We start from the raw sequence: 56,475 nt of genomic DNA on the forward strand, positions 1-56,475 counted from the left end.
GTGTGTCAGCCCGTACATTGGGGGCTGGCACTCCGCCATCGGGGGCAAGCCCCCTCCCACATTTTGGGTTTCGACCAGGCAGGGGATTGGCGAGGGTCCGGCATTGGGACTAGCATCAACGCTGACGGTACTAAGCGGCCGTCGTGCGCGATTCGGACGTGAAGCACCATTAATTCCTGAGCGTCGCCAAACAGAATGTGGGAGGGGGCTTGCCCCCGATAGCAGTGTGTCAGCCCGTACATTGGGGGCTGGCACTCCGCCATCGGGGGCAAGCCCCCTTTCACATTTTTGCTTTCGACCAGGCAGGGGATTGGCAAGAATCCGGCATCGGGACTAGCGTCAACGCTGGCGGTACTAAACGGCCGCCGTGCGCGATTCACCTACTGACCGGACGGAATCAACCATGAATATTGTTCAACGCTTAGTGTTGTTGCTGAAGGTACTGGTGCTGTTGTCGTTGGGAATGTCGACGGCCTGGGCACATAACCCGGTGCAGAGTGGGGCGGCAGTGTCTGCGGCGCAGAGTGGGCATGGCAAGGTCCTGCAACTGGCCAAGTCCGAAGCGGAGCCAGGCGACGAGGGCCAAGGTGGCAGCAAGGACGATGACGACTCCACCACCGACGAGCCGGACAATGACAACCCGGATGATGAAGGCGATAGCCAGACGTAGACCTGGCAAAAAAAAAGCCCCTCCCGCCCGGTTGATGCGCAACCTGACGGGAGGGGCTGTAGAACGCGTTAACCCCCAACCTCTGTAGGAGCGAGCTTGCTCGCGAAAAAACGGAGAGCGCCACGATAAACCTGAAAAGGCTGCGTTATCGTTGACGATCTTCGCGAGCAAGCTCGCTCCTACAAGAGGGTGGGGCTGCTTCAGGCCACGAATTGCTCCGCGTAGTGGCATGCCACCTGACGGTTATCCAACGGCCGCAACAGCGGCTCCTCACTGCTGCAACGCTCGGTCGCGTACGGGCAGCGCTTGTGGAAAGCGCAGCCAGGCGGCGGATTCAGCGGGTTAGGCAGCTCGCCAACGATCTTGATCTTCGGCTTGTTCGGGTCCGGGTGGATGGTTGGGGTGGCCGACAGGAGTGCCTGGGTGTAAGGGTGCAGAGGCCTGGCGTAGATGTCTTCCTTGGGGCCCACTTCCACCGGGCGGCCGAGGTACATCACCATCACGTCATCGGCCACGTGCTGCACCACCGCCAGGTTGTGGGAGATGAACACATAGGCGGTGTTGAATTCCTGCTGCAAATCCATGAACAGGTTGAGCACCTGGGCCTGGATCGATACGTCCAGTGCGGAGGTCGGTTCATCCGCCACCAGCACTTTGGGTTGCAGCATCATGGCGCGGGCCAGGGCGATGCGCTGGCGCTGGCCACCGGAGAACATGTGCGGGTAGCGCTGGTAATGCTCAGGGCGCAGGCCCACCTGCTTCATCATCGCCTGGACCTTTTCGCGACGTTCGGCGGCGGACAGGTTGGTGTTGATCAGCAGCGGCTCGCCCAGTTGATCACCGACCTTCTGGCGGGGGTTCAACGAGGCATACGGGCTCTGGAACACCATCTGCACGTCTTTGCGCAATTGCTTGCGCTGGGCCTTGTCGGCGCCGGCGACTTCCTGGCCGGCGATTTTCAGGGACCCCGAGGACGGTTCCTCAATCAGCGTCAGCGCGCGGGCCAGGGTGGATTTGCCGCAACCGGATTCGCCCACGACCGCAAGGGTCTTGCCGGCTTCCAGCTCGAACGACACACCATTGAGCGCGCGTACCAGTGCGTGGCCCTTGAACAGGCCACGGGACACTTCGTAGTGACGGGTCAGGTCGCGGGCGGTAAGAACGACGGCCATTACGCCACCTCCTGGTTCAAGGGGTAGAAGCAGCGCGCTAGGCTGTTGGATTTAGGGTCAAGACCTGGGCGGGTCTGGCGGCAGCTTTCCTGCACGTACGGGCAGCGCGGCGACAGCAGGCAACCCTGCGGGCGGTCATAGCGGCCGGGCACGATACCCGGCAGCGTGGCCAGGCGCGTGGCGCCGAGGCTGTGCTCGGGGATCGCCTTGAGCAGCGCTTCGCTGTAGGGGTGTGCCGGGATGTCGAACAGTTGCGGCACCTGGCCGACTTCCACCGCCTGGCCGGCGTACATCACACACACGCGCTGGGCGGTTTCCGCCACGACGGCGAGGTCGTGGGTGATCAGCACCAGGCCCATGTTCTGCTCTTTCTGCAACGCCAGCAGCAGGTCCATGATCTGCGCCTGGATGGTCACGTCCAATGCGGTGGTCGGTTCGTCGGCGATCAGCAACTTGGGCTCGCCGGCAATCGCCATGGCGATGGCCACACGCTGGCTCATACCGCCGGACAGTTGGTGCGGGTAGGCGTCCATCCGGCTGGCAGCGCCTGGGATCTCAACCTTTTCCAACAGCTCAATAGCGCGCTTGCGTGCTTGCTTGCCGGACATTTTCAAGTGCAGGCGCAGCACTTCTTCAATCTGGAAACCCACGGTGTAGCTGGGGTTCAGCGCGGTCATCGGGTCCTGGAACACCATTGCCAGGTCTTTGCCGACGATTTGGCGGCGCTGGCGGTTGCTCAGCTTGAGCATGTCCTTGCCGTCGAAGTTCAGGGCGTCGGCAGTGACGATGCCGGGGTGCTCGATCAGGCCCATCAGCGCCATCATGGTCACGGATTTACCCGAGCCAGACTCACCAACGATTGCCAGTACTTCGCCTTTGTCGACACTGATGTCGAGGCCATCGACCACCGGCACGGCGGTCTTGTCGCCGAAGCGCACGTTGAGATTCTTGATTTCTAACAGTGACATGGGAATCTCCTCAGGCGGCGTTCTTGAGTTTCGGGTCCAGCGCATCGCGCAGGCCGTCACCCATCAAGTTGATTGCCAGCACGCTGAGCAAAATGGTCAAGCCAGGCAGGCTCACCACCCACCAGGCGCGTTCGATGTAGTCACGGGCCGAAGCCAGCATGGTGCCCCACTCCGGGGTTGGCGGTTGTACGCCAAGGCCGAGGAAGCCCAGGGCCGCGGCATCGAGGATCGCCGAGGAGAAACTCAGGGTGGCCTGTACGATCAGCGGTGCCATGCAGTTAGGCAGCACGGTGATGAACATCAGGCGTGGCAGGCCGGCACCGGCCAGGCGTGCGGCGGTCACGTAGTCGCGGTTTAGTTCGCCCATCACCGCGGCACGGGTCAGGCGGACATAGGACGGCAAGGACACGATCGCAATGGCGATCACGGTGTTGATCAGGCCAGGGCCGAGGATCGCGACAATGGCAACCGCCAGCAGCAGGGACGGCAGGGCCAGCATGATGTCCATCAGGCGCATGATGGTCGGGCCCAGCAGGCGCGGGAAGAACCCGGCGAACAGACCCAGCAGGATGCCCGGGATCAGCGACATCACCACCGACGACAAGCCGATCAGCAGCGACAGGCGCGAACCCTGGATCAGGCGCGAGAGCAAGTCACGGCCCAGTTCGTCGGTGCCGAGCAGGAACTGGATCTGCCCGCCTTCCAGCCATGACGGCGGGGTCAGCAGGAAGTCGCGGTACTGCTCGCTCGGGTTATGCGGCGCCACCCAAGGGGCGAAGAGCGCGCAGAACACGATCAGCAACATGAACAGCAGGCCGGCGACCGCACCTTTGTTCTTGGAGAAGGCTTGCCAGAATTCTTTGTACGGGGACGGATACAGCAGGCTTTGATCGACTGCTGACACGGGAGTAGGTGTGGTCATGGTCATGATCTCAGCGCTGGTGACGGATGCGTGGGTTGGCGAAGCCGTAGAGGATATCCACCACGAAGTTCACCAGGATCACCAGGCAGGCGATCAGCAGGATGCCGTTTTGCACCACCGGGTAGTCCCGCGCGCCAATGGCTTCGATCAGCCATTTGCCGATGCCGGGCCACGAGAAGATGGTTTCGGTCAAAACCGCACCGGCCAGCAGGGTGCCGACTTGCAGGCCAACCACGGTCAGCACCGGGATCAGCGCGTTACGCAGGCCGTGGACGAACACCACGCGTGCAGGCGACAGGCCTTTGGCCTTGGCGGTACGGATGTAGTCTTCGCGCAGCACTTCGAGCATCGACGAACGGGTCATCCGCGCGATCACCGCCAAAGGGATGGTGCCGAGCACGATGGCCGGCAGGATCAGGTGGTGCAGCGCATCCCAGAAGGCGTCCGGCTCGTCAGCCAGCAGGGTGTCGATCAGCATGAAGCCGGTGCGCGGCTCGATGTCGTAGAGCAGGTCGATACGCCCGGAAACCGGGGTCCAGCCCAGGCTTACCGAGAAGAACATGATCAGGATCAGGCCCCACCAGAAGATCGGCATCGAATATCCCGCCAGGGAGATGCCCATCACCCCATGGTCGAACAGGGATCCTCGCTTCAGGGCCGCGATCACCCCGGCCAACAGGCCCAGGATGCCGGCGAACAACAGGGCGGCCATGGACAGTTCCAGGGTCGCCGGGAAGAGGGCGGTGAACTCGGTCCACACGCTGGTCCGCGTGCGCAGCGATTCGCCAAGGTCGCCATGGGCGAGCTTGCCCACATAGTCCAGGTATTGCGCATACAGCGGCTTGTTAAGGCCGAGGCGTTCCATTGCCTGTGCGTGCATCTCGGGGTCGACGCGTCGCTCGCCCATCATGACTTCGACGGGGTCGCCGGGGATCATGCGAATCAACGCAAATGTCAGCAACGTGATGCCGAAAAACGTGGGGATCAATAACCCCAATCGGCGGGCAATAAAACTAAACATCTTGTGGTGTACCTCAATCAGCCGGTTAGGCAAGTCCGGCACCGTCAAGGTCGACGGTGCCGAGCGTTTTTCTTATTTACTTCACCTGGGTGGTGGCGAAGTTATTGGTCGTCAGCGGGCTTTGGGTATAACCCTCGACGTTTTTACGCATGGCGGTGAACATTTTCGGGTAAGCCATGGGAATCCATGGTTGGTCCTTGTCGAAAACGTCCAGTGCTTGTTCATAGAGTGCAGCGCGCTGGGTGGGTTCAGCGATGGCGCGCGCCTTGTCGATCAAATCCTGAAATTCTTTGTTACACCAGCGAGCGTAGTTTTCGCCGTTTTTCGCTGCATCGCAACTCAGGTTCGGTGTAAGGAAGTTGTCTGGGTCGCCGTTATCACCGGCCCAGCCCGCGGACACCATGTCATGTTCGCCGGCTTTGGCGCGCTTGAGCATTTCGCCCCATTCCATGACCTTGATGTTGACCTTCAGGCCAATTTGCGCCAGGTCGGCCTGCATGCGCTGGGCGCCGAGCATCGGGTTAGGGTTGGTCGGCCCGCCGCCGTTACGGGTGAACAGGGTGAACTCGGTGCCTTCTGGTACGCCAGCTTCCTTGAGCAGGGCGCGGGCCTTATCGAGGTCACGTGGCGGGTTTTTCAACTTGTCATTGAAGCCCAGCAGGGTCGGCGGATACGGGCCGGTGCCGACCACCGCATTGCCTTTGCCGTACAGGGCTTCAGTGTAGCCAGCCTTGTCGAACGCGATATTGATCGCGTGACGAACGCGGGCGTCGCTCATGTACTTGTGGGTGGTGTTCAGGGCTGTGTAGCTGGTGGTCATCGCCGCCAGTTCATCGACCTTCAGGTTCGGGTCTTTCTTGATGCTTGGGATGTCATCCGGCTTCGGATACAGCGCGATCTGGCATTCGTTGGCCTTGAGCTTCTGCAGGCGCACGTTGTTGTCGGTGGTGATCGCCAGGATCAGCGGGTCGGCCGGCGGCTTGCCACGGAAGTAGTCCGGGTTGGCCTTGAAGCGCACCTGGGCGTCCTTGGCGTAGCGGGTGAAGATGAACGGGCCGGTGCCGATGGGCTTGGCATTGAGGTCATCGGTCTTGCCGGACTTGAGCAACTGGTCGGCGTATTCGGCAGAGTGAATCGAGGAAAACGCCATGGCCAGGTCGGCCAGGAACGGTGCTTCAGGGCGGGTCAGGGTGAAGACCACGGTGTGGTCGTCAGTCTTCTCGACGCTCTTGAGCAGTTCCTTGAAGCCCATGCTTTCGAAGTAGGGGTAGCCCACGTTGGACTTGGTGTGCCAGGGGTGTTTCGGGTCCAGTTGGCGCTGGAAGCTCCAAAGCACGTCGTCGGCGTTCAGGTTGCGCGTGGGTTTGAAGTAGTCGGTGGTGTGGAACTTGATGTCGTCACGCAGGTGGAAGGTGTAGGTCAGGCCATCGGCGCTGATGTCCGGCAGGGCCTTGGCCAGTGCGGGAATCACTTCGGTGGTGCCGGGCTTGAAGTCCACCAGGCGGTTGAACATGGTTTCAGCGGCGGCGTCAGCTGTGACGGCGGTGGTGTACAGGACCGGGTCGAAACCTTCCGGGCTGGCTTCGGTGCAGACCACCAGCGGTTTGGCCGAAACGCCGATCGCAACGCTCAACAGCGCAGCGGCAATAGCGGCTTGTAGCGGGAGCATTTTCATTCGGAGCCCTCTGCAATCGATGGGACCAGACAAGCGTAGACGGCGGGCTCGGATTGAGCCCGCCGTCTACCTGGCGCTAATTAAAGGATGTTGAACGGGATGGTGGTGACCAGGCGGAACTCTTTGATGTTGCCATCAGCTTGTTGCGCGCTGGCGCGGTGAGTCACGTAGGTGCCACGGATGGTGGTGGCCTTGAGTGGGCCGCTCTGAATCGCGTAGGACGTGCCAACGCCGTATTCCTGGTGTTTCTCGCCGTCCATCAGGCGCAGGTCGCTACGCGAAGCGCCGGCTTCACCGTAGGCGGTACCGTTGTAGTGAGTACCGTCGATGCCCCAGCCGCGCGCCGAGTAGACGTTGAACTTCAGGCCTGGCACGCCGTATTCGGCCATGTTGATGGCGTAGGCGACCTGGAAGGACTTCTCGTTCGGGCTGTTGAAGTCCGAGGTCAGGGAGTTGGCCAGGTAGATGCCGTTGGTTTCGTGCAGGTAGTCGAAGTACTCGTCACCGTTAACTTCCTGGTACGAGAAGGTCAGGCTGTGGGCCTGGTGGGTCAGCCCCAGGGACAACGAGTAAGTGTCGTTGTCGATGTTGCCCATCTTCTTGCTGCCGGTGTCGGTGGTTTTGTAGTAGTTCAGGCCGGTGGTCAGTGCCAGGGTCTGTGCATCACCCAGTTCGTGGGTAGCGCCGAAGTAGTACTGGTTCCAGAAGTCTTCAACGTTGGCGGCGAACACGCTGGTTTTCAGGCTTTTGAACGGCTGGTAGTTGAAGCCCAGGGTTTTGACCTTGTCGGTTTCCTGGCCATTGCCGTACTCGGAACGGAATTTCGACAGGCTTTGTTCGGTACGCGGCGAAACGCGATCGAAGATGCCGCCCTGGAACGACAGGTTGCTGAACTCTTCACTGTTGAAACTCACACCTTCGAAGCTCGAAGGCAGGGCACGGTTGCCGATAGTGTCGACGATTCCGCTGCTGAAGTTCTGGCGACCGGCGGTCAAGGTGGTGTTCGACACGCGGAACTTGACGTTAGCCAAGCCCAGTTTGCTCCATTGGCCTACTGCATCACCGTCGGAGTCAGCCAGGGTACGGTTGGAACCGCCCTTGATATCACGCTTGCTGCGGTCCAGGACCACAGCGTTGTAGGCCGCCACTTCGGTGGCCACGCCCACGGTGCCTTGGGTGAAGCCCGAGGAGTAGTTGAGGATGGTGCCTTGCACCCAGTTCGTGCGGTTGGCGTCAGTGCGTGCCTGACCGTGCTTCTCATAGGTAAAGCGCTGGCCGCGGAATTTCTTCTCGCTGGAGAACCAGTTGCGAGTGGTACCGCCCAGGCTTTGACCGTCGATAAAGCCTTTGGCTTCGCTTTGCGCGCTGGTGCCGGCCAGGGTGGTAGGCACGAAGTCCTGGCTCTGAGTGTCCGCATAGGCGGTGGCCGTGATGCTGCTGATGGCCAAGGCCAGAAGCGCTTTGCTGCTCAGTTTCATGGGTGAAGCTCCTTTGGTTCTCTTTTTTATGCCGGTCTTTTTAGGTGAACCGGCTATTGGGTGTGTAACTCGATCAAGCTATTGCAAACGTTTGCTGTAGGAAAATTCCCAAAACAAGGCTGCACGTTTGCGAGAGAGCCAACTTCGCTCTCTGCAAATCCGGTTATTTTTTTAGGGGGTGATACTGACGCCTGAGAACACGTTGCGGCCGAAGGGGCTCACTTTGAAACCTTCGACTTTGGCGCTTAACGGCTGGTTGACCGTCGAGTGGGCGACGGGCGTGATAGGCACCTGCGCTTTAAGCAGTTGCTGCGCCTGTTTGTACAGAACAGTCCTTTGTTCGCGGTCGGTGACGACCTTGGCTTGCTTGATCAGCTTGTCGTACGCCGGGTCACACCACATGGAGTAGTTGTTCCCGCCGATGGCGTCGCAGCTGTAGAGAGTGCCCAGCCAGTTGTCCGGGTCACCGTTGTCGCCGGTCCAGCCGATCAGGCTGATATCGTGCTCACCGTTCTTGGTGCGCTTGATGTATTCGCCCCACTCGTAGCTGACGATCTTGACCTTGAGGCCGATCTTCGCCCAGTCGCTTTGCAGCATCTCGGCCATCAGCTTGGCGTTGGGGTTGTACGGCCGCTGCACCGGCATCGCCCACAGGGTGATCTCGGTGCCTTCCTTCACGCCGGCGGCCTTGAGCAGTTCCTTGGCTTTTTCCGGGTTGTAGGCGGCGTCCTTGATGCTGTCGTCGTAGGACCACTGGGTCGGCGGCATGGCGTTGACTGCCAATTGTCCCGCGCCCTGGTACACGGCATTGAGGATGCTCTGCTTGTTCACTGCCATGTCCAGCGCCTGGCGCACTTCAAGCTGGTCGAACGGCTTGTGGCGCACGTTGTAGGCGATGTAGCCGAGGTTGAAACCGGGCTTGGTCAGCAGTTTCAGGTTCGGGTCGGCCTTGAGGGCGTCGACATCGGCCGGACGCGGATGCAGGGTGACCTGGCATTCCCCGGCCTTGAGCTTTTGCACGCGCACCGAGGCGTCGGTGTTGATGGCGAAAATCAGTTGGTCCAGCTTGACCTTGCTCGGGTCCCAGTACTGTTTGTTGGCCACAAAGCGGATCTGCGAGTCTTTCTGGTAGCGCTGGAATACAAAGGGCCCAGTGCCGATCGGCTTCTGGTTGATGTCGCTGGGCTTACCGTCCTTGAGCAACTGCTCGGCGTATTCGGCCGAGAGGATGGCGGCGAAGCTCATGGCGATGTTCTGCACGAACGCGGCGTCGACAGTGTTGAGCGTCATCACCACGGTGTGTGGGCCGGTCTTCTCGACCTTGGCGATGTTCTTGTTCAGGCTCATCCCGTTGAAGTACGGAAACTCGGTGGGGTAGGCCTTGCGAAACGGATGGTCGGGGTCAAGCATGCGGTTGAAGGTGAACAGCACGTCGTCGGCGTTGAAGTCCCGCGTTGGCTTGAATTCCTTGTTGCTGTGGAATTTCACCCCTTCGCGCAGATGGAAGGTGTAGGTCAGGCCGTCTTCGGAAACCTCCCACTTGGTCGCCAGGCCAGGCACCACGTTGGTCTCGCCCTTTTCAAACTCGACCAGCCGGTTGTACAGCGGCTCGGCGGCATCGTTGTCGGTGGCGGTGGTGTATTGCGCGGTGTCGAACCCTGCCGGGCTGCCTTCGGAGCAGAACACCAGGCTCTTCTTGTCGGCGGCTTGGCCCATCGTGGCCACAGCCAGCAGGCTGGTGCCAAAAATTGCGGATAGAACGGTGGTATGGCGCATGACGATCCCGATCCTTGTTTGTAGTTATCATCAGCGAGCAATCACCCGGGCTTTCGGCCAGGGAGACATCACTGATCCCACTCGCAGCAAGAGCCTTTCCGAATTAGATGCCTCTGCTGTCCTACGACGTTAGGGGTCGCGGACTTCGCAGTAAATGCGTCAAATCTGACTGACCTTGTAGGCAACGGAGTCGCAAATCGCAGTTCGTTACCGTAGGACGGCAGCAATTGCGAATGTGGTCTGTTTCCTACGGTCCAGGCGGATGCAATAACGGCGACGTTCTGAAACGCCGCCGCCAGTGATCCTTACTTGCCGCTTACGCTCACGCCGTAGAAGGAGTTCAAGCCAAACGGGCTGATCTTGAAGTCCTGCACGGAGTTGCGCATGGGTTGATACACCGTCGAGTGCGCGATAGGTGTCATCGGGACTGCATCTTTGAGGATATGTTGCGCCTGCTTGTACAGCTCGGTGCGTTTGGCGACATCCGATGTAGCCTTGGCTTCTTTGACGATGCCGTCGAATTTCTTGTCGCACCATTTGGAGAAGTTGTTACCGGCCAGCGAATCACAGCCGAACAGCACGTTCAGCCAGTTGTCCGGGTCACCATTGTCGCCGCTCCAGCCAATGATCATGGCCTGGTTCTCGCCGCCTTTGGAGCGCTTGATGTACTCGCCCCATTCGTAGCTGGTGATCTTGACCTTCAGGCCGATCTTGGACCAGTCGTTCTGCAGCATTTCAGCCATCAGCTTGGCATTCGGGTTGTACGGACGCTGGACCGGCATGGCCCACAGGACGATCTCGGTACCTTCCTTGACGCCGGCTTCCTTGAGCAGCGCTTTGGCTTTCTCCGGATCGTACTTGGCATCCTTGATGGTGGTGTCGTAGGACCATTGAGTCGGTGGCATGGCGTTGACGGCCAGTTGACCGGCGCCCTGGTAGACGGAGTCGATGATCTGCTGCTTGTTCACCGACATGTCCAGCGCCTGGCGCACGCGCAGGTCTGCCAGCGGGTTAGGCTGGTCGCTGCCCTTGATCTTGTCCATGACGTTGTAAGCAACGTAACCCAGGTTGAAACCGGCCTGGTGCGGCAGTTTCAGGTCCTTGTCTTCGCCCAGCGCCTTGAGGTCGGCCGGACGTGGGAACAAGGTGATCTGGCATTCGTTTTTCTTGAGCTTCTGGATGCGTACCGATGGGTCGGTGGTGATGGCGAAGATCAGGTTGTCGATCTTGACGTCTTCAGGCTTCCAGTAGTCCTTGTTGCCGGTGTAACGGATGTTCGAGTCTTTCTGGTAGCTCTTGAACACGAACGGGCCAGTGCCGATCGGCTTCTGGTTGATGTCCGGGGCTTTGCCTTCCTTCAACAGTTGGGCGGCGTATTCAGCCGACTGGATCGACGCGAAGCTCATCGCCAGGTTTTGGATAAAAGCGGCGTCCACGGTGCCAAGGGTGAACTTGACGGTGTGGTCATCGATTTTCTCGATGTTCTTGATGTTGGTGTCCATCCCCATGTCCGTGAAGTACGGGAACTCGGTGGGGTAGGCTTTACGGAATGGATCGTCTTTATTGATCATCCGGTTGAAGGTGAACAGTACGTCGTCAGCCGAGAATTCACGAGTGGGCTTGAAGTACGGCGTGGTGTGGAACTTGACGCCTTCGCGCAAATGGAAGGTATACGTCAGGCCATCCGGGGACACGTCCCAGCTGGTGGCCAGGCCAGGAATCACAGCGGTGCCGCCGCGTTCGAACTGGCTCAGGCGGTTGAACATGGTTTCGGCCGAAGCATCGAAGTCTGTTCCGGTGGTGTACTGGCCTGGATCGAAACCGGCCGGGCTCCCTTCGGAGCAGAACACCAGGTTAGTTGCCGCATGGGCAAAGGGGGCGGCGGCCATAAGGCCAGCGCTCACTAATAACGGAAGGACTGCGTGTTTAAGCATGTTGGCCTCATGATTTGTTGTCATTTTTGGTGGTGAGGGCGACCTCGTGAGTCGGCCTGCGGATACTTATGCAGGGGCCATACCCATTGCAAGATGCTGAACGGTTGCAAGCGGCAAAGAGTGGTACGAACGTACACGAATGTCGCAATTATGAAAGTTTTGACACAAATGGGCATGTTTAGAGGGTTTTTTCGGTGCGCCAGGCGCACCAAAAAGACCCATATGGCGCGCCTGGCGCACCCGGTTGGGGCGCGGCTGTTACTTATCTAGACTCACGCCGTAGAAAGGCGTCAATCCAAACGGGCTGATCTTGAAGTCTCGCACTTCTTTTCGTAGGGGTTGGAAAACCGTCGAGTTTGCAATAGGCGTTATAGGTACTTGTTCCTTAAGGATTTTCTGTGCCTGTTGATACCACTTTATGCGCTGCTCGCGATCGCTGCTGAGTTTGGCTTGTTGGACAAGTTTGTCGTAGGCCGGGTTACACCATTTGGCGTAGTTGCTGCCCTTGACCGCAGCACAACTGTAGAGCACGCCGAGCCAGTTATCCGGGTCGCCGTTGTCGCCGGTCCAGCCGTAAATCATCGCATCGTGCTCACCATTCTTGGCGCGCTTGATGTATTCGCCCCATTCATAACTGACGATGTTGGCCTTGATGCCGATCTTGTCCCAGTCCTGCTGGATCATTTGCGCCGACATGCGCGCATTCGGGTTGGAAGCCCGTTGCACGGTCATGGCCCACAGGTTGATGGTCGTACCTGGTGCAACCCCTGCTTCTTTTAGTAGCGCCCGAGCCTTGGTCGGATCGTAGGGGGCGTCCTTGATGGTCGGGTCATAAGACCACTGCGCCGGTGGCAAGGCGTTCTGCGCCAATTGTCCGGCGCTTTGGTAAACGGCCTTGATGATCGCGGGTTTGTCGATAGCCATGTCCAGGGCCTGGCGCACCTTGAGCTGGTCCAGCGGCGGGTGGGTCACGTTGTAGGCCAGGAAGCCCAGGTTGAAACCGGCTTGCTGTAGCACGCGCAGGTTGGGGTCCTGTTTCATCACCTCGATGTCGGCGGGGCGCGGATAGCCACTGACCTGGCATTCGCCGGCCTTGAGTTTCTGCAGGCGTGACGCGGCATCCGGGGTGATGGCGAACACCAGGTTGTCGAGCTTCACATCCTCGGGCTTCCAATAGTGTTTGTTGGCCACATAGCGAATCTGCGCGTCCTTCTGGTAACGCTTGAACACAAACGGCCCGGTGCCTACCGGTTTCTGGTTGATGTCTTCGGCCTTGCCTTCCTTCAGCAATTGAGCCGCGTACTCGGCGGACTGCACCGAGGCGAAACTCATCGCCAGGTTTTGTACGAAGGCGGCGTCGACATTGTTCAGGTTGAAGCGCACGGTGTGCTCGTCGAGTTTGTCGACGCTCTTGATCGTGGTGTTCAGGCCCATGTCGGTGAAGTACGGCGACTCGGAGGGGTAGGCCTTGCGAAACGGGCTGTCGGCATCCAGTAGGCGGTTGAAGGTGAACAGCACGTCATCGGCGTTGAAGTCGCGGGTGGGCGTGAAGAAATCGGTGGTGTGGAACTTGACGCCATCGCGCAGGTGGAAGGTGTAGGTCAGGCCGTCTTTGGACACCTCCCAGCTGGTTGCCAGGCCGGGCTCGACTTCGGTGCCGCCGCGCTTGAACTGGGTCAGGCGGTTGAACACGGTTTCCGCCGAGGCATCAAAATCGGTGCCGCTGGTGTACTGGCTGGGGTCGAAACCCGCGGGGCTGGCTTCGGAGCAGTAGACCAACGTGCTGGCGGCCTGAGCCAGCGGCATAAAGGCCAGCAGGCCGGCGGCGAGAAGCAGTGGTTTTAAGGTGATTCTTTCCATGGAGACCCCTGAAGTGGCTGGCATTTGAGCGCTGCCCAAACGAAAACGGCGGTCACCGAGGTTACCGCCGTTCAGGGGGATCAGGTAAGAGGGAAGTTATCCCCCGGCTTTACGGATTGGGTGCGATGGAGACCGCGATATGGGATGGGGCGTTTTTGTCGATCGCATATGAGCTGCCCAACTCGTTGCTCTCCCGTATTGTGAAGAACCTTGTGATTGTGATCTCCGCGCCCGGAACACGGCTGAGATCCTGTCCCGGGTTTGAGAGGTGCCCTTTGGCCGTGATCCGAACGTTGACCAGGTTCTTGGCGGGGTCGTGATCAATGTGAAACTGGGTATCGTCAGCGGCGAAGTAATAGCCGTCTTGCAGTGTCGTCCCGTTCAAGTTACTGGAGCCGGGTCCTAAGGCGCCTTGATGGGCTACCTCGGAGATACGGGCGCGCAGATCGGGGTCAGCAATTGTTTCCTCAAACTGCTTCAATCTTGCTTCCCTGATGCCCTCGGACGTGCTTGCCCCTGCATTCAGTTGATGTGTGACGGATAGCCCATTTTCCTTCGTGGTCACTGCGTAAGGGTTACGGTTTAGATCCAATAGAAAGTTGGGGGAATACTCGCTTGAACTGTGCTGGGTGATTTGTGCTTTTTCGCTGGGCTCAACTGAGAACCCAGTATCGTCGATGCTCCAGGACACGATGGTGTTGGCCTTGATGGCCCCGTTGGCCTCGTAGTTTTTACTGCCAAGCGTGTAATGGATTGCGTCGTTGAATTTCAATAGTTCGTCAGCCCTTTGAGCGAAGGGCAATAGTTTGTCATCGTGATCGCCGAATTGACTGGCAAAAGAGCGGGGGGACTTCATTTCATCACTCGGAGTAGGCGATGGTGTGCGTTCCCATGGCCATTTTATTCTCATGCCGCCATCCGCCGGCGCCCTTACCCATTCCCCCTCACGGCCAGGATGGACGCGCATCACCGCCCTGCCGGTCGCGGGGCTGATAATCGACGTTGCGCTATCCCCCATTCTGTAAGCGCTTTCGATCTCGAATACCTTGCTGCGGCCTGTTTCATCGGTATGGCGGACAAAGTTCCAGCGCTTGCCCTCGCTGTCCGTCACTCGATAAACGCCCATCGCATCCGGCGTGGTGTTGGCGATGAATTGCTCGCCATTAGGCACGGCATGCTCGCTCATTTTCACGAGGCTGGATGAAGGCATACGGAAGCGGTTGACAGTCAAATCCGGTATCCCCGGTGTCGGGCGGTTGCCAGAGCCTCCAGCTTGCGGCGCTTTGATCTCATTTTCATCGACCGCGATCGTCGGCTTTCCGGGCGGTAGGGGTTCCTCGGCCGGCAGTTCAAACGGGTCTTTCACGGCGCCACTGGCGCCCGCTGAAAACAAGGTATTAAGCGTGCCATCAAAGACTTTCCAGGCGCCGTCCGTGCGTTCTGCCTGGGTGTCACCGGAACGGTTTTTTTCGGCGCCGATCGTCAGTTCAGCAGCCCCGGTGAGTACCGCGATACCGGCTATGGGAGCTCCCAGCGGCGCCAGTTTGCCGAAGAGGCCCGCAGCTGCCGAGAGATCATTCAGCCAGGTATCGCGCGTGACCTCGCTGTTGGATTTGATGACTGTGTCGGCGTCGCTCGTCATGCGCTCCTTTGCCTCGTTCTGCAGGTGCGTAAACACGTCACCGTCGATCTTGACGTTGCCACGATCGATGGTTTTGCCTTCCCAGTTCTCCCAATCGCCGTTGGCCAGGTGAGCCAGCGATGAATCGACCCCGTACTTACCGAAAAGGCCGCCGTCCTGGCGGTTGTACAACGAAAAGTGCGATGCGAGGGCTTCGCGCTTTTGCGGGTCCTTGGCTTGCTCGACCACCCATTCATCCATTTTTTTCAGCGAGTCGAAGCGGACAAATGCAGGGGTGGCGTCAGGTATGTAGAGAATTTGCCTGCCGTCTCGGCGGTTGTTTTCGTAGTTGGATTGGCCGTCATCCAGATCGGCCAATCGAATGATGTTGCTTGGGTAGCCGTTTATATCGAAGACATGCGCCCTGAGTTTGCCTTTTGCGGGCGACTCTGTTTGCAGTTGTTCAACAGTGGTGGGGGCTTTCTCATCCAGGGGAACATTGGCGGCGGCCATCACCAGCGTGTAGTCGTCTCGGGTGAACGTGTGCTCGGCGGCTTGTAACGCTTGTTCAGCAGGCGTTTTTAACTCAAAGGCCTTCAATTGCTGGCGTGCCTGATTAACGAAGTTACCTTTCTGGACCGTGCGGTAGTCGGTGCCCAGGGTCTTCCAGAATTGGGTTATTTGCTCCGTTACCCGGCTTTGCAGGTTGGCATCGGCAACGCCGCGCATGAACACAGACGGTGCCAGGCGGATTTCGTTGCCCTCGCCGTAATGCCCGTTCTTTGCGGTTTGCCCAGGGCCAACGGTGTAGATGGCGGCATCTGCATCGAGCACGCCGGGTAGCCAATCCTGTTCCGAGAAGTTCGCCAATACGGCCTCGGTGAGGGTTTTTGAGAGGCTCGGTTCAACGTTGAATTGCCGACCCGACAAGGTCTTGTCGGTGGTGCCGGCGGCGGCGTTGCCGTGAAAACGATGCAGGTACAGGTTGTCCGCATTCAACGGCTCAAGTTTGGCCAGTTCATCCTTGGGCAGATGCGCCCTGAGAATGTTTTCCGCCTGTTGCCTTGCCTCTGCCCGAGGGTTTGGATACGCCTGCGCAACGCCGGTTGCCAGCTTTGTGAACGCCAGCTTTTGAGGGGCTTCGGCATAGACCTTTTCAGCCTTCGTTCGCTGGGTTTCAAGGGCTTGTGCTGATTGCTTTTCGGTGGCGGGAGCGTCGAAGGTTTTCTGGCTGTTCAATTGGGCGATTCGCGTCCTGCTTCCGTCCACGTTGGCAGGGTCACGTTCAGCGTAAAACTTGGCCACTGTCTTTAGCGAGGCGGCCATGGAGTTTGTCCCAAACGACACATTCAGTGGTTGATTCGCATCGGGCGCAATGACTTTGGCGATCTCAAGCAGTGGGCCAGCGATTTGTCGCCAGCCTGAAGAGTCGGTCAAGGAAAAGTGCTTCAGCACACCGTCGACACTGGCGGACAGGGCGCCGGTAGACGGGGTGATTTTCAGCGTGCCCGGATCGATTTTTTGCTCACGCAACCACCCTTGAACCACGGGGCGTTCCAGTTCGCTGCGATAGAGCGCGAGCCATTGCCCCAATACCGTCTGCGTCGGGACCTTGACCATGCCGGGGACGCCACCCGCGGTTTTTTTCTGCCATTCGCGGGTAAAGTTTTGCACCAGCTCGGCATCTCCAGGCGCGGCTGGATGGGCAATGCGTTCATGACGCTTATAGATGTTTGCCACCGTGCGTTGCTGCACGGCTAATGCTTGTTCGCCGCGCACCGCGGGCGACCTGTCTGTATCCGTTGACGCGATCGGCGCAAACGTTCTGGTACGGTCGAGTTCTTTGACCGTCGCTGGAGCAAGGTCTGGCACACCATAAAAGTCCGCGACCTTCCCCAGTTCGGTGGTATCGATGAAGGCGTCGTTGTAGTGAACGGTATCTTGCCCGTTGCTGGTGACCACTTTGCTCGCCGCCAGGATCGGACCGGCAACGGTGGACCAGCCGGAATTGTCGTTCAGGCTGAACGTCACGCGATGATGATTGATGGCGGCGGAAATGGCGTTGGTGTCGGGGAGGATGACGATACTTGCCGGGGTGATGCCCTTTTCCTTTAGCCAGTTCTGAAAGTCCGGATTTTTCAACGCGATGGCCAATTGCGTTCGCCACCGCCCCAGCGTGGAGTTCGGAGGAACTTGGACCGGCGTACCATGCTCCCGTATGCCGGTGTTGAGCACACTGAGGACATTGTCCACCAGTTGGCTATCACCCTCGGTGCGTGGGGGCAACGACGCAGCAGTATTTGACGCGCCTCTTGAGTGGAGGGCTGAATCAGGGCTGATGGATTGGATTGGCTGAGGTGCGAAGGTGGATAGTGTCATTTATGGAGTTCTCGCTAGTGGTTTGAACACACACCCGCAGATCACTCCTTGTCAGTCTGTGGATACAAATGTGTGTTGAAAGCCCGGCAAAACATTCCATGACTGCAATTCAGGATGGGTTACGGCGCATTGCGACTTATGGAAAAAAAACGGCGCCTGCCTGAGGCCGCGCCGTTTTTTGATGGAGCAGGGCTTTTATTGAAGGACTTCGATCACGCCGTCCGCCGACATGCTGACCTGGCTGGTCCCAGCCTCTACTTCTGGCGTCGGCGCCGAATCCATCGCCGCCGCTTTCATCATCATCCCGCCGCGTGCATACGGCTGTGGATAACCATTGGTGTTGAAGTTCAGGTTGACGATCTTGTAACCCTTGCCCCCCAGTGCGTCGGTGGCCAGTTGTGCGCGAGCCTTGAACGCGGTGACGGCTTCCTTGAGCAGGGCATCTTCGCTGGCCTTGCGGGTCGGGTTGGCAATGGCGAAGTCCATGCTGTCCATTTTCAGGTTGGTCAGCATCTCGCCGGTGAGCTTGGACAGCGCGGCAAAGTCCGCGCTTTCCATGCGCAATTCGGCGCGTTCACGCCAGCCGGTGATTTTCTGGTTCTTGTTGTCGTAGATCGGGTAGCTGTTGCGGCTGCCCTGGCGCAGGGTCACGCCTTTGACTTCGCGGGCCTGGGCCAGTGCCTTGTTCATGGTGGTGGTGATTTCGGCGGCGAGCTTGCCCGGGTCGCTGTTCTGGGATTCGGTGTAAAGGGTGACGATCATCTGGTCGCGGGCCACCTCCTGGCTGACCTCGGCGCGCAGGGCAATCTGGTTGTAATGCAGCTCATCGGCGGCCATGGCCTGAAGGCTGGCGAGGCTGCCGACGCTGAGGGTGACGATGGCTGCACTGCGAATGAAACGAGACATGGAAGCTCCTTAGGGGGGGCGTATCGGTATGACTGTAGACGGTCACGTTGGGTTCTTCGGGTTTACACATTAGCTACAGGTTGGGGCGCTGCCGACGAACGGTCATTTGCCCGCCCTGCGTCAAAGAGCCACACACGCCGTGTCGGCGGTGCTGCTTCGTTTATACTCCTGCCGATCCGCCTGCAGCGCTCATCGGGAGAGCTCATGCTCGCCGCCGTAAAACTGACTTCCGCCACTCGCCAGAACCTCTGGCGCCTGACGTTCATTCGTACCCTGGTCCTGGCCGCGCAGGCCGGCTCCGTCGGGCTCGCCTATTGGTTCGACCTGCTGCCTCTGCCGTGGCTGCAATTGGGCGTGACCCTGTGCTTTTCCACCGTGCTGTGTGTGTTCACCGCGATCCGGCTGCGCACCACCTGGCCGGTGACCGAACTCGAATACGCGCTGCAACTGGCCTGCGACCTGTTTATCCACAGTGTGTTGCTTTATTTCTCGGGCGGTTCCACCAACCCGTTCGTTTCGTATTACCTGGTGCCACTGACCATCGCCGCCGTGACCTTGCCGTGGCGCTATTCGGTGGTGCTGTCGGGCATCGCGCTGACCCTGTACACGCTGTTGCTGGCGCAGTTCTACCCCTTGCAGACCTTCCCCATTGCACGGGAAAACCTGCAGATCTACGGGATGTGGCTGAGCTTCGCGTTGTCCGCTGCGGTCATCACCTTCTTCGCTGCGCGCATGGCCGAAGAGCTGCGCCGTCAGGAAGAGTTGCGCGCCATCCGCCGCGAAGAGGGCCTGCGCGACCAGCAACTGCTGGCCGTCGCCACCCAGGCCGCGGGTGCCGCCCATGAGCTGGGCACGCCGCTGGCGACCATGAGCGTGCTGCTCAACGAAATGACCCAGGACCATCACGACCCGGCGCTGCAAGAGGATCTCGGCGTACTGCGCGAACAGGTCAAGCAGTGCAAGCAGACCTTGCAGCAACTGGTGCGTGCTGCCGAAGCCAATCGCCGCCTGGCGGTGGAGATGCAGGACGTGACCCAGTGGCTCGACGAAGCCCTGAACCGCTGGCACCTGATGCGCCCCGAAGCCAGTTACCGTTTCCACCTGTTGGGCCAGGGCAGTGTGCCGCGCATGGCGCCGCCGCCGGACTTGACCCAGGCCTTGCTCAACTTGTTGAACAACGCTGCCGATGCCTGCCCCGAGGGCCTGGAAGTGCAACTGGATTGGGATGTGGACGACCTTACGATCAGTATTCGCGACCACGGCGCCGGTGTGCCGCTGGCCATTGCCGAGCAGATCGGCAAGCCTTTTTTTACCACCAAGGGCAAAGGCTTCGGCCTCGGCCTGTTTTTGAGCAAGGCCAGCGTGACCCGCGCGGGCGGCTCAGTGAAGCTCTATAGTCATGAGGAAGGTGGCACGCTCACCGAGCTGCGCCTGCCCCGTGTCGCACGAGGAGATATCGATGAGTGACGAGATCCAAGTCGAAGGCGAAGAACTGCCGCACCTGTTGCTGGTAGATGATGACGCCACGTTTACCCGCGTGATGGCGCGCGCCATGAGCCGTCGCGGCTTCCGTGTCAGCACCGCAGGCTCCGCCGAAGAAGGCCTGGCCATCGCCCAGGCCGACTTGCCGGACTACGCCGCGCTCGACCTGAAGATGGATGGCGACTCGGGCCTGGTGCTGCTGCCCAAGCTGCTGGAGCTCGACCCGGAAATGCGCGTGGTGATCCTCACCGGTTACTCCAGCATCGCCACCGCCGTCGAGGCGATCAAGCGCGGCGCTTGCAACTACCTGTGCAAACCCGCCGACGCCGACGACGTGCTGGCCGCCTTGCTCTCCGAGCATGCCGACCTCGATACCCTGGTGCCGGAAAACCCCATGTCGGTGGATCGCCTGCAATGGGAGCACATCCAGCGTGTGCTGACCGAGCACGAAGGCAACATCTCCGCCACCGCCCGCGCCCTTGGCATGCACCGCCGCACCCTGCAACGCAAGCTGCAGAAACGTCCGGTACGGCGCTGAACGAAGTCTGAACAATCTGCTTCAGGCTGCACGGCGCCCTGAACCGATCGTCTATGATCGGTTCAAACGCTTGTCATGTTTTTCCTACCGAGCCTGAACAATGAATCAGAACGCTGAGTACTCCGCGGTCAATGACGCGGTGCGTGGGCAGTTTTTCCGCCGAACCTGGGCGATGATCACGCCCTATTGGCGCAGTGAAGAGAAGGGCAAGGCCTGGTTGTTGCTGGCGGTGGTGATTGGCCTGTCGCTGTTCAGCGTGGCGATATCGGTATGGCTCAACCACTGGTACAAAGACTTCTACAACGCCCTGGAAAATAAGGATACCGCCGCCTTCTGGCAACAGATCATCTATTTCTGCGGTATCGCCACGGTGGCGATTCTCGGCGCGGTCTACCGCCTGTACCTGACCCAGATGTTGACCATTCGCTGGCGTGCCTGGCTCACCGAAAAGTATTTCGCGCGTTGGCTCAGCCACAAGAACTACTACCAGTTGGAGCAGGGCGGCTATACCGATAACCCGGACCAGCGGATTTCCGAAGACCTCAACAGCTTCACCTCCAATACCTTGAACCTGGGCCTGGGGCTGCTACGCAATGTGGTCAGCCTGGTGTCGTTCTCCATCATTCTGTGGGGCGTGTCGGGCAGCATTGAAGTGTTCGGTATCACCATCCCCGGCTACATGTTCTGGTGTGCCCTGGTCTACGCCGGAGTCGGCAGTTGGTTGACCCACTTGATCGGTCGACGCTTGATCGGCCTGAGCAACCAGCAACAACGGTTTGAGGCGGACTTGCGTTTCTCCATGGTGCGGGTGCGGGAGAATGCCGAGAGTATCGCCCTGTACAACGGCGAGCCTAACGAAAACCAGCGCTTGAGTGTGCGGTTCGGCAAGGTCTGGCATAACTTCTGGGACATCATGAAAGTGTCCAAGCGCCTGACGTTCTTCACCGCCGGCTATGAGCAGATCGCCACCGTGTTTGCGTTCATTGTGGCTGCACCGCGCTACTTCTCCGGCAAGATCGAGTTGGGCGAGCTGATGCAAATCAACTCGGCGTTCGGCAACGTGCAGGGTAATTTCAGTTGGTTTATCACGGCCTACGCCGACCTGGCCAGCTGGCGTGCGACCAGTGATCGTCTGCTGAGCTTCCAGCAGGCCATGAGCGAGAACGAGCAACGCCCTGCGGCCATCGATGTGCAGCCCCAAGGCGAACGCCTGGTGGTGCAGGGCCTGGGGATGGACCTGGCCGACGGCCGTCATTTGCTCACCGACGCCGACATGACCGTGGAACCGGGCGAGCGGGTGATGCTCAGCGGGCGATCGGGCAGTGGTAAAAGTACCTTGCTGCGTGCGATGGGCCACTTGTGGCCGGCCGGCCATGGCAGCATTCGCCTGCCGGCCAAGCGCTACCTGTTCCTGCCGCAGAAGCCCTACCTGCCGATTGGTACGCTCAAGGATGTGTTGAGTTATCCACAGGACGACAGCGTGTACCCGGCAGAACGTTATGCACAGGTCCTGGAAACCTGCCGCCTGCCGCACCTGGTCGCTCGCCTTGATGAAACCAACCACTGGCAACGCATGCTCTCGCCGGGCGAGCAACAGCGCCTGGCCTTTGCCCGCGCGTTGTTGTTCGCGCCGCAATGGCTGTACATGGATGAAGCGACTTCGGCCATGGATGAAGAGGATGAAGCCACGTTGTATCAGGCGGTGATCGATGAGCTGCCTGGATTGAGCATCGTCAGCGTCGGCCATCGCAGTAGCCTCAAGCGCTTCCATGGGAGGCATGTGCGGATCGAAGGCGGGTTGTTGCAGGAGCAGCCCGTGTCCTGAGGCAGGGCGCGATCACTGCAGAGCGAGGCCCAACAAAAAGCCCGGCTGATCATCGATCAGCCGGGCTTTTTTACAGCGCTCGAAAAGGCTTACTTCTTCAAGCCGTAATGCTCATCCAGCATGCCTGGGGCGTTCGGCGTCTTTGGCGCGTAGTCCCGTGGCGGCTCCTGGTTTTCCCGTGGCGGGGTCAGGCGCTCCCGTGGGGTTTGCGGTGCATCGGAATGCAGCGCGGCCAGCAGGCGCTGACGGGTGATGTCGTCGAGTGCCAGGCGGTTGGCGCCATCGGCGAGGTGATCCTGTACTTCCTGGTAGCTCTGGGTGAGCTTCTTGACCAGGGTCGCGGTGGTGTTGAAGTGGGTAACAACCTCGTTCTGATAACTGTCAAAACGTTCCTGGATGTCATCCAACTGACGCTGCGTGCGGTTAGGCGCGGCATTCGGCAGAAGGCGAGCAACCAGGAATCCAATGGCGACACCGGCAACCAGGGCAAGAGTCGGCAACAACCAAACTAAGAGCGAGTGTTCCACGAGTCCTTCCTCTATAAACGGCTTTGCTTTACGTTAACGGCTCGGACCTGCGCTGTATACCGCGATTAAGCTCGCAATGATGCCATGCACAGACTTTTAGCTAGACGAGTCGACCCCTTGAGAGGTCACGGAGTTCATTCCTTGCTCATGCGTGAAACCCCCGTTTTGATCGATGGCCCAGTAGGCCAGTTGGAAGCCTTGTACCTGGATCACCCCGAGCCACGTGGCCTGGCGCTGATCTGCCACCCTAACCCGGTACAGGGTGGGACCATGCTCAATAAAGTCGTATCGACCCTGCAACGCACTGCCCGCGATGCCGGTTTGATTACTTTGCGTTTTAATTACCGTGGCGTGGGTGCCAGCGCCGGCACGCACGATATGGCCACCGGTGAAGTCGATGATGCCGAAGCGGCCGCCGCCTGGCTGCGAGAAAAACACCCGGACCTGCCGATCACCCTGCTTGGGTTTTCTTTCGGTGGTTATGTGGCGGCCAGCCTGGGCGGTCGCCTGGAAGCCAAGGGCGAAAAGCTCGCGCACCTGTTCATGGTCGCCGCGGCAGTGATGCGCTTGCGTGATACTGACGTGTTGCCTCAAGGCTGCCCATTGACCCTGATCCAGCCGGAAACCGACGAAGTGGTCGACCCGCAGACCGTCTACGATTGGTCCGCCGCCCTGAAACGTCCCCATGAGCTGCTGAAAGTGGCAGAATGCGGACACTTTTTTCATGGCAAGCTGACCGATCTCAAGGATCTGGTACTGCCGCGCCTCTCGAATTGATAGCAGTCTGACAAGCGATTACCCATGACGACTCGTACCCGTATCCTCACCGGCATCACCACCACTGGCACGCCGCACCTGGGCAACTACGCCGGTGCGATTCGCCCGGCGATCCTCGCCAGCCAGGACGCCAATGCTGACTCCTTCTACTTCCTGGCCGACTACCACGCCCTGATCAAGTGCGATGACCCGCAGCGAATCCAACGCTCGCGCATGGAAATCGCCGCGACCTGGCTGGCCGGTGGCCTGGATGTGGACCGGGTGACTTTCTATCGCCAGTCCGACATCCCGGAAATCCCCGAGTTGACCTGGCTGCTGACCTGCGTTGCCGCCAAGGGCCTGCTCAATCGCGCCCATGCCTACAAGGCGTCGGTGGACAAGAACGTGGAAACCGGCGAAGACCCGGATGCGGGCATCACCATGGGCCTGTACAGCTACCCGGTGCTGATGGCGGCGGACATCCTGATGTTCAATGCACACAAGGTGCCGGTGGGACGCGACCAGATCCAGCACGTGGAGATGGCGCGCGACATCGGCCAGCGCTTCAACCACCTGTTTGGCAACGGCAAGGAGTTCTTCACCATGCCCGAGGCGTTGATCGAGGAAAGCGTCGCCACGTTGCCGGGCCTGGATGGCCGCAAGATGTCGAAGAGCTACGACAACACCATCCCGTTGTTCACCAGCGCCAAGGACATGAAAGACGCCATTTCGCGGATCGTCACCGACTCCCGCGCGCCCGGCGAAGCCAAGGACCCGGACAACTCGCACTTGTTCACCCTCTACCAGGCGTTTGCCAGCAAGGCCCAGGAAGAAGCGTTCCGCGCTGAACTGCTGCAAGGCCTGGGCTGGGGCGAGGCGAAGAATCGTCTGTTCCAGCTGCTGGACGGCCAGTTGGGCGAAGCCCGCGAGCGCTATCACCAGTTGATGGCGCGACCGTCGGATATGGAAGACCTGCTGCTGGTGGGGGCCAAGAAAGCCCGCGCGGTGGCCGCGCCGTTCCTCGCCGAGTTGCGTGAGGCGGTGGGCCTGCGTTCTTTCGTGAACCAGGCCGCGGCACCTGTGAGCACCAAGAAGAAAGCGGCGAAAGCCGCGCGTTTCGTCAGCTTCCGTGAAGACGACGGCAGCTTCCGGTTCCGCTTGCTGGCGGCTGATGGCGAGCAGTTGCTGCTGTCGCGCAACTTTGCTGACGGCAAGGCCGCCGGCGCGGTGACCAAACAACTGCAGAGCGGTAACGCGCTGGATATACGCACCGAAGCCCGGGGTTTCAGCGTATGGCTGGACGGCGTCGCAGTGGCTGACAGCGCGTCATTTGCCGACGACGCAGCGCGTGATGCCGCCATCGAAGCCTTGCGCGTCGCGTTGACCCCCCTTGAGGATTAACCCGACCAAGGGTTGATTGCCATTATCCAGGGCCGTCGTTACAGTGACGGCCCGTTTTTGTTGCCTTGCTAACGAAATTATGACGCCCCTAGAACGATATCAAGCTGATCTGAAACGCCCCGAGTTCTTCCACGACGCTGCCCAGGAAACGGCGGTGCGTCATTTGCAGCGCCTGTATGACGACCTGGTCGCGGCCTCGCAAAGCAAGCCTGGGATGCTCAGCAAGCTGTTTGGCAAGAAAGACCGCACGCCGGTCAAGGGCCTGTACTTCTGGGGTGGCGTGGGCCGGGGCAAGACGTACCTGGTGGACACCTTCTTCGAAGCGCTGCCGTTCAAGGAAAAGGTCCGGACGCACTTCCACCGCTTCATGAAGCGCGTGCACGAAGAGATGAAAACCCTGCCGGGCGAAAAAAACCCGTTGACCATCATCGCCAAGCGGTTCTCCGAAGAAGCGCGGGTGATCTGCTTCGACGAGTTCTTCGTCTCCGACATTACCGACGCCATGATCCTTGGCACCCTGATGGAAGAACTGTTCAAGAACGGCGTGACCTTGGTCGCGACGTCGAACATCGTGCCCGACGGTTTGTACAAGGACGGTCTGCAACGCGCGCGGTTCCTGCCGGCCATTGCGCTGATCAAGCAGAACACCGATATCGTCAACGTCGACAGCGGTGTCGACTACCGCCTGCGGCACCTTGAGCAAGCCGAGCTGTTCCACTTCCCGCTGAACGACGCGGCGCACGAAAGCCTGCGCAAAAGCTTCCGTGCCCTCACGCCGGAATGCACCCAGGCGGTGGAAAACGATAAGTTGATCATCGAAAACCGCGAAATCATTGCGCTACGCACCTGTGATGACGTGGCCTGGTTCGATTTCCGCGAGCTGTGCGACGGCCCGCGCAGCCAGAACGACTACATCGAGCTGGGCAAGATCTTCCATGCGGTGATCCTGAGTGGCGTGGAGCAGATGAGCGTCACCACCGACGACATTGCGCGGCGCTTTATCAACATGGTCGACGAGTTCTATGACCGTAACGTCAAGTTGATCATCTCGGCGGAAGTCGAGCTCAAGGACCTCTACACCGGCGGTCGCTTGAACTTCGAATTCCAGCGCACCTTGAGCCGCTTGCTGGAAATGCAGTCCCACGAGTTCCTGTCGCGGGCGCACAAACCCTAGGACCGACACCGTAAAAAATGTGGGAGGGAGCTTGCCCCCGATAGCGGTCTTTCAGTAACAGATGCACTGACTGATCCACCGCTATCGGGAGCAAGCCCCCTCCCATATTTGCTTACGCAGCCTGTTGGAACTGCTGGCGGTACTGGTTCGGCGACAGCTCGGTGTGCTGCCTGAACAACCGCGCAAAGAAACTCGCATCGTCGTAACCCACCTCATAACTGATGGTCTTGATGCTCTTGCGGCTGCCCGAGAGCAAGCCCTTGGCAGTCTCGATGCGCAGGCGTTGCAGGTAGTGCAGCGGCTTGTCGCCGGTAGCGGTCTGGAAGCGGCGCATGAAGTTGCGGATGCTCATCCCGTGTTCCCGGGCGACGTCCTCGAAGCGGAACTTATCGGCGAAGTGTTCTTCGAGCCAGTGCTGGATCTGCAGGATGATCACGTCCTGGTGCAGTTTCTGCCCGCCGAAACCGATACGCCCCGGCGCATAGCTGCGCTGTACTTCGTAGAGGATGTCCCGGGCCACGGCCTGGGCGATGTTGGCGCCGCAGAAGCGTTCGATCAAATAGATGTAGAGGTCGCAGGCCGAAGTGGTGCCGCCGGCGCAGTAGAGGTTGTCGGCGTCGGTGAGGTGCTTGTCCTGGTTGAGCTGGACCTGGGGGAAGCGTTCGCTGAAGGCATTGAAGAACCGCCAGTAGGTGGTCGCCTCCTTGCCATCGAGCAAACCGGCCTCGGCCAGCCAGAACACTCCAGTGGCCTCGCCGCAGAGTACGGCGCCACGGGCATGTTGTTCGCGCAGCCACGGCAGCACTTGCGGGTAGCGTGTGCACAGGGTGTCGAAGTCATCCCAGAAGGCCGGCAGCACGATGATGTCGGCATCTTCGAGGCCGCCGTCCACAGGCATGATCACATCACTGAAGCTGCGCACCGATTGTCCATCGGGGCTGACCAGGCGCGTTTCAAACCCTGGCGTCAGGCCCAGGCCTTGTTGCTTGCCGTAACGCAGGCTGGCGAGGTGGAAGAAGTCCTTGGCTTGCATGAGGGTTGAAGCGAACACCCGATCAATGGCCAAAATGCTGACGCGCCGCAGGGGCGTGGAGATTTGGTTAGACATAATTTCATTTATTCTTATAGGGGAAAGTGGTCACCAGACGGCTGGATCGTCTTATTTTTTGTCGCATGTGTCCAGTGTCCCGTGACGCCTTCGCGGCATAGGCTCTGTGGTTCGTCTTTGTCCGACAATCCACGCAGGTGACTCCATGATCCCCAGAACGTTGTTCAGCCCGGAACACGAACTCTTCCGCCAGAGCGTGCGCACCTTCCTTGAAAAAGACGCCGCGCCGTTCCATGGGCAATGGGAGAAACAGGGTTATATCGACCGCAAGTTGTGGAGCAAGGCGGGGGAGGCGGGGATGCTGTGTTCCCATCTACCGGAAGCATACGGTGGCCTGGGCGCGGACTTTCTCTACAGCGCGGTGGTGATCGAAGAGATCAGCCGCCTGGGGCTGACCGGTATCGGTTTTTCCCTGCATTCGGACATTGTCGCGCCGTACATCCTGCATTACGGCAGCGAGGCGTTGAAGCACAAATACCTGCCCAAATTGATCTCCGGCGAGATGGTCACGGCCATCGCGATGACCGAGCCGGGCGCCGGGTCCGATCTGCAAGGGGTCAAGACCACCGCCGTTTTGGACGGTGATGAATACGTGATCAACGGCTCCAAGACCTTTATCACCAATGGCTTTCTCGCCGATCTGGTCATTGTGGTCGCCAAGACCGACCCCAAGGCCGGCGCCAAGGGCACCAGCCTGTTTGTGGTCGAGGCTGATACACCGGGCTTCGATAAGGGCAAGCGTCTGGAGAAAGTCGGCATGAAGGCCCAGGACACCTCGGAGTTGTTCTTCCAGGACGTGCGGGTGCCCAAGGAAAACCTGCTGGGCCAGGCGGGCATGGGCTTCGCTTATTTGATGCAGGAGCTGCCCCAGGAACGCTTGACCGTCGCGATTGGAGCGCTGTCGTCAGCCGAAGCGGCATTGCAATGGACGCTTGACTACACCCGAGAGCGCAAAGCCTTCGGCAAGGCGATTGCCGACTTCCAGAACACCCGGTTCAAGCTGGCGGAGATGGCCACCGAGATTCAGATCGGCCGGGTGTTCGTAGACAAATGCATGGCGCTGCACCTGGAGGGCAAGCTCGATGTGCCGACGGCGGCGATGGCCAAGTACTGGGCCACGGACCTGCAATGCAAGGTACTCGACGAGTGCGTGCAACTGCACGGTGGCTATGGGTTCATGTGGGAATACCCGATTGCCCGGGCCTGGGCGGATGCGCGGGTGCAGCGGATTTATGCCGGGACCAATGAAATCATGAAAGAGATCATTGCGCGGGCGCTTTGATTTTTTGCGGGTCTTGAATGCGTCATCGGGGCAAGCCCCCTCCCACAATTGGAATGCATTCCAATGTGGGAGGGGCGGTGCGACGATTCGACTTGCCCCCGATAGCGCTCTACAGATCAATCAAGGCGCCGGATTCGGATGATCCTTCTGAATCGCCTCAATCCCTTCCAGTACGTCCTTCGACAGCTTCAGATCGGCACTGGCGATGTTGCTGTCCAGTTGCTCCAGCGACGTTGCGCCAATAATGTTGCTGGTCACGAACGGCTGTTGCGTCACAAAGGCCAGGGCCATTTGCGCCGGGTCCAGGCCGTGTTCGCGGGCCAGTGCCACATAACGGCTGCACGCCGCTTCCGACTGTGGATTGAAGTAGCGGCTGAAGCGGCTGTATTCCGTCAGGCGCGCTTTTGCCGGGCGCGCGCCACCTTCGTACTTGCCACTGAGCATGCCGAACGCCAGGGGTGAATAGGCCAGCAGACCGCATTGTTCACGAATGGCGATTTCCGCCAGGCCCACTTCAAAGCTGCGGTTAAGCAGGTTGTAGGGGTTCTGGATCGACACCGCGCGGGTCCAGCCGCGCGCTTCGGCCAGGGCCAGGAACTTCATGGTGCCCCACGGGGTTTCGTTGGACAGGCCGATGTGACGGATTTTGCCGGCCTTCACTTGTTCGTCCAGTGCTTCGAGGGTCTCTTCCAGCGGCGTCAGGTCGTCTTCGTCCTTGTGCTTGTAGCTCAGTTGGCCGAAGAAGTTGGTGCTGCGCTCTGGCCAGTGCAATTGGTAGAGGTCGATCCAGTCGGTCTGCAGGCGCTTGAGGCTGGCATCCAGGGCTTCGACGATGTGCCTGCGGTTATGGCGCAGGTGGCCACCGCGGATGTAGTCGATGGTGTTGCCGGGGCCGGCGACCTTGCTGGCGAGGATCCAGTCGGCACGGTCGCCGCGGCTCTTGAAGTAATTACCGATGTACCGCTCGGTGGTGGCGTAGGTATCGGCCTTGGGCGGCACCGGGTACATTTCGGCGGTGTCGAGGAAGTTGATCCCTGCGGCCTTGGCCCGTTCGATCTGTGCAAAGGCCTCTGCCTCGCTGTTCTGCTCACCCCAGGTCATGGTGCCCAAGGCTATCGCGCTCACGTTCAGATCGGTCCGGCCCAGCTGTCGATAATCCATCGGGTACTCCTTCAGGGAAAACAATCATAAAAGCAGGTTGAATTTTTTTTCGCAATCTGCATAATTGCCCACCTCTTTCTGCAGTGGAAGTGATGCGCCGCCTGCCGAAGAATCTTGCCGTTGAACGGACGCGCCGACCCGAGCCCCCGATAGCGTCTGTATCCGGCTGCCTTTGACTTGTCAAAGTACGCACTATTCAGTAAGATCCGCCGTCTAATTTACAGGGCGGCCCCTGAGGCTATTAAAGAATGACAACTTTTACTGCAAAACCGGAAACAGTTCAGCGCGACTGGTTTGTCGTCGACGCCGCTGGTCAGACTCTGGGTCGTCTGGCCACTGAAGTCGCCAGCCGTCTGCGTGGCAAGCACAAGCCTGAGTACACTCCTCACGTTGATACCGGTGACTACATCGTGATCATCAACGCTGAGCAGGTACGTGTTACCGGCAACAAAGCGCAAGACAAAATGTACTACCGTCACTCCGGTTTCCCAGGCGGCATCAAGTCTTCCAATTTCGAAGGCCTGATCGCTAAGAAGCCTGAGGCCCCGATTGAAATCGCGGTTAAAGGCATGCTGCCGAAGGGCCCACTGGGTCGCGATATGTTTCGCAAGCTGAAAGTCTATGCGGGCGCTGCTCACCCTCATGCTGCTCAGCAGCCCCAAGAACTGAAGTTTTAACGGAATAGTTCATTATGTCGGCGACTCAAAATTACGGCACTGGCCGTCGCAAAACCGCAACCGCACGCGTTTTCCTGCGTCCGGGCACTGGTAACATCTCGATCAACAACCGCACCCTGGACAACTTCTTCGGCCGCGAAACTGCCCGCATGGTAGTTCGTCAGCCGCTGGAATTGACCGAGACTGTTGAAAAGTTCGACATCTACGTCACTGTTATCGGTGGCGGTGTAAGTGGTCAAGCTGGCGCAATCCGCCACGGTATCACTCGCGCTCTGATGCAGTACGACGAAACCCTGCGTGGCGCTCTGCGCAAAGCTGGCTTCGTGACTCGTGATGCCCGTGAAGTTGAACGTAAGAAAGTCGGTCTGCGTAAAGCGCGTAAGCGTCCGCAGTACTCGAAGCGTTAATTCGCTTTACGTTCCACAAAAACGCCCAGCCTCCTCACGGAGCTGGGCGTTTTTTATTACCTGCGATTTATGCACAAATTTCAGCGTGACAACTTGCCACATCCGTAGACCCCCTATACTACAAGGCCTGGAGCTGGAGCTCCGGGTAATTCCCTTGTCAGAGGTGGGGCTTTTCATTACCATTCGGCAAAATTTTTATAAGTTCAGATTTAATACTTAGTAGACGCCTGATTTAACAGGCCAAAAAGCTGATGGGAGAGGACTGAATGAGCAATGACGGCGTGAATGCAGGCCGGCGTCGCTTCTTGGTAGCAGCCACATCCGTGGTGGGTGCTGCAGGAGCGGTGGGGGCTGCGGTCCCGTTCGTGGGGTCATGGTTTCCCAGTGCCAAGGCGAAAGCCGCAGGTGCACCGGTGAAGGTGAATATCAGCAAGATCGAACCAGGTCAGCAGATGATTGCTGAATGGCGCGGCCAGCCGGTGTTCATTGTTCGTCGTACAGAGGAAATCCTGGGAAATCTGAAAAAGATCGAAGGCCAGTTGTCTGACCCCAAATCTGAGAAATCCGACCAACCCGCCTACGCCAAAAACGAAGTACGTTCGATCAAGCCAGAGATTCTGCTGCTGGTCGGTCTGTGTACCCACCTGGGGTGCTCACCAACCTTCCGCCCGGAAGTCGCCCCTGTCGATCTGGGCAAGGACTGGGTTGGCGGTTATTTCTGCCCGTGCCACGGTTCTCACTACGACTTGGCCGGTCGTGTCTACAAGTCTCAGCCTGCTCCCTTGAACCTGCCCGTGCCTCCGCATAACTACGAATCTAACGACATCATTGTCATTGGTCTCGATAAGGAGAACGCGTGATGAGCAAGTTCATGGATTGGGTGGATGCACGCTTCCCCGCCACTAAAATGTGGGAAGACCATCTCAGCAAGTATTACGCCCCGAAGAACTTCAACTTCTTCTACTTCTTTGGTTCCCTGGCACTGCTGGTGCTGGTCAACCAGATCGTCACCGGTGTCTGGTTGACGATGAGCTATACCCCCTCGGCGGAAGAGGCGTTTGCTTCCGTCGAATACATCATGCGTGACGTCGAGTACGGCTCGATCCTGCGCCTGCTGCACTCCACGGGCGCCTCGGCGTTCTTCATCGTGGTCTACCTGCATATGTTCCGTGGCTTGCTCTACGGTTCGTACCAGAAGCCTCGTGAGCTGGTGTGGGTGTTCGGCATGCTGATCTACCTGGCGCTGATGGCTGAAGCCTTCATGGGCTACCTGCTGCCGTGGGGCCAGATGTCGTACTGGGGCGCACAGGTGATCATCTCGCTGTTCGGTGCTATCCCGGTGATCGGCAACGACCTGACCCAGTGGATCCGGGGTGACTACCTGATCTCCGGCATCACCCTGAACCGCTTCTTCGCCTTGCACGTAGTGGCCTTGCCGATCGTGATTCTCGGCCTTGTGGTGCTGCATATCCTGGCGCTGCACGAAGTGGGTTCGAACAACCCGGATGGTGTGGACATCAAGAAGCACAAGGACGAGAACGGCATCCCGCTGGACGGCATCCCGTTCCACCCGTACTACACCGTGAAAGATATCGTCGGCGTGGTCGTGTTCCTGTTCGTGTTCTGCTCGATCGTGTTCTTTTTCCCGGAGATGGGCGGTTATTTCCTGGAAAAACCTAACTTCGAACAGGCCAACGCCTTCAAGACACCTGAGCACATTGCCCCGGTCTGGTACTTCACCCCGTTCTACGCGATCTTGCGGGCGATTCCCGACAAGCTCATGGGCGTGATCGCCATGGGCGCGGCCATTGCGGTGCTGTTCGTGCTGCCGTGGCTCGACCGAAGCCCGGTCAAGTCCATGCGCTACAAGGGCTGGCTGAGCAAGATCTGGCTGTGGGTGTTCTGCATCGCGTTCGTGATCCTGGGTGTACTGGGCGTGTTGGCGCCGACTCCTGAGCGTACGCTGCTGTCGCAGGTCTGCACCTTCCTGTATTTCGCCTACTTCATTCTGATGCCGTTCTATACCCGGCTCGAGAAGACCAAACCGGTTCCGGAAAGGGTGACTGGCTGATGAAAAAGTTATTCGTTGCATTGATGCTTGCGGCGCTGCCGCTACTGTCCTTCGCTGCCGAGCATGGCCCGGAGCTGGAAAAAGTCGCTATCGACGTGTCTGACAAGGCTGCCCTGCAGGACGGCGCGCGTACGTTCGCCAACTACTGCATGGGCTGCCACAGCGCCAAGTTCCAGCGCTATGAGCGCGTGGCCGATGACCTGGGCATTCCCCATGAGGTAATGCTCGACAAGCTGGTGTTCACCGGCGCCAAGATCGGCGACCACATGAACATCGGCATGCAGCCGGCTGACGCCAAGACCTGGTTCGGTGCTGCACCGCCTGACCTGACCCTGGTTGCGCGCGTTCGTGGTACCGACTGGCTGTATGGCTACCTGAAGTCCTTCTACGAAGACCCGGCACGTCCTTGGGGTGTGAACAACCGAGTGTTCCCGAACGTCGGCATGCCTAACGTTCTGGTCGGCCTGCAAGGCAAGCAAGTGGTAGGATGCAAGCAGGTTCAGGTCGTTGAAGACGGCAAGAAGCAATACGATCCGTTGACCGGCACGCCTTTGACCCATGAAGCGTGCGATCAGCTGAAGATAGATACCCCCGGTGCACTGACTGACGAGCAGTTCGACGAGAAGGTCAAGAACCTGGTGACCTTCCTGGCCTACTCGGCCAACCCGGTCAAACTGCAGCACCAGCGCATTGGTACTTACGTCTTGCTCTACCTGGCCTTCTTCTTCGTATTCGCCTATCTGCTCAAACGCGAATACTGGAAGGATGTGCATTGATCCAACCGTAAGCAATTGCTGTTAATCTTGCGCGCCCAGCGGCATCTCTGAACCGTAGCGACCTGGACTCCAGGTACTACAGAGACGCTCTCTGGGCGCGCTCGTTTTTGAGCTTTCGATAATTTCAACAAGCGAGGAGGACCGCCATGGGCGTGACCAACCGGTTGGCCTGTTACTCCGACCCCGCCGACCACTATTCCCACCGAGTACGCATCGTACTCGCAGAGAAGGGTGTCAGCGCCGAGATCATCAGTGTGGAAGCGGGGCGTCATCCGCCGAAACTGATCGAAGTGAACCCTTACGGCAGCTTGCCCACCCTGGTCGATCGCGACCTGGCGTTGTGGGAGTCAACCGTGGTGATGGAATACTTGGATGAGCGTTACCCGCATCCCCCTTTGCTGCCGGTGTATCCGGTGGCGCGTGCCAACAGCCGCCTGCTGATCCATCGGATACAGCGTGACTGGTGCGGGCTGGTGGATGTGATTCTGGATACCCGCAGCAAAGAAGCGGCACGTGTGCAGGCGCGTAAGGAATTGCGCGAGAGCCTGACCGGTGTTTCGCCGTTGTTCGCCGACAAACCTTTTTTCCTCAGCGAGGAACAAAGCTTGGTGGATTGCTGCCTATTACCGATACTCTGGCGTTTGCCGATTCTCGGTATTGAACTGCCGCGGCCGGCCAAGCCGTTGCTTGATTACATGGAGCGCCAGTTTGCGCGTGAGGCTTTCCAGGCGAGTCTGTCTGGTGTCGAACGCGATATGCGCTAAGGCTTAAGGAGCCGCTGATGAACTCCAGTCGACCCTACCTGGTCCGCGCGCTCTACGAGTGGATTGTGGACAACGATTGCACCCCGCACATGCTGGTCAATTCCGAATTTCCTGCGGTGCAGGTACCGCAGGGGTTTGCCAGTGATGGGCAGATTGTGTTGAACGTATCGCCCAGTGCAGTGCGCCACCTGCACATGGACAACGAAGCGGTGAGCTTCGAAGGGCGTTTCGGCGGCGTGCCGCATACGCTGTTCGTGCCGATCGGCGCCATCCTCGGGATTTACGCCCGGGAAAATGGCCAAGGCATGGTCTTTGATTTGGAATCCCCTTTCGAGGACGATGAAACGATCGAAAGCGAAGACGGCGATGATGTGCCACCACCGGATTCAGAGCCGCCGCGTCCTAGCGGTCGGCCGAGTCTGAAAGTGGTGAAGTAAGCCCCTGTAGCCAGCAGGCAAATAGGGGAATGCCTCGGCTTTGGCCGAGGCATTTTTTTGGACGATCAAAAGTGCCCCACGCTTTCGGTTTGAGTGCCTGGCGAGGCACGGTTATTGGGGTCGGCTTGCCAGTCAACCTGATTGATGTTGTCGAGGCTGCGGATCACACATTTCCACTCGATGGCCTGCTGCGCCGGTAGCGTTACGATGCCGCTCCATCGATTAGGGGCGCTGGGTTGCAGGGGGATCGCATGAGCAGGGTCCCATGCGCTCAGTTCCAGCGGTGAACCGACGGCGTAGACCGCTTGCCTGTTCCCTGGCTGAGCGTTGTCGCAATGCAGCGTGAGGGGGACATCCTGTGCCGTCGTGGCGGTTTTCCAAATGCGGATGCGTTGCCCATCGGCATTCATAACGGGGGTGAAGTCGTCGGGGACTTTGTTCAAGTCGGAGTCCAAGGCCATCAGTATCCGCTGTTGAGTGCCATTGGTGGCGGCCACCAGGCCGGAATATTGGGTCTGGAAACTGATCGGTGAGTCGGCCTTGATGCCGGCACTCTTGCGCAGGGCTATGAGCGTGCGGATCAGGTCGCCACGCCCCCAGTCATACATGGCGGGCCAGTACACAACGGGTATTCCAGGGGAGAGGAGGATGTAGGCGTACGCGAGGTTAAGCATCGGATCGGGCAAAGGCCAATGACGTTGACCACCATATTGCCCCGGCGAATAGCCGGTATCGTGATTGTCTACGAATGTAACGGCGATTTCGCGCCAAGACTTGATGGGGTTGCCGTTGAGGCCGTGGCGCCATTCGGCGATGCTGCCGTTTTGCATGCGCTCCTTGAGGGCGAAATCGAACACGGCGCAGTGCGAGCGATCCGACCAATCCTTGAGTGCGTCCTGCCAACTGGCCTTGCTGCGCCAGTCGCTGGCGGGGAACTCGCTGGGGCCCTTCCAGAACTCACCGACACAGAACGCCTGGTCGTTGAAGTTTTTCATCCACAGGTCGACCCGCTCAGGTGAGTAACCGCGCGCAAAGTCGAAGCGCAAGCCGCGGGCGCTGTAATTGTCCCGCAGGTTGCGAAACTCCTGCATGAAGCGCGGTGAAACCTCTGGGCTGGCGGTATTGAGGTCTGCCGAACCGCTCAGGAATGGATCGCCTTCATCGCAATCGCTGGGAGACGTGCAGTCATTGCGCCACAGTTTGTAGCCCCGGGGGAAGCGCACCATCACGCCGGGAATCTTGTCGTTCATGTGATTCGGTACCACGTCATATACAACCTGCACGCCGGCTCCCGTCAGGGCCGTGACAGCTTGCTTGAGTTCAGCGTCGGTGCCGTACGCGCTGTTTTTATCGAAATCGTTCCAGTAGTAGCCTTCACCTCCGCCCGAAGTGCCTTTTGCCGGATCGCTCCAGCTGGACTTATCCACCCACGCGGGCGGTAACCAGATCTTGGTGAAACCGTCCTGGCCGATAACGGGGGCCATTCGGGCAAGCACTTGGTACCACTTTTCAGGTGTGTTGCGACTCGAGTTCCAGTGAAAGCCTTGCAGGATGATGTCTTCGCCGCCGCCATTGCGCAGGGGTGGCGGGGCGGCGGTAGCGAAGTTCGTCAGCAGGCTCAGGAGAATGGTGCAGTAGAGAAGTTTGCATTTCATGACGGGTCTCCTGTTGATCAAAACAGGTTTAACTCTGCGCGGTATCGGAGGCGGCGTCTGCTGTGAGAAATGACAGCTCGTCGAGACGTTTTTGCACTAATCCCCAGGACAAAAATAGCTAAATCTATTATCGAGCGCGCAGGGTTTGATGAAAGTCATGCCAGGAACGGTGATCGTACAACCGCCATGGGCTATGATGCTTCCTCAGTTCACCCACAAAGATGACCCGATATGCAAAATGCCAACACCGCCCCTCGTCTTCCCCGCAAGCGCCGCAGCCTTGCCCAGGAATTGGTCACGGTGTTGTCCGAGCAAATCCGCGACGGCCAACTCAAGCGTGGTGACAAATTGCCCACCGAGTCGGCGATCATGGAGGCCCATGGCGTCAGCCGCACCGTGGTGCGCGAAGCCATCTCGCGCCTGCAGGCGGCGGGGCAGGTCGAAACCCGCCACGGTATCGGCACCTTTGTGCTGGACACGCCAAGCCCGAGCGGTTTTCGCATTGATCCGGCCACGGTCGTGACCCTGCGTGATGTGCTGGCGATCCTGGAGTTGCGGATCAGCCTGGAAGTGGAGTCGGCGGGCCTGGCTGCGTTACGCCGCAGTGATGAACAGCTGGCGGCCATGCGTGCAGCCCTCGATGCGCTGAATGAGAGTGCGGCCCACGCCGGCGATGCGGTGGCCTCCGACTTCGCATTCCACCTGGAAATTGCCCTGTCCACCGGCAACCGCTACTTCACCGATATCATGACTCACCTGGGCACCAGCATCATTCCGCGTACCCGCCTGAACTCGGCGCGCCTGGCCCATGATGACCAGCAGCACTACATGAGCCGCCTGAGCCGCGAGCACGAAGAGATCTATGAGGCGATTGCCCGCCAGGATTCGGATGCGGCGCGGGCGGCCATGCGCTTGCATTTGACCAACAGCCGGGAGCGGCTGCGCCATGCCCATGAAGAGGCGGAGGCGCAGCGGGGTTGAGCTATGTGGTGACGGTCAGCGAAATCGGCTCAGAGATGATCTGCATGTTGGACTCACTCTGGGCTATATAGCGTAGCAGCGTGGTTTGGTTCTTGAAGCGCAATAAATCCTGTTTTGGCACCTCGAGTTTCAGGTTCGAACGCCGTTGATATTGTTCCGTGTCCTTTTGCCATTCACCTGCGTCGATTTGGGCTCCCTCCCAAGCTGGCGCGTCCGAATTCGGGCCCAGGATCACGTACACCTTGCCCCCAGGAAAGAGCTCGGCATCGTTTGGAATGCTGACCACGAGCGGCCCTGTGAATGTGGAAAGGTTAACCTCTGCTTGGTCAAAGGGCCCTGTGATACGAATGTTCAGGCCGGGGACTGGATTCGTCATGATGAAATCTCCGTGGTTGTCACAGCGGTGGCCGGGTCAATTCAGGGGCCGGGTTTCTGGCCCCTGAGCAAACTTATCCACTGCAACGACATTGTCCGGAACTGTTAGAAATCCCAGTGTCGACAAACGGTATTGTTCAAGCTGGCGTATTCGGCTTGTAGTCCTTAAGCAACAAATACGTACTCCACCCCCACCAATCATTGGTCCAGTGCTTGTCGTTCAGGTCATTCACGTCCTTGCGCCGCAGTACCTTGTCCCCCTCCATCTTGAACAGTGGCGAGAAGTTGTTCGCCGGATTTTGCGCCGCGTTCAAATCTGGCACATGCAGCGGAGCCTTGAAGTTGGCCGGGGAGGGCGCTACGCCGCTGATAAAGGTCTCGAAGATTTCATCGGCTGAAGCCTGCACCGCACGTTTGACTTGCGTCCGGTTATCCGCGTCGATGGCGTCGAAGTAGCGTTTGTCGCCATACGCGTGCCACTGATCACCCAGGGCGTTGCGCACGTTGAGCCCGAACTTGCTGTCTTCGTCATGCATGAAGCGGCTGATCAGCGAGCCCAGTTCGCCAGGTGTCACCACCGCTGCCAATTGTTTACGCGGGACCCGCAAGTGGCCTGCGGAGAACAGGTCGGTCAAGAAGTGATCAGCAAAACTGTTCATGGCATAGGCCAGTTCCAGTGCCTGGTCGGTGCCGGTTTGATGGGCGACAACGGCCTGTTGCAGGGCTGCCGTATGCCCGGCCAGGTACGCTGACAGCGCCCATTCGCCAAAGTGGTCGGCATTGTCCGCCGCCAACTTCAGGTAGCGGCCCAATGGGATCAATGCCGACACTGCGCTGCCGCCACCGGTGATGCGGTTCCACTCTTCCGACAACGTATCACCCAGGGCATCGTAGGCTTCATGGGCTTGCTTGCCATCCTTGATTGCCTGGTTGACCGCGTTTATCTCCTTTTGCATCACCGCGAGGATCTTGTGAGCTTCTTCCCGTGAGGCGGGCAAAACCGCCAGGGAGTTGAAGGCGGCGATGAAGCGTTGCACGCGTTCGGCTGCCGAGGCGCCATCGCTGATGGGCTGGCCGGGAATCCCATAAAAGTCACCGCCCAGTGCGATCACTTGGCCGTAGGTCAGCGCCAGGCCGTTGGGCAGGTGCAGCTCGACTTGTCGCGCGGGAATCGCCGGGGCGTCCTTGACGAAGCGCAACAGGGTGTCATCGCCGATGGCGGTGTGTTCGCCACCTTCGAAGCGCAGGGTAGGCGGGTTTTTGGTGGGTGCTGCGAGTTCAAGACCTGACATGTTAGCTCCTTGCTATGCCGTAGGAATCTTCCTTGATTACTGTATGTATATACAGCTATCCAGAGAATAGAGGAAAAAATTCCTACGTCAAGAAGGTGAGCCTCAGCACCGTGTGCAAGCACGATCGATGAATTACAGTTGACGAATTATTTTATAGTTGTACGATGACGTACGACATCAACAGAACCAACAACAACCTTTCGCCAGAAAATCTTTGCCCAGGGTGTTCGAATAATGAATCCACAAGAACTGAAGTCCATCCTCTCCCACGGTCTGCTGTCTTTCCCCGTGACCGATTTCAACGCCCAGGGTGACTTCCACCAGGCGGGCTATATCAAGCGCCTGGAATGGCTGGCGCCCTACGGCGCCACGGCGTTGTTCGCGGCCGGCGGCACCGGCGAGTTTTTCTCCCTCGCAGCCAGCGAATACTCCCAGGTGATCAAGACCGCCGTTGATACCTGCGCCACCAGCGTGCCGATCCTTGCCGGTGTCGGTGGTGCCACCCGCCAGGCCATTGAATACGCTCAGGAAGCTGAACGCCTCGGTGCCAAAGGCCTGCTGCTGCTGCCGCACTACCTCACCGAAGCCAGCCAGGACGGGGTTGCCGCCCACGTTGAAGCCGTGTGCAAATCGGTGAAAATCGGCGTGGTGGTCTACAACCGCAACGTCTGCCGCTTGACCGCGCCCTTGCTGGAACGCCTGGCCGAGCGCTGCCCGAACCTGATCGGCTACAAGGATGGCTTGGGTGACATCGAGTTGATGGTGTCGATCCGCCGTCGTCTCGGTGATCGTTTCAGCTACCTCGGCGGCCTGCCGACCGCAGAGGTTTACGCCGCTGCCTACAAGGCCCTGGGGGTGCCGGTGTACTCCTCGGCGGTGTTCAACTTCATCCCGAAAACCGCGATGGATTTCTACCACGCCATCGCCCGTGACGATCACGCCACTGTCGGCAAGATCATCGACGACTTCTTCCTGCCGTACCTGGACATCCGTAACCGCAAGGCCGGCTACGCCGTGAGCATCGTCAAGGCGGGTGCCAGGATCGTCGGCTACGACGCCGGCCCGGTGCGCACCCCGCTGACCGACCTGCTGCCGGAAGAATACGAAGCCCTGGCCGCGCTGATCGACAAGCAAGGTCCGCAATAACTTATCTATAAGGCCGCTGAGCAATCAGCGGCCTTTTGCGTCAGGAGAAGATTCGTGTCCCAAGCCAAACGTTTTGAAAACTACATCAACGGTGAATGGGTAGCCGGTGCTGACTATTGCACCAATATCAACCCGTCGGAGTTGTCCGATGTGATTGGCGAATACGCCAAGGCTGATGTTGCCCAGGTCAACGCCGCCATTGATGCGGCCCGCGCTGCATTCCCTGCGTGGTCCACCTCCGGTATCCAGGCGCGGCATGACGCCCTGGATAAAGTCGGCAGCGAAATCCTTGCCCGCCGCGAAGAACTTGGCACCCTGCTGGCCCGGGAAGAGGGCAAGACCCTGCCTGAAGCCATCGGCGAAGTGACCCGCGCCGGTAACATTTTCAAGTTCTTTGCTGGCGAATGCCTGCGTTTGTCCGGTGACTACGTGCCGTCGGTGCGCCCGGGCGTCAACGTGGAAGTGACGCGCGAAGCCCTTGGTGTGGTCGGCCTGATCACCCCGTGGAACTTCCCGATTGCCATCCCCGCGTGGAAAATCGCCCCGGCCCTGGCCTACGGTAACTGCGTGGTGATCAAGCCGGCCGAACTGGTACCGGGCTGCGCCTGGGCCCTGGCGGAAATCATCTCCCGCGCCGGCTTCCCCGCCGGTGTGTTCAACCTGGTGATGGGCAGCGGTCGTGTGGTCGGCGATGTGTTGGTCAACAGCCCGAAAGTCGATGGCATCAGCTTCACCGGTTCCGTCGGTGTGGGCCGTCAGATCGCGGTCAGCTGTGTATCGCGCCAGGCCAAGGTGCAGTTGGAAATGGGCGGCAAGAACCCGCAGATCATCCTTGATGACGCCGACCTCAAGCAGGCCGTCGAGCTGTCGGTACAGAGCGCGTTCTACTCCACTGGCCAGCGTTGCACCGCCTCCAGCCGCTTGATTGTCACGGCCGGCATCCACGACCAGTTCGTTGCAGCCATGGCCGAGCGCATGAAGTCGATCCGGGTGGGGCACGCCCTGAAAAGCACTACCGACATCGGCCCGGTGGTTTCCCAGGCCCAGTTGGACCAGGACATGAAGTACATCGATATCGGCCAAAGCGAAGGCGCGCGGCTGGTGAGCGGTGGCGGCCTGGTGACCTGCGACACCGAAGGCTACTACCTGGCGCCGACCCTGTTTGCCGACAGCGAAGCCGCCATGCGTATCAGCCGTGAAGAGATCTTCGGCCCGGTGGCCAACGTGGTGCGCGTAGCGGACTACGAGGCGGCGCTGGCCATGGCCAACGACACCGAGTTCGGTCTGTCGGCGGGTATTGCCACCACGTCGTTGAAATACGCCAACCACTTCAAACGTCATTCCCAGGCCGGGATGGTGATGGTCAACCTGCCGACCGCCGGTGTGGACTATCACGTTCCATTTGGTGGCCGTAAGGGTTCATCCTACGGTTCGCGTGAGCAAGGTCGCTATGCGCAAGAGTTCTACACCGTGGTGAAAACCAGCTACATCGGTTCGTAATACGCAACATCCCCCTGTCAGGAGGGGGGCTGTCTTTCTGTAGGAGCGAGCTTGCTCGCGAAAAACCCAAGGGCTCCGCGTGCATCCCGAATGCCCGCGTATTCGTTGACTTTTTTCGCGAGCAAGCTCGCTCCTGCAGGGGGCGGCATCCAAGAACACATAACTATTACCCGCAAAAAAAATAATTAGTGGGAGTACATCTACATGCAAGCGACCAAGCCAACCCATGTCCGCTATTTGATCCTGCTCATGCTGTTCCTGGTGACCACGATCAACTACGCCGACCGGGCCACCATCGCCATTGCCGGCTCCAGCCTGCAAAAAGACCTCGGTATCGACGCGGTCACCCTCGGTTATATCTTTTCTGCATTCGGTTGGGCCTACGTGGCCGGGCAAATCCCCGGCGGCTGGCTGCTCGATCGTTTCGGCTCGAAAAAAGTCTATGCCCTGAGCATCTTCACCTGGTCGCTGTTCACCGTGCTGCAAGGCTATGTCGGTGAGTTCGGTATCTCCACCGCCGTCGTCGCGCTGTTCATGCTGCGCTTTATGGTGGGCCTGGCCGAAGCGCCGTCCTTCCCAGGTAACGCGCGCATTGTGGCTGCCTGGTTCCCCACGGCCGAACGCGGCACGGCCTCGGCGATCTTCAACTCGGCGCAATACTTCGCCACGGTGCTGTTTGCGCCGCTGATGGGCTGGATCGTCTACAGCTTCGGCTGGCAGCACGTGTTTATCGTGATGGGCGTGATCGGCATCCTCTTCTCGCTGGTGTGGCTGAAGATTATCCACAGCCCGCGCCAGCACCCGATGATCAACGAAGCCGAGTTCAATCACATCGCGGCCAATGGCGCGATGGTCGATATGGACCAGGACAAGGGCAAGGGCAAGAAAACCGATGGTCCGAAGTGGGATTACATCCGCCAGCTGCTGACCAACCGCATGATGCTCGGGGTTTACCTGGGCCAGTACTGCATCAACGGCATCACCTACTTCTTCCTGACCTGGTTCCCGGTGTACCTGGTGCAGGACCGTGGCATGACCATCCTCAAGGCTGGGTTCATTGCTTCGCTGCCGGCGATCTGTGGGTTTATCGGGGGCGTGCTGGGCGGGGTGATATCCGACTACCTGTTGCGCAAGGGCCATTCCCTGACCTTCGCCCGCAAGGCGCCGATCATTGGCGGCTTGCTGATTTCCAGCAGCATTGTGGCCTGCAACTACGTTGACATCGAGTGGATGGTGGTGGGCTTCATGGCCTTGGCCTTCTTCGGTAAAGGCGTTGGCGCACTGGGCTGGGCGGTGGTATCCGACACCTCGCCGAAACAAATCGCCGGCCTCAGTGGCGGCCTGTTCAACACCTTCGGTAACCTGGCGTCGATCACCACGCCGATTGTCATCGGCTACATCATCAGCACCACCGGCTCGTTCAAATGGGCACTGGTGTTCGTCGGCGCCAATGCGCTGGTGGCGGTGTTCAGCTATCTGGTCATCGTCGGCCCGATCAAGCGTGTCGTACTCAAAGAGCCGCCAAGCAAGGGGCCTGAGTTGACCAACCTAACCGAAGCGCATTCCTGAGAGGCCCCGTGATGCAGTTGATTGAACATGCCGACTCGCCGCGCTCCATTCGCCTGCACGCGCGCGACAATGTAGTGATCGTGGTCAACGACCAGGGTGTACCGGCCGGGACCGAGTTCCCGGACGGCCTGGTGACCGTGGATTTCATCCCCCAGAGCCACAAAGTGACCCTGGAAGACATCCCCGAAGGCGGTCAGATTATTCGCTACGGCCAGACCATCGGTTATGCCCTGGCGCCGATTCCCCGTGGCAGTTGGGTGCAGGAAGATCAACTGCGCATGCCCACCGCGCCGCCCTTGGACAGCTTACCGCTGTCCACCGAGGTGCCGCAGGCCCAGGCGCCGCTGGAAGGGTTCACATTCGAGGGGTATCGCAATGCCGACGGCACGGTCGGCACACGCAATATCCTGGGTATCACCACCACGGTGCAGTGTGTCACCGGGGTACTGGACCATGCGGTCAAACGCATCAAGGATGAGTTGCTGCCCAAGTATCCCCATGTCGATGACGTGGTGGCGCTGACTCACAGCTACGGCTGTGGGGTCGCGATCACCGCGACGGATGCCTATATCCCGATCCGCACTGTGCGCAACCTGGCGCGCAACCCGAACCTGGGCGGCGAAGCCCTGGTCATCAGCCTGGGCTGCGAGAAATTGCAGGCCGGGCAGGTGATGCACGACAACGATAGCTCGGTCGATTTGAGCGAGCCGTGGTTGTATCGGTTGCAGGATTCCAGCCACGGCTTTACCGAGATGATCGAGCAGATCATGGAACTGGCCGAAGTCCGCCTGAAGAAGCTCGACCAGCGCCGTCGGGAAACCGTGCCGGCGTCCGAGCTGATCCTGGGCATGCAGTGCGGCGGCAGCGATGCGTTTTCCGGGATCACCGCCAACCCGGCGCTGGGCTATGCCTCGGACTTGTTGCTGCGGGCGGGGGCGACGGTGATGTTTTCCGAAGTCACTGAAGTGCGCGATGCGATTTATTTGCTGACTTCACGCGCCGAAACCAAAGCTGTCGCCGAGGAGCTGGTCCGGGAAATGGACTGGTATGACCGTTACCTGGCCAAGGGCGAGGCGGATCGCAGTGCCAACACCACGCCGGGGAACAAGAAGGGCGGGTTGTCGAACATTGTCGAGAAGTCCCTGGGCTCCATCGTCAAGTCCGGCAGCAGTGCGATCAACGGCGTGCTGGGGCCGGGCGAGCGCTTCAAAAGCAAGGGCCTGATCTTTTGCGCAACGCCGGCCAGTGACTTTGTGTGCGGCACCTTGCAGCTAGCGGCAGGGATGAACCTGCATGTGTTCACTACAGGGCGCGGTACCCCTTACGGGCTGGCCATGGCACCGGTTGTGAAGGTCTCGACCCGTACGGAGTTGGCGCAGCGCTGGCCGGATCTGATCGACATCGACGCCGGACGCATTGCCACCGGGCGCGCGACCATCGAGGAATTGGGCTGGGAGTTGTTCCACTTCTATCTGGACGTGGCCAGCGGTAAGAAGCAAACGTGGGCGGAGCAGCACAAGCTGCATAACGACATCACGTTGTTCAACCCGGCACCGATTACCTAGAGCAGGTTGGCGGGCGTTGGAGGTTGCCCAGCACTGTTTGGATGTGTGCGTAGACCTGAGCGGGTTCGCTGGCGCGCAAGACATTGTCGGGCAATTGCGTCAGTGGCTGTTCGATAAAGTAGTCCGCGCAGACGAAACCGTCCACGCAGCCGTTCTTGTAGACCTGGAAGTCGGACGCACCGTCGCCCACGATGAGCGTTCGGCCTTTCAGCCTGCCAGCGGCACGCCATCGACGGACAATCTCCGACTTGCCCTTCGACGAGCTGAGCAGCGGAGAAGGGCGCGTGAGCAGGACGCGTTTGCCCGCCCACAAGAACTGGTTGGCCGCCACATTTTGGTGGGCGATACCCCATTCACGGGCCGTGGGTACGATCCACTCCGTGTAGCCGCCGGAAATGATATGCAGCCCTACACCGTCTTCTCGCAGCCGGCCAAGGGTTTCCAGCAATACGGCCGGGATGCTGCGAATGGCCTTTTCCACATACTGGTCGATGTGATGGGCACGCACATGGGTTGCCACGCTCATCAGCTTCAACAATTCTCCGATACTTGCTTTGCCGCTCAATGCTTTGGGGGCAATTCGCGCGATCCGGTCAAGCCGCTCGGCACTGTCCGGATGGTCGTGGAGAGCGGCTTTAAGCACTTCCACCGTGCTTTCGTGGTCGACCAAGGTGTAATCGAAATCAAAGATGATGTCGACGTCGTTGCCCATGCTCATCGCGTTGCTCGTTTGTCAGTGCTGCGGTAGGTGTATTTGTCGTCCCGAGTCCAGTGACAGGCGGCAATGGCTAAATGTTCGGCGATGCTTTGCTGAATCTGATCGGCAAACGCTTGATCGCTCTGATGTGCCGTGCGCACTTGTGGCGCCAGGTAGCTCATCTCGAACTCAATGCGCGGCATTGCCAGAAGACGCAGGAACTTCATCAGGCCTGAGGCGTGCAGCGGGTTGGCGGTCAAGCCGAACGGCACATTCAAGCGCAGGGCCAGTGGTACCACGGGCAGCCCGCGATTGAGCATTTCCGGGCGGAACCGGAACAGACCATGGCCATTGTTGATGGTCGTCTCGGGTGTGGTGTAGAGCGCAGTGCCGCTGGGCCTGCGACGAAATTCGCGGATGCGTCTGGCGAGCATTTTCTTGTCACTGACTTTCCAGAACGTGCCACCGGAACATTTGAAGAGCAGGAAAGCGGTTGCGGCACCGAGGGGGCTGTCGGAGTTGGCTACCATGATGGTCGCTGAGGGCATGGCCAGCACTGGAAAATGATCGAATACACTGATGTGGTTGGCGGCGACGATGCAACCATCGGTATGCGCCGCGACTTGTTTCGGGGACATTTTGCACGTGATTTTCACGCCCAGGATAAACAACAGTACGCGGTACATGAGTTGTTTGGCCGCTACGGGTAAAGGCCAGGCGATCAAGCTGATAAACACCACGGCCTGCAGACGGTTCAAGACAAGTGCGCAGCCCAGCGGCAGGTAAAGCCAGCGCCACAGGGCGCGACCCTTCCAGACCTGAGCGGTGCATAGGTCGGCAACTGAAGGGGAGTGGCAGGTGTTTTTTTCATTGGGCAAGGTCGGGTCTCTCTGAAAGGCAGGGGGCGTCATCAAGCCGGAGCGTGGCTGCGGGTCAGGCGGCGGGAGAATCGGTCGATACGTGCGCGATTCAATGGGCTTATTTCCATGAACCGTTCACGGGTCAGGTCGACTTTCAAATGCGGGCCGAAGGGTGTTTCCATGACAGTCCCGCTGATTTCCGGCAAATGCAGAAAGGCGCGGTTCATCTCCAGGGCGCGGTGATGCTTGATGTTGGTCAGGGTGTAGATCTGATCGAAGCCCAGTTGCAGGAAACCATGCTCCAAGGCCAGATGAATAGCCGTGAAGGGATAGGGGCTGCCCCAGTATTTTTTGAGGAAACGGTTGCCGAAGTTGATGCCGTATTCTTTTTCGGCAAACCCGGCATAACCGATGAAGGGCGAATCCAGGCCCAGGCTTACGGCCCAGCGTGACCAGCCTTGCTGGGCAATTTCCTGCTGGAAACGTGCGATTTCTGCAGCGGCCGTGTCTCGGTTGCGCGTGGTTCCTGCCGATATGTATTGCATGGTCTGCGGATCACCGAGGAGTTCAGCGTAACCCTCGATGTCGTCTTGGTCCCAGGTTCTGAGATATACGTTGTAAAGGTGGTTCACGTTTTGCCGCATTGGTTGTTTCCTTGCCTCACGACTTTCGTAACGAAGAAGGCGTTAGCTTGTGCCGAAGCGGGAACAACGCGGAGTTGCAAAATCTTTGTGTGTTGTAGGCAACGTTACCTTTCTAGGTAGGGACGATTTCAATCAAACCTCATGCGCGGGCCTGAGCTGGCTTATCATGAGCCTTTCCTGAACACAGGTTCCAAGGCCCGTTCTTATGCTGGCAATTTTCCTCACCACCCTCACCATCACCGCGCCGGTATTCGCCATGCTGTTCCTGGGGGTGCTGCTCAAGCGCATCAACTGGATCAACGACAACTTTATCCACACGGCTTCGTCCCTGGTGTTCAACGTCACCATGCCTGCGCTGCTGTTTCTCGGCATCCTGCACGCCGACCTGCATTCGGCGCTCAAGCCGGGTTTGCTGATCTACTTTGCCGTCGCCACTCTGCTGAGTTTTGCCCTGGCCTGGGGCTGGGCGATTTTTCGCTGCGCGCGCGAAGACCGGGGCATCTACACCCAGGGGGCGTTTCGCGGCAACAATGGGGTGATCGGCCTGGCGCTGGCCGCCAGCATGTACGGCGACTACGGTATTTCCCTGGGGGCAATCCTCGCCGCACTGGTCATCCTGTTCTACAACACCTTGTCGACCATTGTGTTGGCGGTGTACAGCCCGGTGATCAAGTCCGACCCGTGGAGCATCTTCAAGAGTGTGGTGGCCAACCCGCTGATCATCAGCGTGATCGTGGCCGCGCCGTTCGCCTATTTCCAGATTGGCCTGCCAGGCTGGCTGGAAAGATCCATGCAGTACCTGGCGGACACCACCTTGCCGCTGGCGTTGATCTGCATTGGCGGCACCTTGTCCCTGGCGGCGTTGCGCAAGAGCGGCAATATGGCGCTGAGCGCAAGCTTGATGAAGATGGTGTGGCTGCCGGTAGTCGCCACGCTGGGCGCCTGGCTGCTGGGGTTCCGTGGGCCGGAATTAGGGATTCTGTTCCTGTACTTCGGTGCGCCGACCGCTGCGGCGAGCTTCGTGATGGCGAGGGCGGCCGAGGGCAATCATGAGCTGGCGGCGGCGATTATCGTGATCACTACCTTGATGGCGGCAGTGACCACGAATATCGGGATTTTTGTGTTGCAGGCGGGTGGCTGGATCTAAGTTTTTGGGGGGGCATTGCTCGCCAATGCTATCTGGCAGTCACTGCTGGTCGGCCTGATACGCCTCGATGACTTCCTGTGCCGCTCTAAACGCATCAATCGCCGCCGGTACGCCGGCATATACCGCGCAATGCAGCAGCGCTTCGCGGATCTCTTCCACGGTGCAGCCATTGTTCAGCGCGCCGCGCACGTGGCCCTTGAGTTCCTGCGGGCACTTGAGCGCGGTGAGGGCGGCGAGGGTGATCAGGCTGCGTGTCTTCAGCGGCAAGCCTTCGCGGTTCCACACACTGCCCCAGGCATGTTCGTTGACGAAGTCCTGGAGGGGCTGGGTGAATTCGGTGGCATTGCCCAGGGCGCGGTCGACGAACACATCGCCCATCACCTGGCGACGCATTTCAACCCCGGGCTTTTTCTGATCGGTCATTGCGATTCCCTCTTGTGTTGGCGGCGCCAGGCTCGCAGCGTGCTGAACAGCAGGAACACCACCAGCACTGGCAGGACGTAAAACAGCATCAGTTGTTCAAGCTTGTTGGCCAGCGGCATACCGGTGGTGAACGCCATCACATGCAGCCCATACGCCAGGTACAGTCCCAGCAGTACCAGGCCTTCGATGCGGGTCACACGGTAGCCGGTATAAAACACCGGCAGGCACAGCACCACCACGCCGAGCATCACCGGCAGATCGAAATCCAGGGCGTTAGGCGACACCGACAGCGGCGATGGCGCAAGCAGGGCCGTCAGCCCCAATACGCCCAGCAGGTTGAACAGGTTGCTGCCAATCACGTTGCCTACGGCGATATCCCGCTCGCCGCGCAGGGCTGCAATCAGCGAGGTGGCCAGGCACGGCAGGGACGTGCCAACGCCGATCAGTGTCAGGCCGATGATGCGTTCCGACAGTCCCAGGTCACTGGCTACATCCACCGCCGCGCCCAGCAACAGATGCCCGGCCAGTACCAGTACCAGCAGGCCGCCGAACATCAGCAATACACTGCTCAGCCAGGGCGCCTTGGCCACGATGTCCAGCGTGCGCGGACGGCGCGAATGGCGGGTCTGGTAGTGCAGCACGCCGAGGTAGGCCAGCAGGGCGCAGAGCAGCAGCAAACCGTCGAGCGGTGTGAGCTCTTCGTTGGCGGCCAGGGTAAATACCAGCAAGCCGGCGAGGATCATGACCGGGATGTCCAGGCGCACCAGTTGGCGCGAGACCCGCAATGGAATGATCAGCGCCGACAGGCCCAGGGTGACGAGGATATTGAAGATGCTGCTGCCGATGACGCTGCCGACGGCAATATCGGTGTTGCCGGCCAGGGTGGCCTGCAGGCTCACGGTCATCTGCGGTGCGCTGCTGCCGAAGGCGACGATCGTCAGGCCGATGATCAGTGGGCGGACCTTGAGGCTGGCGGCCAGGCGCACAGCGGCACGTACCAGGATTTCGGCGCCGACGATCAGCAGCACCAGGCCGCTGACCAGTTCGAGCAGGCTCCAGGGCGAGAGGGCGGTTAATCCGAAAATGGCCAGGGCTCCGTCGTCAATTGTTCAGGGCTTGCACGCGAACCCGTGCGGTGCCGCTGCTCAGCATGCCCAGTTGTTCGGCCGCCTTGCGTGAAAGATCGATCAAGCGCCCACGGGTATGCGGGCCGCGATCATTGATGCGCACTACCACGGTTCTGTCGTTGTCGAGGTTGGTGACCTTGACCTGGGTGCCAAAGGGCAATTGCCGGTGGGCGGCGGTCAGGGCGTTCTGGTTGAAAGGTTCACCGCTGGCGGTTTTTTTGCCATGGTGCTTGGCGCCGTAATAAGAGGCGGTGCCGGTTTCATCGTAGCCGTTGGGGTTAATGAGGCCGCTGGCGCAGCCGGCCAGCAGGGAAAACAGGGCCAGGAGGCCGAATAGACGCTTCATTTCCAAGGTGCCCCCATTTCGAGTTTGGGGTGAGCTTATGTGGGAGGGGGCTTGCCCCCGATAGCGGAGTGCCAGTCACTGAATGCTTTGACTGAATCACCGCCATCGGGGGCAAGCCCCCTCCCACACAAGCCCGCTCCCACAGGGGTCCGAGTAGAAGTCTCACTCGGACCATTCATCGCAATCAGCCTTCGAGCTTGCTTTTCAGCAGTTCGTTTACCTGCTGCGGGTTGGCCTTGCCCTTGGAGGCTTTCATGGCCTGGCCGACAAAGAAGCCGAACATCTTGCCGCGCTTGGCTTCGTCTGCTGCACGGTACTGCTCGACCTGTTCCGCGTTGGCCGCCAGCATTTCGTCGAGCACGGCCGAGATGGCGCCGCTGTCGGTGACTTGCTTGAGGCCGCGTTTTTCGATGATTTCATCGGCGCTGCCTTCGCCACTGGCCATGGCTTCAAACACTGTCTTGGCGATTTTGCCGGAGATGGTGTTGTCCTTGATGCGCAGCAGCATGCCGCCCAGTTGCTCGGCGGTGACCGGTGCCTCGTCGATTTCCAGGCCCTGCTTGTTCAACAGGCTGCCCAGCTCAACCATCACCCAGTTGGCCGCCAGCTTGGCGTCGCCGGCAATGCTCACGACTTTTTCGAAGTAGTTGGCTTGCTCACGGCTGGACGCCAACACGCTGGCATCGTAGACCGACAAGCCGAACTGCTCCTGGAAGCGCTCGCGTTTTTGCTGCGGCAGTTCCGGCAGGGTGGCGCGGATGTCGTTGAGGAACGAGTCTTCCAGTACCACCGGCAACAGGTCCGGGTCAGGGAAGTAACGGTAGTCGTTGGCTTCCTCTTTGCTGCGCATGGCGCGGGTTTCGTCTTTGTTCGGGTCGTACAGGCGGGTTTGCTGGATCACCTTTCCGCCGTCTTCGATCAGTTCGATCTGGCGGCGGACTTCGCTGTTGATCGCCTTCTCGATGAAGCGGAACGAGTTGACGTTCTTGATCTCGCAGCGGGTACCGAACTCGACCTGGCCCTTAGGGCGGATCGATACGTTGCAGTCGCAACGTAGCGAGCCTTCGGCCATGTTGCCGTCGCAGATGCCCAGGTAACGCACCAGCGCGTGGATCGTCTTGACGTAGGCCACGGCTTCCTTGGCGCTGCGCATATCCGGCTCGGAAACGATTTCCAGCAACGGTGTGCCAGCTCGGTTCAGGTCGATACCGGTGGCCCCCGGGAATTCTTCGTGCAGGCTTTTGCCGGCGTCTTCCTCGAGGTGGGCACGGGTCACGCCGACACGCTTGATGGTGCCATCTTCCAACGGGATATCCAGGTGGCCCTTGCCGACAATCGGCAGTTCCATCTGGCTGATCTGGTAGCCCTTGGGCAGGTCCGGGTAGAAGTAGTTCTTGCGCGCGAACACGTTGTGCTGGCCGATTTCGGCGTCAATCGCCAGGCCGAACATCACTGCCATGCGCACCGCTTCCTGGTTCAGCACCGGCAGTACGCCGGGCATGCCCAGGTCGACCAGGCTGGCCTGGGTATTCGGCTCGGCGCCGAACGTGGTGGCGCTACCGGAGAAAATCTTCGATTGGGTGGCGAGCTGGGTATGAATCTCCAGCCCGATCACGACTTCCCATTGCATAGTGTTCTCCTCAGAAGCCGGTAGGGGTGCGAGTGTGCCAGTCAGTGTTCAACTGGTACTGGTGCGCCACATTGAGCAGGCGGCCTTCCTGGAAATACGGGGCGAGCAATTGCACGCCAACCGGCAGCCCATCGACGAAACCTGCCGGCATGGACAAGCCTGGCAAGCCCGCGAGGTTGGCGGTGATGGTGTAGAGGTCTTCCAGGTATTCGGCGATCGGGTCGCCGGTCTTGGCGCCGATCTTCCAGGCCGGGTTGGGCGTGGTTGGGCCGAGGATGATGTCGACTTCTTCAAACGCCGCCATGAAGTCGTTCTTGATCAGGCGCCGGATTTTCTGCGCCTTGAGGTAGTACGCGTCGTAGTAGCCGGCCGACAGGGCGTAGGCACCGACCATGATCCGGCGTTGCACTTCGACACCGAAACCTTCGCCACGGGAGCGTTTGTACAGGTCGGTGAGGTCCTTCGGGTTCTCGCAGCGATAGCCAAAGCGCACGCCGTCGAAGCGCGACAGGTTGGAGGACGCTTCAGCGGGCGCGATCACGTAGTACGCCGGAATCGCGTGCTGGTTGTTCGGCAGGCTGATTTCCTTGATCACGGCGCCGAGCTTTTCCAGCTCCTTGACGCTGTTGTGCACCAATTCGGCGATGCGCGGGTCGAGACCGGCGCTGAAGTATTCCTTCGGCACGCCGATGCGCAGGCCTTTGATCGAGGTATTGAGGCTGGCGCTGTAGTCCGGCACCGGTTCGTCGATGCTGGTGGAATCCTGCGGATCGAAGCCTGCCATGCCTTGTAACAAAATCGCGCAGTCTTCGGCCGTGCGGGCCAGGGGGCCGCCCTGATCCAGGCTGGATGCATAGGCGATCATGCCCCAGCGGGAAACGCGACCATAGGTCGGCTTCAGGCCGGTGAGGTTGGTAAAGGCCGCGGGCTGGCGGATCGAGCCGCCGGTGTCGGTGGCTGTTGCAGCGGGCAGGAAGCGCGCGGCGACCGCGGCAGCCGAACCGCCAGACGAACCGCCCGGGACGTGTTCCAGGTTCCACGGGTTTTTCACCGGGCCGTAATAGCTCGACTCGTTGGCCGAACCCATGGCGAATTCGTCCATGTTGGTCTTGCCCAGGGTCACGGCCCCGGCGGCAGCCAGCTTGGACACCACGGTGGCGTCGTAGGGCGCCTTGAAGTTGTCGAGCATCTTCGAGCCGCAGCTGGTGCGGATGCCTTGGGTGCAGAACAGGTCTTTGTGGGCGATCGGTGCGCCCAGCAGTGCACCATTGTCACCGTTGGCGCGACGCACGTCGGCGGCCTTGGCCTGGCTCAGGGCCAGTTCCTCGGTGAGGCTGATGAAGCTATTGACCTTGGGGTCGAGCTCGGCGATACGCGCCAGCAGGGTCTTGGTCAGCTCTTCGGAAGAAAACTTTTTGTCGGCGAGACCGCGGGCGATCTCGGCCAGAGTCATGTGATGCATTGCAGGCTCTTTCCCTATTAGTCGATGACTTTCGGAACCAGGTACAGGCCGTTTTCGACCGCTGGTGCGATGGACTGGTAGGCCTCGCGATTATTAACCTCGGTCACGACGTCTGCGCGCAGGCGCTGGCTGGCTTCCAGCGGGTGAGCCAGGGGCTCGATGCCGTCGGTATTGACGGCCTGCATTTGGTCAACCAGCCCCAGAATGCTGTTCAGGGCTGCGGTGGTCTGTGGAAGATCGGCTTCATTCAGGCCAAGCGAGGCCAGATGAGCGATTTTTTCCACGTCGGAGCGTTCAAGCGCCATGGGATTCTCCAGTGGAAAACAGAACGGAGGGCGTCCGTGTGTTAGATTGTCGGAACACTACCGCATTTCTACGGTCATATGGCCGCGATTGTGGGGGTTGGTGCACAGAAAGTCGGCCAATTTAGCACATTGGCGCCTTGCCCAAAATCCCTGTCGTTGTTAGAGTTTGCCGCACTTTTTTACCCACGCGTTGCCTAGGGTCCCTTTCCCATGTTCAAGAAACTGCGTGGCATGTTTTCCAGCGATCTTTCCATTGACCTGGGCACTGCCAACACCCTTATTTACGTGCGCGAGCGCGGTATCGTCCTGAATGAGCCATCGGTTGTGGCTATTCGGACCCATGGTAATCAGAAAAGTGTCGTTGCCGTGGGCACCGAGGCCAAGCGCATGCTTGGCCGAACACCAGGCAATATCGCTGCCATTCGTCCGATGAAAGACGGCGTGATCGCCGACTTCAGCGTCTGCGAGAAGATGCTGCAGTACTTCATCAACAAGGTTCACGAAAACAGTTTTCTGCAGCCCAGCCCTCGTGTGCTGATCTGCGTTCCGTGCAAGTCCACCCAGGTGGAGCGTCGCGCCATCCGTGAATCGGCCCTTGGTGCCGGTGCCCGTGAAGTCTTCCTGATCGAAGAGCCAATGGCTGCTGCGATCGGTGCCGGCCTGCCGGTTGAAGAAGCGCGCGGTTCGATGGTGGTGGATATCGGTGGTGGTACCACTGAAATCGCCCTGATTTCCCTGAACGGCGTGGTGTATGCCGAGTCCGTGCGTGTAGGCGGCGACCGCTTCGACGAAGCGATCATCACTTATGTGCGTCGTAACTACGGCAGCCTGATCGGCGAATCCACCGCCGAGCGCATCAAGCAGGAAATCGGTACCGCTTATCCCGGTGGCGAAGTTCGCGAAGTCGACGTTCGCGGTCGCAACCTGGCCGAAGGCGTTCCACGTGCCTTTACCCTGAACTCCAATGAAGTGCTGGAGGCTCTGCAAGAGTCCCTGGCAACCATCGTTCAGGCGGTGAAGAGCGCCCTGGAGCAATCGCCGCCGGAGCTGGCTTCCGATATCGCCGAGCGTGGCCTGGTACTGACCGGTGGTGGCGCCTTGCTGCGCGACCTCGACAAGTTGCTGGCCCAGGAAACTGGCCTGCCGGTGATCGTTGCCGAAGACCCGCTGACCTGCGTTGCCCGTGGCGGTGGTCGTGCACTGGAAATGATGGATAAACACACCATGGACCTGCTTTCCAGCGAATAAGACCGTTGGTTGCACCATGTTTCGCCCGCAGGCAGCACTTTGCAGTGCTGCCTGTTGGCGTTTATCTTCTTCAATCTGCATCCAGGCCGGTTAGATGCCGTATGAATAAAGAGAAACTTTGCCTGGGAGGAGCGGCCTATTAAACCGCTTTTCGCCAAAGGCCCCTCATTGGGCGTGCGCTTGTTGGTGCTGGTCGTGCTTTCGGTCGCGCTGATGGTGGTCGATGCCCGCTTTGCACTGCTCAAGCCTGTGCGTAGCCAAATGTCGCTGGTATTGATGCAGACCTACTGGATCACCGACCTGCCGCAACGTCTCTACCAGGGCGTGGCCAGCCAATTCGGCAGCCGCACCGAGCTGGTCGCCGAGAACGAAAAACTCAAGACTGAAAACCTGCTGTTGCAGGGGCGCATGCAAAAGCTGGCGGCCCTCACCGAGCAGAACGTTCGGCTGCGCGAGTTGCTCAATTCTTCGGCACTGGTCAACGAAAAGGTCGAAGTCGCCGAGCTGATCGGCATGGACCCCAACCCCTTTACCCATCGCATCATCATCAACAAGGGTGAGCGCGACGGTGTGGTGCTCGGCCAGCCGGTGCTCGATGCCCGTGGCTTGATGGGCCAGGTGGTCGAGTTGATGCCCTACACCTCGCGGGTATTGCTGCTGACGGACACGACCCACAGCATTCCGGTGCAGGTCAACCGCAACGGCTTGCGTGCGATTGCCAGTGGCACCGGTAACCCCGAACGCCTGGAATTGCGCCATGTGGCCGATACTGCCGACATCAAGGAAGGCGACCTGCTGGTCAGCTCGGGCCTCGGCCAACGCTTCCCGGCGGGTTACCCGGTGGCGACAGTCAAGGAAGTGATCCACGATTCTGGCCAGCCGTTCGCCATTGTGCGCGCCGTGCCCACCGCCGCCCTGAACCGCAGCCGCTACCTGCTGCTGGTATTCAGCGACAACCGTACCCCGGAAGAGCGTGCCAACGACGCCGCACAAGCCCAGGAAGCGGAAGACAAGCAAAACGGCACCGCGCCGATCATTCCGGCAACCGTACCCAAGCCGGCGCCCGCCGCATCGGCCACACCGGCGCCCGCTCCGGCAGTAGCGCCCGTGGCCACGCCCGCCAAGCCGGCCGCTCACAGTGCGCGCGCGGTGAAGCCAGCGGCGACCAAGCCGTCGGCCACCACGCCTGCCACCACGACGCCTGCTGCGAAGCCCCCAGCCGCCCCGGCAACCACACGGCAGAGGGAGGAATAATGGCCGGTACTCATTCGAGCAATGGCTGGATCGTCTGGCTGACCTTCGCCATCGGCTTGCTACTCAGCGTTTCGCCACTGCCGCAGTTCATGGAAATCCTGCGTCCGCTGTGGCTGGCCTTGCTGCTGGCATTCTGGTCGCTGAACCTGCCGCACAAGGTGGGCATGGTCACGGCGATGTTCCTGGGCTTGGCGGAAGATGTGCTCTATGGCACCTTGCTGGGCCAGAACGCGTTGATCCTGACCCTGATTACCTTTCTGGTGCTGTCGTTGCAGCAACGCCTGCGCATGTTCCCGATGTGGCAACAGTGCCTGGTGATCCTGGTGATCTTCGGCCTGGCGCAATTGGTGCAACTGTGGCTCAGCGCCTTGACTGGTAACCGCCAGCCGACCCTGGCGCTGGTATTGCCGGCCCTGGTCAGTGCGCTGCTGTGGCCATGGGTCAGTTTTGGCCTGCGCGGGTTACGTCGTCGCTATAAAAT

General features: G+C 59.6%; 50 protein-coding genes (1 of these 50 only partly in view). 24 read left to right on the plus strand and 26 right to left on the minus strand.

Annotated features, from left to right (window positions below; translation table 11 throughout):
* Positions 1-403: 403 nt before the first annotated feature.
* Positions 404-670, plus strand: a complete 267-nt coding sequence (locus ACODSV_RS17445) for a hypothetical protein (RefSeq protein WP_454843899.1) — start codon at positions 404-406, stop codon at positions 668-670.
* 200 nt (positions 671-870) lie between these two features.
* On the opposite strand, the gene ACODSV_RS17450 is transcribed toward ACODSV_RS17445, so the two are convergent.
* The 11 genes from ACODSV_RS17450 to ACODSV_RS17500 form a co-directional block, all read right to left on the minus strand.
* A complete protein-coding gene (locus ACODSV_RS17450; RefSeq protein ID WP_024073410.1) occupies positions 871-1,842 on the minus strand; it encodes a peptide ABC transporter ATP-binding protein in 972 nt (323 codons plus the stop codon).
* Entirely contained in the window at positions 1,842-2,810 is a 969-nt protein-coding gene (locus tag ACODSV_RS17455; protein ID WP_024073411.1) for an ABC transporter ATP-binding protein, read from the minus strand. Before ACODSV_RS17455 ends, ACODSV_RS17450 begins: the two co-directional genes overlap by 1 nt.
* Positions 2,811-2,820: 10 nt before the next feature.
* Entirely contained in the window at positions 2,821-3,732 is a 912-nt protein-coding gene (locus tag ACODSV_RS17460) for an ABC transporter permease subunit (RefSeq protein WP_026139829.1), read from the minus strand.
* 10 nt (positions 3,733-3,742) lie between these two features.
* Positions 3,743-4,753 carry an ABC transporter permease subunit gene (locus ACODSV_RS17465; RefSeq protein ID WP_003215992.1) on the minus strand — a complete coding sequence of 337 codons (1,011 nt, stop codon included), beginning with the start codon at positions 4,751-4,753 and terminating at the stop codon, positions 3,743-3,745.
* Positions 4,754-4,829: 76 nt separating this feature from the next.
* Positions 4,830-6,428, minus strand: coding sequence for an ABC transporter substrate-binding protein (locus ACODSV_RS17470; RefSeq protein ID WP_150055017.1), 1,599 nt, complete (start codon positions 6,426-6,428; stop codon positions 4,830-4,832).
* An 80-nt stretch (positions 6,429-6,508) separates the two neighbouring features.
* Positions 6,509-7,906 (minus strand): OprD family outer membrane porin, encoded by a 1,398-nt coding sequence (locus ACODSV_RS17475; protein WP_024073414.1) that lies wholly within the window; start codon positions 7,904-7,906, stop codon positions 6,509-6,511.
* A gap of 171 nt (positions 7,907-8,077) precedes the next feature.
* Entirely contained in the window at positions 8,078-9,622 is a 1,545-nt protein-coding gene (locus ACODSV_RS17480) for an ABC transporter substrate-binding protein (protein ID WP_411736762.1), read from the minus strand.
* Between the two features lie 365 nt (positions 9,623-9,987).
* Positions 9,988-11,616: an ABC transporter substrate-binding protein gene (locus ACODSV_RS17485; RefSeq protein WP_024073416.1), complete on the minus strand. Its 1,629-nt coding sequence runs from the start codon at positions 11,614-11,616 to the stop codon at positions 9,988-9,990.
* 258 nt (positions 11,617-11,874) lie between these two features.
* Complete coding sequence (locus ACODSV_RS17490; RefSeq protein ID WP_150095253.1) at positions 11,875-13,476, minus strand: ABC transporter substrate-binding protein; 1,602 nt, start codon at positions 13,474-13,476, stop codon at positions 11,875-11,877.
* 109 nt (positions 13,477-13,585) lie between these two features.
* The gene (locus tag ACODSV_RS17495; protein ID WP_489045309.1) at positions 13,586-17,476 is read right to left on the minus strand and encodes a dermonecrotic toxin domain-containing protein; all 3,891 of its coding nucleotides are present in this window, start codon (positions 17,474-17,476) and stop codon (positions 13,586-13,588) included.
* A 195-nt stretch (positions 17,477-17,671) separates the two neighbouring features.
* The gene (locus ACODSV_RS17500) at positions 17,672-18,382 is read right to left on the minus strand and encodes an SIMPL domain-containing protein (protein ID WP_150055012.1); all 711 of its coding nucleotides are present in this window, start codon (positions 18,380-18,382) and stop codon (positions 17,672-17,674) included.
* Between the two features lie 204 nt (positions 18,383-18,586).
* Here ACODSV_RS17500 and ACODSV_RS17505 point away from each other — a divergent pair, with 204 nt between their 5' ends.
* From ACODSV_RS17505 to ACODSV_RS17515, 3 genes are all read left to right on the plus strand, one after another.
* Positions 18,587-19,849 carry an ATP-binding protein gene (locus ACODSV_RS17505; RefSeq protein ID WP_024073420.1) on the plus strand — a complete coding sequence of 421 codons (1,263 nt, stop codon included), beginning with the start codon at positions 18,587-18,589 and terminating at the stop codon, positions 19,847-19,849.
* Positions 19,842-20,402, plus strand: coding sequence for a response regulator transcription factor (locus ACODSV_RS17510; RefSeq protein WP_010565532.1), 561 nt, complete (start codon positions 19,842-19,844; stop codon positions 20,400-20,402). Before ACODSV_RS17505 ends, ACODSV_RS17510 begins: the two co-directional genes overlap by 8 nt.
* Positions 20,403-20,502: 100 nt before the next feature.
* Positions 20,503-22,227, plus strand: coding sequence for an ABC transporter ATP-binding protein/permease (locus ACODSV_RS17515; RefSeq protein WP_150055010.1), 1,725 nt, complete (start codon positions 20,503-20,505; stop codon positions 22,225-22,227).
* A gap of 89 nt (positions 22,228-22,316) precedes the next feature.
* Here the strand turns inward: ACODSV_RS17515 and ACODSV_RS17520 are convergent, their stop codons facing one another.
* Positions 22,317-22,754, minus strand: coding sequence for a Z-ring associated ZapG family protein (locus ACODSV_RS17520; RefSeq protein WP_010568046.1), 438 nt, complete (start codon positions 22,752-22,754; stop codon positions 22,317-22,319).
* A gap of 147 nt (positions 22,755-22,901) precedes the next feature.
* Here ACODSV_RS17520 and ACODSV_RS17525 point away from each other — a divergent pair, with 147 nt between their 5' ends.
* The 3 genes from ACODSV_RS17525 (at position 22,902) to zapE (ending at position 26,085) form a co-directional block, all read left to right on the plus strand.
* The gene (locus ACODSV_RS17525; protein WP_069075248.1) at positions 22,902-23,531 is read left to right on the plus strand and encodes an alpha/beta hydrolase; all 630 of its coding nucleotides are present in this window, start codon (positions 22,902-22,904) and stop codon (positions 23,529-23,531) included.
* 24 nt (positions 23,532-23,555) lie between these two features.
* The gene (locus ACODSV_RS17530) at positions 23,556-24,911 is read left to right on the plus strand and encodes a tryptophan--tRNA ligase (protein ID WP_150095252.1); all 1,356 of its coding nucleotides are present in this window, start codon (positions 23,556-23,558) and stop codon (positions 24,909-24,911) included.
* Between the two features lie 79 nt (positions 24,912-24,990).
* Positions 24,991-26,085 carry a cell division protein ZapE gene (zapE, locus tag ACODSV_RS17535; RefSeq protein WP_024073425.1) on the plus strand — a complete coding sequence of 365 codons (1,095 nt, stop codon included), beginning with the start codon at positions 24,991-24,993 and terminating at the stop codon, positions 26,083-26,085.
* A 112-nt stretch (positions 26,086-26,197) separates the two neighbouring features.
* On the opposite strand, the gene ACODSV_RS17540 is transcribed toward zapE, so the two are convergent.
* A complete protein-coding gene (locus ACODSV_RS17540) occupies positions 26,198-27,118 on the minus strand; it encodes a GlxA family transcriptional regulator (protein ID WP_190300997.1) in 921 nt (306 codons plus the stop codon).
* 220 nt (positions 27,119-27,338) lie between these two features.
* Between ACODSV_RS17540 and ACODSV_RS17545 the strand changes: the two genes are divergently transcribed.
* On the plus strand, positions 27,339-28,475 hold the full coding sequence (locus ACODSV_RS17545; protein ID WP_150056196.1) for an acyl-CoA dehydrogenase family protein: 1,137 nt from the start codon (positions 27,339-27,341) through the stop codon (positions 28,473-28,475).
* A gap of 120 nt (positions 28,476-28,595) precedes the next feature.
* Here the strand turns inward: ACODSV_RS17545 and ACODSV_RS17550 are convergent, their stop codons facing one another.
* Positions 28,596-29,636, minus strand: a complete 1,041-nt coding sequence (locus ACODSV_RS17550) for an NADP(H)-dependent aldo-keto reductase (protein WP_024073428.1) — start codon at positions 29,634-29,636, stop codon at positions 28,596-28,598.
* A gap of 248 nt (positions 29,637-29,884) precedes the next feature.
* Between ACODSV_RS17550 and rplM the strand changes: the two genes are divergently transcribed.
* From rplM to ACODSV_RS17585, 7 genes are all read left to right on the plus strand, one after another.
* On the plus strand, positions 29,885-30,313 hold the full coding sequence (rplM, locus tag ACODSV_RS17555) for a 50S ribosomal protein L13 (RefSeq protein ID WP_010568039.1): 429 nt from the start codon (positions 29,885-29,887) through the stop codon (positions 30,311-30,313).
* A 14-nt stretch (positions 30,314-30,327) separates the two neighbouring features.
* Positions 30,328-30,720: a 30S ribosomal protein S9 gene (gene rpsI, locus ACODSV_RS17560; RefSeq protein ID WP_003171743.1), complete on the plus strand. Its 393-nt coding sequence runs from the start codon at positions 30,328-30,330 to the stop codon at positions 30,718-30,720.
* A gap of 266 nt (positions 30,721-30,986) precedes the next feature.
* Positions 30,987-31,580, plus strand: coding sequence for a ubiquinol-cytochrome c reductase iron-sulfur subunit (petA, locus tag ACODSV_RS17565; protein ID WP_024073429.1), 594 nt, complete (start codon positions 30,987-30,989; stop codon positions 31,578-31,580).
* Positions 31,580-32,791, plus strand: coding sequence for a cytochrome b (locus tag ACODSV_RS17570; RefSeq protein WP_003171746.1), 1,212 nt, complete (start codon positions 31,580-31,582; stop codon positions 32,789-32,791). Before petA ends, ACODSV_RS17570 begins: the two co-directional genes overlap by 1 nt.
* Positions 32,791-33,567 (plus strand): cytochrome c1, encoded by a 777-nt coding sequence (locus ACODSV_RS17575; protein WP_024073430.1) that lies wholly within the window; start codon positions 32,791-32,793, stop codon positions 33,565-33,567. The genes ACODSV_RS17570 and ACODSV_RS17575 overlap by 1 nt, the downstream gene beginning before the upstream one ends.
* Positions 33,568-33,713: 146 nt before the next feature.
* Positions 33,714-34,331: a glutathione S-transferase N-terminal domain-containing protein gene (locus ACODSV_RS17580; RefSeq protein WP_024073431.1), complete on the plus strand. Its 618-nt coding sequence runs from the start codon at positions 33,714-33,716 to the stop codon at positions 34,329-34,331.
* Positions 34,332-34,348: 17 nt separating this feature from the next.
* Positions 34,349-34,768 carry a ClpXP protease specificity-enhancing factor gene (locus ACODSV_RS17585; protein WP_024073432.1) on the plus strand — a complete coding sequence of 140 codons (420 nt, stop codon included), beginning with the start codon at positions 34,349-34,351 and terminating at the stop codon, positions 34,766-34,768.
* A gap of 65 nt (positions 34,769-34,833) precedes the next feature.
* On the opposite strand, the gene ACODSV_RS17590 is transcribed toward ACODSV_RS17585, so the two are convergent.
* Positions 34,834-36,423, minus strand: coding sequence for a glucan 1,4-alpha-maltotetraohydrolase domain-containing protein (locus ACODSV_RS17590; protein WP_150054728.1), 1,590 nt, complete (start codon positions 36,421-36,423; stop codon positions 34,834-34,836).
* Between the two features lie 231 nt (positions 36,424-36,654).
* On the opposite strand from ACODSV_RS17590, the gene ACODSV_RS17595 reads away from it, so the two are divergent.
* A complete protein-coding gene (locus ACODSV_RS17595; RefSeq protein ID WP_024073434.1) occupies positions 36,655-37,404 on the plus strand; it encodes a FadR/GntR family transcriptional regulator in 750 nt (249 codons plus the stop codon).
* 1 nt (position 37,405) lies between these two features.
* Here the strand turns inward: ACODSV_RS17595 and ACODSV_RS17600 are convergent, their stop codons facing one another.
* The gene (locus ACODSV_RS17600) at positions 37,406-37,780 is read right to left on the minus strand and encodes a hypothetical protein (protein ID WP_150054729.1); all 375 of its coding nucleotides are present in this window, start codon (positions 37,778-37,780) and stop codon (positions 37,406-37,408) included.
* 136 nt (positions 37,781-37,916) lie between these two features.
* The gene (locus tag ACODSV_RS17605) at positions 37,917-39,071 is read right to left on the minus strand and encodes a phospholipase (protein WP_150054730.1); all 1,155 of its coding nucleotides are present in this window, start codon (positions 39,069-39,071) and stop codon (positions 37,917-37,919) included.
* A gap of 234 nt (positions 39,072-39,305) precedes the next feature.
* On the opposite strand from ACODSV_RS17605, the gene kdgD reads away from it, so the two are divergent.
* From kdgD to garD, 4 genes are all read left to right on the plus strand, one after another.
* The gene (gene kdgD, locus ACODSV_RS17610; RefSeq protein WP_024073438.1) at positions 39,306-40,217 is read left to right on the plus strand and encodes a 5-dehydro-4-deoxyglucarate dehydratase; all 912 of its coding nucleotides are present in this window, start codon (positions 39,306-39,308) and stop codon (positions 40,215-40,217) included.
* A 54-nt stretch (positions 40,218-40,271) separates the two neighbouring features.
* A complete protein-coding gene (locus ACODSV_RS17615) occupies positions 40,272-41,717 on the plus strand; it encodes an aldehyde dehydrogenase family protein (protein ID WP_102624979.1) in 1,446 nt (481 codons plus the stop codon).
* A gap of 204 nt (positions 41,718-41,921) precedes the next feature.
* Entirely contained in the window at positions 41,922-43,286 is a 1,365-nt protein-coding gene (locus ACODSV_RS17620) for an MFS transporter (protein WP_024073440.1), read from the plus strand.
* Positions 43,287-43,297: 11 nt separating this feature from the next.
* Positions 43,298-44,851, plus strand: a complete 1,554-nt coding sequence (gene garD, locus ACODSV_RS17625) for a galactarate dehydratase (RefSeq protein WP_041160840.1) — start codon at positions 43,298-43,300, stop codon at positions 44,849-44,851.
* Here garD and ACODSV_RS17630 read toward each other — a convergent pair.
* From ACODSV_RS17630 to ACODSV_RS17640, 3 genes are read right to left on the minus strand one after another with little or no spacing between them, the layout of a single operon-like run.
* Positions 44,844-45,569 carry an HAD family hydrolase gene (locus ACODSV_RS17630; RefSeq protein WP_024073442.1) on the minus strand — a complete coding sequence of 242 codons (726 nt, stop codon included), beginning with the start codon at positions 45,567-45,569 and terminating at the stop codon, positions 44,844-44,846. The two genes, garD and ACODSV_RS17630, sit on opposite strands and share 8 nt — an antisense overlap.
* Positions 45,566-46,426: a lysophospholipid acyltransferase family protein gene (locus tag ACODSV_RS17635; RefSeq protein ID WP_024073443.1), complete on the minus strand. Its 861-nt coding sequence runs from the start codon at positions 46,424-46,426 to the stop codon at positions 45,566-45,568. Before ACODSV_RS17635 ends, ACODSV_RS17630 begins: the two co-directional genes overlap by 4 nt.
* A 32-nt stretch (positions 46,427-46,458) precedes the next feature.
* Positions 46,459-47,052, minus strand: a complete 594-nt coding sequence (locus ACODSV_RS17640) for a GNAT family N-acetyltransferase (protein ID WP_102624976.1) — start codon at positions 47,050-47,052, stop codon at positions 46,459-46,461.
* Positions 47,053-47,257: 205 nt separating this feature from the next.
* On the opposite strand from ACODSV_RS17640, the gene ACODSV_RS17645 reads away from it, so the two are divergent.
* Positions 47,258-48,199, plus strand: a complete 942-nt coding sequence (locus ACODSV_RS17645) for an AEC family transporter (protein WP_069075255.1) — start codon at positions 47,258-47,260, stop codon at positions 48,197-48,199.
* A 39-nt stretch (positions 48,200-48,238) separates the two neighbouring features.
* On the opposite strand, the gene ACODSV_RS17650 is transcribed toward ACODSV_RS17645, so the two are convergent.
* The 6 genes from ACODSV_RS17650 to gatC form a co-directional block, all read right to left on the minus strand.
* Positions 48,239-48,622 (minus strand): carboxymuconolactone decarboxylase family protein, encoded by a 384-nt coding sequence (locus tag ACODSV_RS17650; protein WP_053254400.1) that lies wholly within the window; start codon positions 48,620-48,622, stop codon positions 48,239-48,241.
* A complete protein-coding gene (locus tag ACODSV_RS17655; protein WP_081329149.1) occupies positions 48,619-49,665 on the minus strand; it encodes a calcium/sodium antiporter in 1,047 nt (348 codons plus the stop codon). The genes ACODSV_RS17650 and ACODSV_RS17655 overlap by 4 nt, the downstream gene beginning before the upstream one ends.
* 58 nt (positions 49,666-49,723) lie before the next feature.
* The gene (locus ACODSV_RS17660) at positions 49,724-50,095 is read right to left on the minus strand and encodes a septal ring lytic transglycosylase RlpA family protein (RefSeq protein ID WP_024073448.1); all 372 of its coding nucleotides are present in this window, start codon (positions 50,093-50,095) and stop codon (positions 49,724-49,726) included.
* Positions 50,096-50,279: 184 nt separating this feature from the next.
* Complete coding sequence (gene gatB, locus ACODSV_RS17665; protein WP_150055593.1) at positions 50,280-51,725, minus strand: Asp-tRNA(Asn)/Glu-tRNA(Gln) amidotransferase subunit GatB; 1,446 nt, start codon at positions 51,723-51,725, stop codon at positions 50,280-50,282.
* 10 nt (positions 51,726-51,735) lie between these two features.
* Positions 51,736-53,187: an Asp-tRNA(Asn)/Glu-tRNA(Gln) amidotransferase subunit GatA gene (gene gatA / locus ACODSV_RS17670; RefSeq protein WP_150055592.1), complete on the minus strand. Its 1,452-nt coding sequence runs from the start codon at positions 53,185-53,187 to the stop codon at positions 51,736-51,738.
* 17 nt (positions 53,188-53,204) lie between these two features.
* Entirely contained in the window at positions 53,205-53,492 is a 288-nt protein-coding gene (gene gatC / locus ACODSV_RS17675) for an Asp-tRNA(Asn)/Glu-tRNA(Gln) amidotransferase subunit GatC (RefSeq protein ID WP_010567677.1), read from the minus strand.
* Between the two features lie 210 nt (positions 53,493-53,702).
* Here gatC and mreB point away from each other — a divergent pair, with 210 nt between their 5' ends.
* The 3 genes from mreB to mreD form a co-directional block, all read left to right on the plus strand.
* Positions 53,703-54,740, plus strand: a complete 1,038-nt coding sequence (gene mreB / locus ACODSV_RS17680; RefSeq protein ID WP_002555108.1) for a rod shape-determining protein MreB — start codon at positions 53,703-53,705, stop codon at positions 54,738-54,740.
* 138 nt (positions 54,741-54,878) lie between these two features.
* Positions 54,879-55,994 carry a rod shape-determining protein MreC gene (mreC, locus tag ACODSV_RS17685; protein ID WP_150055591.1) on the plus strand — a complete coding sequence of 372 codons (1,116 nt, stop codon included), beginning with the start codon at positions 54,879-54,881 and terminating at the stop codon, positions 55,992-55,994.
* On the plus strand, positions 55,994-56,475 hold the 5' portion of the coding sequence (gene mreD / locus ACODSV_RS17690) for a rod shape-determining protein MreD (RefSeq protein ID WP_024073452.1). 7 nt of this gene lie beyond the right edge of the window; 482 of the gene's 489 nt are visible here — the first part of the coding sequence; the start codon lies at positions 55,994-55,996; its stop codon lies off the right edge, out of view. Before mreC ends, mreD begins: the two co-directional genes overlap by 1 nt.

This window comes from Pseudomonas sp. FG86 (assembly GCF_057808775.1).

What these genes read in the sequence shown, in the direction of transcription:
- ACODSV_RS17605 (WP_150054730.1), bottom strand. Translation starts at nt 39,071, where the DNA reads ATGTCAGGTCTTGAACTCGCAGCACCCACCAAAAACCCGCCTACCCTG.
- ACODSV_RS17645 (WP_069075255.1), top strand. Translation starts at nt 47,258, where the DNA reads ATGCTGGCAATTTTCCTCACCACCCTCACCATCACCGCGCCGGTATTC.
- ACODSV_RS17545 (WP_150056196.1), top strand. Translation starts at nt 27,339, where the DNA reads ATGATCCCCAGAACGTTGTTCAGCCCGGAACACGAACTCTTCCGCCAG.
- ACODSV_RS17590 (WP_150054728.1), bottom strand. Translation starts at nt 36,423, where the DNA reads ATGAAATGCAAACTTCTCTACTGCACCATTCTCCTGAGCCTGCTGACG.
- ACODSV_RS17575 (WP_024073430.1), top strand. Translation starts at nt 32,791, where the DNA reads ATGAAAAAGTTATTCGTTGCATTGATGCTTGCGGCGCTGCCGCTACTG.
- ACODSV_RS17495 (WP_489045309.1), bottom strand. Translation starts at nt 17,476, where the DNA reads ATGACACTATCCACCTTCGCACCTCAGCCAATCCAATCCATCAGCCCT.
- ACODSV_RS17485 (WP_024073416.1), bottom strand. Translation starts at nt 11,616, where the DNA reads ATGCTTAAACACGCAGTCCTTCCGTTATTAGTGAGCGCTGGCCTTATG.
- ACODSV_RS17455 (WP_024073411.1), bottom strand. Translation starts at nt 2,810, where the DNA reads ATGTCACTGTTAGAAATCAAGAATCTCAACGTGCGCTTCGGCGACAAG.
- mreB (WP_002555108.1), top strand. Translation starts at nt 53,703, where the DNA reads ATGTTCAAGAAACTGCGTGGCATGTTTTCCAGCGATCTTTCCATTGAC.
- rplM (WP_010568039.1), top strand. Translation starts at nt 29,885, where the DNA reads ATGACAACTTTTACTGCAAAACCGGAAACAGTTCAGCGCGACTGGTTT.
- ACODSV_RS17465 (WP_003215992.1), bottom strand. Translation starts at nt 4,753, where the DNA reads ATGTTTAGTTTTATTGCCCGCCGATTGGGGTTATTGATCCCCACGTTT.
- gatB (WP_150055593.1), bottom strand. Translation starts at nt 51,725, where the DNA reads ATGCAATGGGAAGTCGTGATCGGGCTGGAGATTCATACCCAGCTCGCC.
- ACODSV_RS17445 (WP_454843899.1), top strand. Translation starts at nt 404, where the DNA reads ATGAATATTGTTCAACGCTTAGTGTTGTTGCTGAAGGTACTGGTGCTG.
- ACODSV_RS17510 (WP_010565532.1), top strand. Translation starts at nt 19,842, where the DNA reads ATGAGTGACGAGATCCAAGTCGAAGGCGAAGAACTGCCGCACCTGTTG.
- ACODSV_RS17480 (WP_411736762.1), bottom strand. Translation starts at nt 9,622, where the DNA reads ATGGGCCAAGCCGCCGACAAGAAGAGCCTGGTGTTCTGCTCCGAAGGC.
- zapE (WP_024073425.1), top strand. Translation starts at nt 24,991, where the DNA reads ATGACGCCCCTAGAACGATATCAAGCTGATCTGAAACGCCCCGAGTTC.
- ACODSV_RS17570 (WP_003171746.1), top strand. Translation starts at nt 31,580, where the DNA reads ATGAGCAAGTTCATGGATTGGGTGGATGCACGCTTCCCCGCCACTAAA.
- ACODSV_RS17505 (WP_024073420.1), top strand. Translation starts at nt 18,587, where the DNA reads ATGCTCGCCGCCGTAAAACTGACTTCCGCCACTCGCCAGAACCTCTGG.
- ACODSV_RS17515 (WP_150055010.1), top strand. Translation starts at nt 20,503, where the DNA reads ATGAATCAGAACGCTGAGTACTCCGCGGTCAATGACGCGGTGCGTGGG.
- ACODSV_RS17650 (WP_053254400.1), bottom strand. Translation starts at nt 48,622, where the DNA reads ATGACCGATCAGAAAAAGCCCGGGGTTGAAATGCGTCGCCAGGTGATG.
- ACODSV_RS17640 (WP_102624976.1), bottom strand. Translation starts at nt 47,052, where the DNA reads ATGCGGCAAAACGTGAACCACCTTTACAACGTATATCTCAGAACCTGG.
- garD (WP_041160840.1), top strand. Translation starts at nt 43,298, where the DNA reads ATGCAGTTGATTGAACATGCCGACTCGCCGCGCTCCATTCGCCTGCAC.
- ACODSV_RS17530 (WP_150095252.1), top strand. Translation starts at nt 23,556, where the DNA reads ATGACGACTCGTACCCGTATCCTCACCGGCATCACCACCACTGGCACG.
- ACODSV_RS17550 (WP_024073428.1), bottom strand. Translation starts at nt 29,636, where the DNA reads ATGGATTATCGACAGCTGGGCCGGACCGATCTGAACGTGAGCGCGATA.
- kdgD (WP_024073438.1), top strand. Translation starts at nt 39,306, where the DNA reads ATGAATCCACAAGAACTGAAGTCCATCCTCTCCCACGGTCTGCTGTCT.
- ACODSV_RS17585 (WP_024073432.1), top strand. Translation starts at nt 34,349, where the DNA reads ATGAACTCCAGTCGACCCTACCTGGTCCGCGCGCTCTACGAGTGGATT.
- ACODSV_RS17525 (WP_069075248.1), top strand. Translation starts at nt 22,902, where the DNA reads ATGCGTGAAACCCCCGTTTTGATCGATGGCCCAGTAGGCCAGTTGGAA.
- petA (WP_024073429.1), top strand. Translation starts at nt 30,987, where the DNA reads ATGAGCAATGACGGCGTGAATGCAGGCCGGCGTCGCTTCTTGGTAGCA.
- ACODSV_RS17630 (WP_024073442.1), bottom strand. Translation starts at nt 45,569, where the DNA reads ATGAGCATGGGCAACGACGTCGACATCATCTTTGATTTCGATTACACC.
- ACODSV_RS17620 (WP_024073440.1), top strand. Translation starts at nt 41,922, where the DNA reads ATGCAAGCGACCAAGCCAACCCATGTCCGCTATTTGATCCTGCTCATG.
- ACODSV_RS17450 (WP_024073410.1), bottom strand. Translation starts at nt 1,842, where the DNA reads ATGGCCGTCGTTCTTACCGCCCGCGACCTGACCCGTCACTACGAAGTG.
- ACODSV_RS17660 (WP_024073448.1), bottom strand. Translation starts at nt 50,095, where the DNA reads ATGAAGCGTCTATTCGGCCTCCTGGCCCTGTTTTCCCTGCTGGCCGGC.
- ACODSV_RS17460 (WP_026139829.1), bottom strand. Translation starts at nt 3,732, where the DNA reads ATGACCACACCTACTCCCGTGTCAGCAGTCGATCAAAGCCTGCTGTAT.
- ACODSV_RS17595 (WP_024073434.1), top strand. Translation starts at nt 36,655, where the DNA reads ATGCAAAATGCCAACACCGCCCCTCGTCTTCCCCGCAAGCGCCGCAGC.
- gatC (WP_010567677.1), bottom strand. Translation starts at nt 53,492, where the DNA reads ATGGCGCTTGAACGCTCCGACGTGGAAAAAATCGCTCATCTGGCCTCG.
- ACODSV_RS17500 (WP_150055012.1), bottom strand. Translation starts at nt 18,382, where the DNA reads ATGTCTCGTTTCATTCGCAGTGCAGCCATCGTCACCCTCAGCGTCGGC.
- ACODSV_RS17470 (WP_150055017.1), bottom strand. Translation starts at nt 6,428, where the DNA reads ATGAAAATGCTCCCGCTACAAGCCGCTATTGCCGCTGCGCTGTTGAGC.
- rpsI (WP_003171743.1), top strand. Translation starts at nt 30,328, where the DNA reads ATGTCGGCGACTCAAAATTACGGCACTGGCCGTCGCAAAACCGCAACC.
- ACODSV_RS17540 (WP_190300997.1), bottom strand. Translation starts at nt 27,118, where the DNA reads ATGCAAGCCAAGGACTTCTTCCACCTCGCCAGCCTGCGTTACGGCAAG.
- ACODSV_RS17490 (WP_150095253.1), bottom strand. Translation starts at nt 13,476, where the DNA reads ATGGAAAGAATCACCTTAAAACCACTGCTTCTCGCCGCCGGCCTGCTG.
- ACODSV_RS17600 (WP_150054729.1), bottom strand. Translation starts at nt 37,780, where the DNA reads ATGACGAATCCAGTCCCCGGCCTGAACATTCGTATCACAGGGCCCTTT.
- gatA (WP_150055592.1), bottom strand. Translation starts at nt 53,187, where the DNA reads ATGCATCACATGACTCTGGCCGAGATCGCCCGCGGTCTCGCCGACAAA.
- ACODSV_RS17475 (WP_024073414.1), bottom strand. Translation starts at nt 7,906, where the DNA reads ATGAAACTGAGCAGCAAAGCGCTTCTGGCCTTGGCCATCAGCAGCATC.
- ACODSV_RS17580 (WP_024073431.1), top strand. Translation starts at nt 33,714, where the DNA reads ATGGGCGTGACCAACCGGTTGGCCTGTTACTCCGACCCCGCCGACCAC.